The 45184-nt window shown below is 54.2% G+C and carries 41 protein-coding genes, 7 tRNA genes and 1 pseudogene; 9 read left to right on the forward strand and 40 right to left on the reverse strand.

The genetic code is table 11. The annotated features are described in order from the left end of the window. Positions 1-37: 37 nt before the first annotated feature. From LZ634_RS16695 to trxA, 21 genes and pseudogenes are all read right to left on the reverse strand, one after another. Positions 38-114 (reverse strand) — tRNA-Pro (locus LZ634_RS16695). 98 nt (positions 115-212) lie between these two features. Continuing rightward, a tRNA-Pro gene (locus tag LZ634_RS16700) sits at positions 213-289 on the reverse strand. A 47-nt stretch (positions 290-336) separates the two neighbouring features. Next, positions 337-423, reverse strand: a tRNA-Leu gene (locus tag LZ634_RS16705). A 24-nt stretch (positions 424-447) separates the two neighbouring features. Beyond that, positions 448-523, reverse strand: a tRNA-His gene (locus tag LZ634_RS16710). A 58-nt stretch (positions 524-581) separates the two neighbouring features. Beyond that, positions 582-658, reverse strand: a tRNA-Arg gene (locus LZ634_RS16715). A gap of 102 nt (positions 659-760) precedes the next feature. Then, positions 761-2146: a bifunctional threonine/serine APC transporter ThrP gene (gene thrP, locus LZ634_RS16720; RefSeq protein ID WP_234507273.1), complete on the reverse strand. Its 1386-nt coding sequence runs from the start codon at positions 2144-2146 to the stop codon at positions 761-763. Positions 2147-2375: 229 nt separating this feature from the next. Next, on the reverse strand, positions 2376-3116 hold the full coding sequence (gene wecG, locus LZ634_RS16725; RefSeq protein ID WP_234507275.1) for a lipopolysaccharide N-acetylmannosaminouronosyltransferase: 741 nt from the start codon (positions 3114-3116) through the stop codon (positions 2376-2378). Continuing rightward, a complete protein-coding gene (gene wzyE / locus LZ634_RS16730) occupies positions 3109-4467 on the reverse strand; it encodes an ECA oligosaccharide polymerase (RefSeq protein ID WP_234507277.1) in 1359 nt (452 codons plus the stop codon). Before wzyE ends, wecG begins: the two co-directional genes overlap by 8 nt. Next, on the reverse strand, positions 4464-5543 hold the full coding sequence (locus tag LZ634_RS16735; RefSeq protein WP_234507279.1) for a TDP-N-acetylfucosamine:lipid II N-acetylfucosaminyltransferase: 1080 nt from the start codon (positions 5541-5543) through the stop codon (positions 4464-4466). The genes wzyE and LZ634_RS16735 overlap by 4 nt, the downstream gene beginning before the upstream one ends. After that, positions 5540-6790 carry a lipid III flippase WzxE gene (wzxE, locus tag LZ634_RS16740; protein ID WP_234507281.1) on the reverse strand — a complete coding sequence of 417 codons (1251 nt, stop codon included), beginning with the start codon at positions 6788-6790 and terminating at the stop codon, positions 5540-5542. The genes LZ634_RS16735 and wzxE overlap by 4 nt, the downstream gene beginning before the upstream one ends. Before the next feature lies 1 nt (position 6791). Then, positions 6792-7922 (reverse strand): dTDP-4-amino-4,6-dideoxygalactose transaminase, encoded by a 1131-nt coding sequence (gene rffA, locus LZ634_RS16745; RefSeq protein ID WP_234507283.1) that lies wholly within the window; start codon positions 7920-7922, stop codon positions 6792-6794. A 4-nt stretch (positions 7923-7926) separates the two neighbouring features. Next, the gene (gene rffC, locus LZ634_RS16750; protein WP_234507341.1) at positions 7927-8601 is read right to left on the reverse strand and encodes a dTDP-4-amino-4,6-dideoxy-D-galactose acyltransferase; all 675 of its coding nucleotides are present in this window, start codon (positions 8599-8601) and stop codon (positions 7927-7929) included. Continuing rightward, positions 8579-9460 (reverse strand): glucose-1-phosphate thymidylyltransferase RfbA, encoded by an 882-nt coding sequence (gene rfbA, locus LZ634_RS16755; RefSeq protein WP_234507285.1) that lies wholly within the window; start codon positions 9458-9460, stop codon positions 8579-8581. The genes rffC and rfbA overlap by 23 nt, the downstream gene beginning before the upstream one ends. Before the next feature lie 21 nt (positions 9461-9481). Continuing rightward, positions 9482-10549, reverse strand: a complete 1068-nt coding sequence (gene rffG / locus LZ634_RS16760; RefSeq protein ID WP_234507286.1) for a dTDP-glucose 4,6-dehydratase — start codon at positions 10547-10549, stop codon at positions 9482-9484. Next, complete coding sequence (wecC, locus tag LZ634_RS16765) at positions 10546-11808, reverse strand: UDP-N-acetyl-D-mannosamine dehydrogenase (RefSeq protein ID WP_234507288.1); 1263 nt, start codon at positions 11806-11808, stop codon at positions 10546-10548. Before wecC ends, rffG begins: the two co-directional genes overlap by 4 nt. Next, the gene (gene wecB, locus LZ634_RS16770; RefSeq protein WP_234507289.1) at positions 11805-12935 is read right to left on the reverse strand and encodes a non-hydrolyzing UDP-N-acetylglucosamine 2-epimerase; all 1131 of its coding nucleotides are present in this window, start codon (positions 12933-12935) and stop codon (positions 11805-11807) included. The genes wecC and wecB overlap by 4 nt, the downstream gene beginning before the upstream one ends. Before the next feature lie 60 nt (positions 12936-12995). After that, complete coding sequence (wzzE, locus tag LZ634_RS16775; protein WP_234507292.1) at positions 12996-14042, reverse strand: ECA polysaccharide chain length modulation protein; 1047 nt, start codon at positions 14040-14042, stop codon at positions 12996-12998. A gap of 13 nt (positions 14043-14055) precedes the next feature. Continuing rightward, the gene (gene wecA, locus LZ634_RS16780) at positions 14056-15159 is read right to left on the reverse strand and encodes a UDP-N-acetylglucosamine--undecaprenyl-phosphate N-acetylglucosaminephosphotransferase (RefSeq protein ID WP_234507294.1); all 1104 of its coding nucleotides are present in this window, start codon (positions 15157-15159) and stop codon (positions 14056-14058) included. Positions 15160-15399: 240 nt separating this feature from the next. Continuing rightward, complete coding sequence (gene rho / locus LZ634_RS16785; RefSeq protein ID WP_052285527.1) at positions 15400-16659, reverse strand: transcription termination factor Rho; 1260 nt, start codon at positions 16657-16659, stop codon at positions 15400-15402. Positions 16660-16748: 89 nt separating this feature from the next. Then, positions 16749-16853, reverse strand: a pseudogene (locus LZ634_RS16790) (hypothetical protein); the annotation flags it as partial. Positions 16854-16990: 137 nt separating this feature from the next. Then, on the reverse strand, positions 16991-17320 hold the full coding sequence (trxA, locus tag LZ634_RS16795) for a thioredoxin TrxA (RefSeq protein ID WP_002883224.1): 330 nt from the start codon (positions 17318-17320) through the stop codon (positions 16991-16993). Between the two features lie 268 nt (positions 17321-17588). Here trxA and rhlB point away from each other — a divergent pair, with 268 nt between their 5' ends. Both rhlB and gppA read left to right on the forward strand, forming a co-directional pair. Continuing rightward, positions 17589-18854: an ATP-dependent RNA helicase RhlB gene (gene rhlB / locus LZ634_RS16800; RefSeq protein ID WP_052285528.1), complete on the forward strand. Its 1266-nt coding sequence runs from the start codon at positions 17589-17591 to the stop codon at positions 18852-18854. Positions 18855-18861: 7 nt separating this feature from the next. After that, on the forward strand, positions 18862-20346 hold the full coding sequence (gene gppA / locus LZ634_RS16805) for a guanosine-5'-triphosphate,3'-diphosphate diphosphatase (protein ID WP_234507297.1): 1485 nt from the start codon (positions 18862-18864) through the stop codon (positions 20344-20346). Positions 20347-20383: 37 nt separating this feature from the next. On the opposite strand, the gene rep is transcribed toward gppA, so the two are convergent. Continuing rightward, the gene (gene rep, locus LZ634_RS16810; RefSeq protein WP_234507299.1) at positions 20384-22408 is read right to left on the reverse strand and encodes a DNA helicase Rep; all 2025 of its coding nucleotides are present in this window, start codon (positions 22406-22408) and stop codon (positions 20384-20386) included. Between the two features lie 115 nt (positions 22409-22523). On the opposite strand from rep, the gene ppiC (LZ634_RS16815) reads away from it, so the two are divergent. Then, on the forward strand, positions 22524-22805 hold the full coding sequence (ppiC, locus tag LZ634_RS16815; RefSeq protein ID WP_234507302.1) for a peptidylprolyl isomerase PpiC: 282 nt from the start codon (positions 22524-22526) through the stop codon (positions 22803-22805). 49 nt (positions 22806-22854) lie between these two features. Continuing rightward, positions 22855-23136: a peptidylprolyl isomerase PpiC gene (ppiC, locus tag LZ634_RS16820; protein WP_052285532.1), complete on the forward strand. Its 282-nt coding sequence runs from the start codon at positions 22855-22857 to the stop codon at positions 23134-23136. An 88-nt stretch (positions 23137-23224) separates the two neighbouring features. On the opposite strand, the gene ilvC is transcribed toward ppiC (LZ634_RS16820), so the two are convergent. Next, positions 23225-24700 carry a ketol-acid reductoisomerase gene (ilvC, locus tag LZ634_RS16825; protein WP_234507304.1) on the reverse strand — a complete coding sequence of 492 codons (1476 nt, stop codon included), beginning with the start codon at positions 24698-24700 and terminating at the stop codon, positions 23225-23227. Positions 24701-24853: 153 nt separating this feature from the next. Between ilvC and ilvY the strand changes: the two genes are divergently transcribed. The 3 genes from ilvY (at position 24854) to dhaL (ending at position 27545) form a co-directional block, all read left to right on the forward strand. Beyond that, positions 24854-25756 (forward strand): HTH-type transcriptional activator IlvY, encoded by a 903-nt coding sequence (gene ilvY / locus LZ634_RS16830; protein WP_234507306.1) that lies wholly within the window; start codon positions 24854-24856, stop codon positions 25754-25756. Between the two features lie 153 nt (positions 25757-25909). Further along, positions 25910-26914: a dihydroxyacetone kinase subunit DhaK gene (locus LZ634_RS16835; RefSeq protein WP_234507307.1), complete on the forward strand. Its 1005-nt coding sequence runs from the start codon at positions 25910-25912 to the stop codon at positions 26912-26914. A gap of 1 nt (position 26915) precedes the next feature. After that, positions 26916-27545 (forward strand): dihydroxyacetone kinase subunit DhaL, encoded by a 630-nt coding sequence (dhaL, locus tag LZ634_RS16840; RefSeq protein ID WP_234507310.1) that lies wholly within the window; start codon positions 26916-26918, stop codon positions 27543-27545. Positions 27546-27680: 135 nt separating this feature from the next. On the opposite strand, the gene LZ634_RS16845 is transcribed toward dhaL, so the two are convergent. The 14 genes from LZ634_RS16845 to ilvL form a co-directional block, all read right to left on the reverse strand. Further along, positions 27681-27947, reverse strand: a complete 267-nt coding sequence (locus LZ634_RS16845) for an HPr family phosphocarrier protein (protein ID WP_061283947.1) — start codon at positions 27945-27947, stop codon at positions 27681-27683. 16 nt (positions 27948-27963) lie between these two features. After that, positions 27964-28608, reverse strand: coding sequence for a dihydroxyacetone kinase family protein (locus LZ634_RS16850; protein ID WP_234507312.1), 645 nt, complete (start codon positions 28606-28608; stop codon positions 27964-27966). Between the two features lie 9 nt (positions 28609-28617). Next, positions 28618-29628, reverse strand: coding sequence for a dihydroxyacetone kinase subunit DhaK (locus tag LZ634_RS16855; protein ID WP_234507318.1), 1011 nt, complete (start codon positions 29626-29628; stop codon positions 28618-28620). Positions 29629-29675: 47 nt separating this feature from the next. Beyond that, positions 29676-30338: a class II aldolase/adducin family protein gene (locus tag LZ634_RS16860; protein WP_234507320.1), complete on the reverse strand. Its 663-nt coding sequence runs from the start codon at positions 30336-30338 to the stop codon at positions 29676-29678. A gap of 103 nt (positions 30339-30441) precedes the next feature. Continuing rightward, positions 30442-32505: a BglG family transcription antiterminator gene (locus LZ634_RS16865; RefSeq protein WP_234507322.1), complete on the reverse strand. Its 2064-nt coding sequence runs from the start codon at positions 32503-32505 to the stop codon at positions 30442-30444. A 68-nt stretch (positions 32506-32573) separates the two neighbouring features. Further along, positions 32574-33977: a PTS galactitol transporter subunit IIC gene (locus tag LZ634_RS16870; RefSeq protein WP_061283958.1), complete on the reverse strand. Its 1404-nt coding sequence runs from the start codon at positions 33975-33977 to the stop codon at positions 32574-32576. A 45-nt stretch (positions 33978-34022) separates the two neighbouring features. Then, positions 34023-34301 (reverse strand): PTS sugar transporter subunit IIB, encoded by a 279-nt coding sequence (locus LZ634_RS16875; RefSeq protein ID WP_061283960.1) that lies wholly within the window; start codon positions 34299-34301, stop codon positions 34023-34025. 1 nt (position 34302) lies between these two features. Beyond that, entirely contained in the window at positions 34303-34818 is a 516-nt protein-coding gene (locus LZ634_RS16880; protein ID WP_234507324.1) for a PTS sugar transporter subunit IIA, read from the reverse strand. Between the two features lie 250 nt (positions 34819-35068). Next, on the reverse strand, positions 35069-36613 hold the full coding sequence (gene ilvA / locus LZ634_RS16885; protein WP_234507326.1) for a threonine ammonia-lyase, biosynthetic: 1545 nt from the start codon (positions 36611-36613) through the stop codon (positions 35069-35071). A 5-nt stretch (positions 36614-36618) separates the two neighbouring features. Next, positions 36619-38469 carry a dihydroxy-acid dehydratase gene (ilvD, locus tag LZ634_RS16890; RefSeq protein ID WP_234507329.1) on the reverse strand — a complete coding sequence of 617 codons (1851 nt, stop codon included), beginning with the start codon at positions 38467-38469 and terminating at the stop codon, positions 36619-36621. Positions 38470-38529: 60 nt separating this feature from the next. After that, entirely contained in the window at positions 38530-39459 is a 930-nt protein-coding gene (locus tag LZ634_RS16895; protein ID WP_234507331.1) for a branched-chain amino acid transaminase, read from the reverse strand. A 17-nt stretch (positions 39460-39476) separates the two neighbouring features. Next, entirely contained in the window at positions 39477-39743 is a 267-nt protein-coding gene (ilvM, locus tag LZ634_RS16900) for an acetolactate synthase 2 small subunit (protein ID WP_234507333.1), read from the reverse strand. After that, positions 39740-41386 carry an acetolactate synthase 2 catalytic subunit gene (ilvG, locus tag LZ634_RS16905; RefSeq protein WP_234507335.1) on the reverse strand — a complete coding sequence of 549 codons (1647 nt, stop codon included), beginning with the start codon at positions 41384-41386 and terminating at the stop codon, positions 39740-39742. The genes ilvM and ilvG overlap by 4 nt, the downstream gene beginning before the upstream one ends. 139 nt (positions 41387-41525) lie before the next feature. Continuing rightward, positions 41526-41624, reverse strand: a complete 99-nt coding sequence (gene ilvL / locus LZ634_RS16910; RefSeq protein WP_015966468.1) for an ilv operon leader peptide — start codon at positions 41622-41624, stop codon at positions 41526-41528. A 353-nt stretch (positions 41625-41977) separates the two neighbouring features. Here ilvL and LZ634_RS16915 point away from each other — a divergent pair, with 353 nt between their 5' ends. Beyond that, positions 41978-43498, forward strand: a complete 1521-nt coding sequence (locus LZ634_RS16915) for a YifB family Mg chelatase-like AAA ATPase (protein ID WP_234507337.1) — start codon at positions 41978-41980, stop codon at positions 43496-43498. 24 nt (positions 43499-43522) lie between these two features. On the opposite strand, the gene LZ634_RS16920 is transcribed toward LZ634_RS16915, so the two are convergent. After that, a complete protein-coding gene (locus tag LZ634_RS16920) occupies positions 43523-43861 on the reverse strand; it encodes a DUF413 domain-containing protein (protein WP_061283982.1) in 339 nt (112 codons plus the stop codon). A gap of 118 nt (positions 43862-43979) precedes the next feature. Here LZ634_RS16920 and hdfR point away from each other — a divergent pair, with 118 nt between their 5' ends. Beyond that, positions 43980-44798: an HTH-type transcriptional regulator HdfR gene (gene hdfR / locus LZ634_RS16925; RefSeq protein ID WP_234507339.1), complete on the forward strand. Its 819-nt coding sequence runs from the start codon at positions 43980-43982 to the stop codon at positions 44796-44798. Between the two features lie 101 nt (positions 44799-44899). Here the strand turns inward: hdfR and LZ634_RS16930 are convergent. After that, positions 44900-44975 (reverse strand) — tRNA-Trp (locus LZ634_RS16930). Positions 44976-45038: 63 nt separating this feature from the next. Beyond that, positions 45039-45115: transfer RNA gene (locus LZ634_RS16935), tRNA-Asp, on the reverse strand. Positions 45116-45184: the final 69 nt, after the last annotated feature.

The following is a 45184-nucleotide window of genomic DNA, read 5'->3' on the forward strand; positions in this document are numbered from 1 at the left end:
AGAAAACAAAAAACCCCGCCGAAGCGGGGTTCAAAATTGGTCGGCGAGAGAGGATTCGAACCTCCGACCCACTGGTCCCAAACCAGTTGCGCTACCAAGCTGCGCTACTCGCCGAAATACTGCATACTGCTTTTTGAATTTTTAGTTCAATTCGTTTTTTTGTAAACGGAATCTCCGTAAACAAAAAACCCTGCCTTAGCAGGATTCAAAATTGGTCGGCGAGAGAGGATTCGAACCTCCGACCCACTGGTCCCAAACCAGTTGCGCTACCAAGCTGCGCTACTCGCCGAAATTTTGCTTACTGCTTTGAACTCTTCGTTCAATTCGTTAAAGTCGTGGTGCGAAGGGAGGGACTTGAACCCTCACGTCCGTAAGAACACTAACACCTGAAGCTAGCGCGTCTACCAATTCCGCCACCATCGCATGTTCACAACTCTAATCAAATAATGGGGTGGCTAATGGGATTCGAACCCACGACAACTGGAATCACAATCCAGGGCTCTACCAACTGAGCTATAGCCACCACTGCAAATCTTTCCTACGCGGTTATCAAAACCACCGCAGCTCCAGCACCGGGTAAATGGTGCGCCCGACAGGATTCGAACCTGAGACCTCTGCCTCCGGAGGGCAGCGCTCTATCCAGCTGAGCTACGGGCGCTTAGCGCCGTTGCGGGGTCGGATATTACGGACTTCCTCCCCCGCTGTCTAGTGCCTTTTTAAAGAAAATTATCGTTTGCTCATGCTTTGCGCGTTTTGTCGCTTATTTCTGCACTTTCTGCACTTCCGGTTTCTGGCTCATGCCAAATACCTTATAAACCAACGTCACAATGGCTAAAAAGAGCGCACCGACAAACAGCGACATACGGGTATCTTCATTGAATCCCATCCCCACTAGCACACAAACCAGGAACGCCATGGTGACATAGTTAGACCATGGGAACAAAATGGAGCGGAACGGGTGGCTGGCAATCGCTTCTTTGTGGGTACGACGAAAACGCAGTTGGCTAATCAGGATAACAAACCACGGCACCATCCCCGGTAATACGCTGGCGCTATAGACATAAACAAACACACGCTGTGGGTTTGGAATGATGTAGTTCAGACATGAGCCAATCAGCAGGATAACAATCGATACGCTTACACCCGCCGCCGGTACGCCACTTTTCGTCACTTTCGCCATCGCCGCCGGGAGCTGACGGTTTTTCGCCAACGCGTAGAGCATACGCCCGCAGCTATACATGCCGCTGTTACAGCCGGAAAGCGCCGCCGTCAGCACTACGAAGTTAATAATCCCTGCCGCAGCGGTAATCCCAATTTTGGCGAAGGTCAGTACGAACGGGCTGCCGTTAGTGCCAATTTCATTCCACGGGAAAATAGTGACAATCACAAAAATCGCGCCCACATAGAAAATCAGGATGCGCCACAGCACTTTGCCAACTGCACTACGCAAAGTGACCTGTGGATTTTTCGCTTCACCTGCGGTCATACCGATAAGCTCTACGCCCTGGTAAGACGCTACCACAATACACAGCGCCGTCAGGAAGCCCTTCCAGCCGCCGGCAAAGAAACCGCCATGCTCAGTCAGATTGCTAAAACCAATCGAGGTGCCGCCGTTGCCGAAGCCGAAGAAGATGACCCCAAGACCAATGACAATCATCACGATGATGGTGGTGACTTTAATCATGGCGAACCAGAATTCGATTTCACCGTACAGGCGCACCGCGGCCAGGTTTGCTAGCGCGACCAGCCCCACGGCAATCAACGCCGGTATCCACTGCGCCATGTCCGGGAACCAGAACTGGACGTAAACCCCGATGGCGGTGATTTCCGAGATGCCTACCGCCATCCACATAAACCAGTACGACCAGGCGGTGAGATAGCCGAAGAACGGGCTCATATAGCGGTGTGCATAGACGGCAAACGAACCGGTCACCGGTTCGATGAATAACATTTCCCCCATCGAGCGCATAATGAAGAAGACAAAAATCCCCGCCAGAATATAGGCCAGCAGAACCGAGGGGCCAGCCCACTTCAGGGTACTTGCCGAGCCCATAAACAGGCCGACGCCGATGGTGCCTCCAAGGGCAATTAATTCGATGTGTCGGGCTTCCAGACCGCGCTGGAGCTCCGGTTTTTTCTCTGCCATAAATCCTCTTGTGTTTGCGTATGCCCGGTCATTGCCGGTTTTTTTATAGTAAAAAGTAGATGTCTGTCGGATGTGGACGCATGCGTAAAAATACGGATACGTCATCAGGGCATGCGAATGGTTTAACAATTTCGAAAAAATGGCAAATAGAAATGAGGAATAAAGTGTCGAAGATGTGAACGTATCACGCAGGATATGCGCGATACGTTCAGGCTAATACGCAGGATATTCAGAGATTATTGGTGTAGTGCCAGCGTAAATAGCGCAGCAGGCGCAGCTGACGTTTAATGCGGCTTGGCTGAGACAGCAGACGGTACAACCACTCCAGACCCATGTTCTGCCACACTTTCGGCGCACGCTTAACGTGACCCGTGAAGACATCATAGGTGCCACCTACGCCCATATACAGCGCGTCAGGATGCACCTGTCGGCAGTCGCGCATCAGGATCTCCTGCTTCGGCGAGCCCATCGCAACGGTAACAATTTTCGCCCCGCTATCGCGAATGCGTTCGAACAGCGCTGGCCGCTCATCATGCGTAAAATAGCCGTCCTGCATGCCGACCAGATTCACGTTCCACTGCTGACGCAGTTTCGCGGCCGTCTCGGCCAACACTTCTGGCTTGCCGCCAATCAGGAATACCGGCGTGCCTTCCGCTCCCGCCCGCGCCATCAGCGCTTCCCACAGGTCAGCCCCCGCCACGCGTGAAACGTTGGCATCCGGGTATTTCTTGCGAACGGAACGTACCACGCTAATACCGTCGGCGTATTTATACTCCGCCGCGTTAATCAGCGTTCTTACCTCGGCATTATCTTCCAGCGTCAGCATCTTCTCGGCGTTAATCGCCACCAGCGTCCCCTGCTTCAAATTGCCGTCCGCGTACAGATAGTCCAGCGCGTGCTGCATATTGCGCCAGCCAATCAGCTTCAGGCCGCGCAACGTGTAGGTTGGCACGGTCAGTGAATCAGCCATTTTGTCCCTCTCCTGCGTGCGAAGGGCGTTTTAGCCGCTGATGTATCAGCCCCGCACTTTCAAACAACCAGTACAACAGTTTTGCCACCAGCAAGCAGACCCCAAAAATAACCATAAAGAAGACCACGCGGGAGCCAAAGGAATCCAGCCCTTCACGAGCCAGCACGATCATATTGAAGATCGCACCGAAACAGAAACTATGCAGAATCGCTGATTTATAGCGATTGGGCTCCTGGTTGCCCAGCATATACAGCCAGTCGAACCATTTGATAATCAACCCTACCGCCACCGCACCCAACGGCACAAACCACATACCGCCCATGACCACCAGCGAACCGATCAGCGTTGGGGAGATAGCCAGCCCGGAATGGTTATTCAAAACTTCCCAGGTAAAGTAGTTGGCCGTATTCAGCACAATGCCAGGCCGGGACGGCCACAGCCAGCTGGGGATAAAGACGTAGAAGTCGCGCACCATCGGCGCCAGCCCCTGGAACTCTATCTTGTCGTAGTGTTGCAGCAGCAGCGCCAGGTTTTCCCACGGCGAGAAAGTATCGCGCGTCAGATAGAGGAAGGTGTAAAACGCTTCATCACCGCTCACATCCATGCCATAACGCTTAAGCGCCAGCCAGAACATGCCGACAATTCCCATCACGCCCGCGGCCGCCAGCATCCACAGCGAAATCCAGCCGCGAATAATTCCGATAAACAGGAAGATAGCGAAGGCAATGATGATATTTGCACGCGTACCACCAACGATAGCGTAGGTCAGCAGACCAAACGCGACGGTAGCGATCAGAAAACCTATCCACGCCTTCCAGCTGGGCTTCAGGAAATAGACCACCAGCATCGCCGGAATAAAGAAGTAGAAGAAGCGTTTGAGTGCGACTCCGGACACTTCGCTGGAGAAAATCTGGCTATACGAATGCAGCTTAAACAGCAGGAATCCGTTATGCAGGAAGAACGTGCCAACGGTAAACAGCGCCAGCCCCATCAACAGGATCCAGGTAATGTGCGTCTCGACCCGGTTCATGGTGAACAACGGGCGGCGCGGTGCGCTGGCGGTTGCCGAGCGTAACCGGGTTTTGTAGGTGACGTAGTACACCGCGTAGAAGCAGACCGAAATCAGCAGCGTTTGCAGCAGCACATCCGGCGGCGACACACCGACACCAAAACGGAACACCAGCGTACAGGTCAGCGGGAAACCGAAGAAAAAGGTCAGCAAAAACAGCAGCGAGAAGAAGACGTTGAAGTTAAAGCGCACGCGGCGGAATTCAAACCACGTCAATGTACCGATAAACAGCGTCGACAACAGCCAGACGGCAAACAGCCCGGTAAATTGCATTTCGCTCATACCGCCTCTCCTGCCGCCAGTTTCAGCGCCCGAGACCACAGCGCCAGATAGTTAGGTTTGAAAAAGGCGATGTCGTTTTTATCGACCAGCGCCAGCTGCCGCTGCGCTTCACGCACCACCGGCACGGTCAGCTCATCATCGGTAAACAGGACCGGTATGTGCTGCTCGGCCATGTCCTGCCAAAACGGGTTCTGCCGATTCAGCACACAGGGGATCCCCGCCTGAATCAACAAACAAAGCGTGCCAATCCCCTGCTGGCGGGCAAAAATAAAGTAGCCCAAATCACAACGGCGTAATAGCGCGAGATAGTCATCAAACTCGAGTTTTTCGCGCAGAATCTGCACATTGTCATCGCTAAACAGTGCTTGGGCGGCGCCGCTGACTTCAGCAATATAGCCGTCATTGTTCGCGGGGTAGCCCATCGGGACAATCACATTCACCGTGTCGCCGAACTGCTGATGTACCGCCTTCAGCGCGGCAACGTGTTGGTTACTGCGGTCGCCAGAGTTGCCCACCAGAATGGTCAGTTTGCCGTCGCGCGGCGTGGTATCGGCTAACCCGTTCAGGGTCGGATCCATTCGCGTTGGGAAATAGAGCAGCTCGCCCGGGACCTGACGATGCAGGGCGGCAAAATAATTGAGATCGCCACGGGTGGCGAACACCCGCCCAACCCGTCCCTGCGCCATACGCCGCAACGGGTAGAACAGGCGAAACTTCAGGCCGCGGGAAACTTCATACAAATCCGCGCCCCAGATATGCCAGTTGACCTGCGATGGCTTCAGGCCGCCGCTGAGCAGAGCCAGCCAAATCCCGGTATTAAATTGACCGTGGAAGAAGAACCGCTGCTGGCGATTTGCTTTGGCTTTCGCGATGACGGCTTTCGCCAGCGCTGATTTATCGGTATAGCAGTCAATCGCCAGCGAGGGAAACGCCGCCGACAGGCCCTCTTCTTTGCTCACCACCATAAACTGACGAGCGTGCGCATGCTCTACGGCAAGCTCATCGGCAAAAAACCGCAGCACCGTCTGGTTATGATGAGGGATATCCGACCCCAGGATGTGTATCAGTTCGGTCATTGCCGTTTACGCCAAATGAAAAATACGCCGCAGCACAGCGTGAAATAAACAATATAGGTTGCCATGTAGGCCTGCGCTGCCCCCAGCGCACCGTGTGCGGGGATCAGCCAGTGAGAAAACGCCGCCAGCAACGCAAACTGGCTCAATTCGGCCAGAATATAAAAACGCAGCGACGCCCTGGCAATCACTAAATAACCAAAAACGTAAGCGCCTACTTTCAGTACATCGCCCACCAACTGCCATGCAAACAGGTCGCGCATGGCGGTAAATTTCGCCGAGAACAACAGCCAGATAGCAAAGTCGCGCAGCAGCCAAACCGTCAGACTGGCAGCCGCCACTGCCGGCAATACAAACTTCAGCGAACGACCAATCTCACGGGAAACATCCTGCTTCGCGGTCAGCCGCGACAGCGTTGGCAGCAAATAGACGCTAAACGAGGCGGTGATAAACTGCAGGTAGGCGTCGGAAATACTGCTCACGCCCTGCCAAATCCCCACCTCATCCCAACTGTAGTGTGCGGCCATCAGATTTCGCATCATCACGTAAGCCACCGGCATGGTGACAGAGGTGATAAGCGCCATCAGAGTGAACTTGCCAAGCTGGCTCGCCAGCGCCGCATCCCAGCGCGGTTTCAGGTATTCCCATGGGATAATCCCACGTCGGGAAAGCATCACCGCAGCGGGAATAACAATCAGCGCCGGAACCAGCGCCAGTCCGAGCAGCGCACCTTCGTAGCCACCCAGCCGATAACAGGCGTAATAGGCCACCACGCCGATCAGGCTACCTGCAATCAGCGACAGCGCATTCCCGGCCGCATCGCGGAAGCCTTTCATCAGCGCCAGCAGCAGGTTCGCCCAGGCGATCCCCATCTGAACCAGCGCGACCAAACGCACCAGCCCCTGGTAATCAGTATGACCAAATAGCCCCTGGCTTATCGGGGCTGCCGCCAGCAGGAAAATCACCGCCAGCAGCGTTGAAAACCCCAGCACCATCGCCGAGGACGTTCCCACCACCTGACGCAAGTGCATTGGGTCGTCGTGATGCTGAGCAACCAGTTTGGTCACGCCGTTAAAGATACCGGCCCCAGCCAGCACGCCAAGTACCGTCACCAGTTGGCGGAAGTTCCCCGCCTGACCAACGCCAGAAGGGCCAAACGAGACCGCCAGCAGCTTAACCACCAACAGCCCAACGCCAATTTTTACCAGCGTGGACGCGGCGGTCCACACTGAAGCTTTAGCCAGTGACATATCAGGCGAAGTAGCTCAGCAGCGTATTGATAACCGTACGCTGATCAACCGGCGACAGATTGTAGAATAGCGGCAATCGAAGTAAACGCTCACTTTCTTTCGTAGTGTGACGATCTTCGCCGCGAAACTCGCCAAACTTCTCGCCCGCCGGGCAAGAATGCAGCGGGATATAGTGGAACACCGCCAGAATTTCGGCTTCTTTCAGCCAGCTAATTAGCGCGCTACGGTCTTCAACATCGCGCAGCTTAATGTAAAACATGTGCGCGTTGTGCCCACAGCCTTCCGGGATCACCGGCAGGTCAATGCGGCCAGCAGTTGCCAGCGGCAAGAAGGCGTCATAGTAGCTCTGCCACAGAGACAAGCGCTGTTTATTGATACGTTCGGCCGCTTCCAGCTGCGCCCACAAATAGGCCGCCTGCAGATCGGACATCAGGTAGCTGGAACCAATATCGCGCCAGGTGTATTTATCCACCAGCCCACGGAAAAACTGACTGCGGTTGGTACCTTTCTCGCGGATAATTTCCGCCCGCTCAACCAGCGCACGATCGTTAATCAGCGTCGCGCCGCCTTCACCGCCAGCGGTGTAGTTTTTGGTTTCGTGGAAGCTAAAACAGCCAATATGGCCAATCGAGCCCAGCGCACGGCCTTTGTAGGTCGACATCACGCCCTGCGCGGCATCTTCCACCACGAACAGGTTATATTTCTTCGCCAGCGCCATGATGGTATCCATCTCACAGGCCACGCCCGCGTAATGAACTGGCACAATCGCGCGGGTTTTATCGGTGATGGCCGCTTCAATCTGCGTCTCATCGATATTCATCGTCTCTTTGTGGACATCGACAAACACAATCTTCGCACCGCGCAGCACAAAGGCATTGGCGGTCGAAACGAAGGTATAGCTCGGCATGATCACTTCATCGCCCGGCTGGATATCCAGCAGAATAGCAGCCATCTCCAGAGAAGCAGTGCAGGACGGCGTCAGCAGGACTTTGGCGCTGCCGAAACGTTGTTCCATCCACTGTTGGCAGCGACGGGTAAAACCGCCATCGCCGCACAGTTTGCCGCTACCCATCGCGGATTGCATGTAATCGAGTTCGGTACCCACGACCGGTGGGGCATTAAATGGGATCATGATGTCACCTGTATAGCCAGTAAGCGGTGCTGACAACGTTAGCCCCGCTGTGAATATAGCGTTGAAGTGCTGCGGTATTGCCGGCTTGCGTCGCCACCCGTAGCGTCGAAAGGCCGCGGGTATGCGCCCAGCGCACCGCCGCCTGCATCAGTTCTGCGCCCGCGCCGCGCCCGGCCAGCAGGCCAATACGCGCTTCGTGGGCGTTCAATTCTCGTAGGGAAACAAAGGCGCGAATAGCCAGGCTATCATCGCGAAAAATCAGGCACTGATTATCAAAGGTGCCTTTGACTGCGTTCTCTATCCATTGTGCATAAAAACGGCCGCTGGCATCAGGGGCATACCACGGCGCACGAAAGCGGCTTAAGGCAAATGCCTGGGCCGCCAGTTGCCGCAGCGCTGGAATATCTGACTCGACCGCCACTTGAGCTTGGGTGCTGGCTGTGGACGTAACTGGTAGCGCGAGATCGATCTCCCCTTCAACCAGCTGAAAGCCCAGCTGCTGAAGAGCATCAAGCTCTGCCGTTTGATGCCCGGCGATTTTCACCTGCACCCGCGACCAGCCCGCCAACCGTTCGGTGGTCAGCGGCGGGGCGTCATCGGCAAGGCGGACAATCGCGCTATTGACGTTGAAAAACTGATTTTCCCACGTCAGGGATTCAATATTGGCGCGGACGGGCACGAAGAAGCTCCAGCAGGTATTGGCCATAGCCCGTTTTCGACAGCCGCGCCGCGGCGCGTTTCACGCCATCGTCGTCCAGCCAGCCGTTGCGCCAGGCAATTTCTTCCAGACAGGCAATTTTAAAGCCCTGCCGTTTTTCCACCGTCTGCACAAACATACTCGCCTCAATCAGGCTGTCGTGCGTGCCGGTATCCAGCCAGGCAAAGCCGCGCCCCAGCAGTTCAACGGTCAGCTTGCCATCGTCGAGATACATCTGGTTGAGGGAGGTAATCTCCAGCTCACCGCGTTCCGACGGCTTCACGCGCTTGGCATACTCCACAACGTCGCCGTCATAGAAATAAAGGCCGGTTACCGCCCAGTTGGATTTCGGCTGTTTTGGCTTCTCTTCCAGCGACAGCGCATGGAAGTTATCGTCAAACTCGACCACGCCGAAACGTTCCGGGTCCATCACCTGATAGCCAAACACTGTGGCCCCTTCGGTTCGGGACGCCACGTGACGCAGTTTCGGGCTAAAGCCCTGGCCAAAGAAGACATTATCGCCCAACACCAGGCAGGACGGTTCGCCGTTCAGGAACGTTTCACCGATGATAAACGCCTGCGCCAGGCCGTCAGGGCTTGGCTGTTCGGCATACTGCAACGAGATACCAAATTCACTGCCGTCGCCCAGCAGACGCTGGAAGCTGCTTTTATCTTCCGGGGTAGTGATAATCAAAATGTCACGAATACCCGCCAGCATCAGCACCGACAGCGGATAGTAAATCATCGGTTTGTCATAAATAGGCAGCAGCTGTTTCGACACACCGCGGGTGATTGGGTGCAGGCGTGAGCCCGACCCACCAGCCAGAATAATGCCTTTCATTGCTTTTCCTCCTCCGGGAGTTTAGCCCTTCAGACCCAGGCGTTCGCCCTGATAGCTGCCATCCTGCACCTGCTTCCACCAGCTTTCATTGGCAAGGTACCACTGCACCGTTTTGCGCATTCCACTTTCAAAGGTCTCTTCCGGCGTCCAGCCCAGCTCACGGGCAATTTTTGCCGCATCAATCGCGTAACGCAGGTCGTGACCGGGACGGTCGGCAACAAAGGTGATCAGATCATGATAACGCGCAATGCCCTGCGGCTTCTGCGGCACCAGTTCTTCCAGCAGAGAACAAATTGTCTCGACGACGTCGAGATTTTTACGTTCGTTGTGGCCACCGATATTGTAGGTCTCGCCAACTGCCCCTTCAGTTGCCACCCGATACAAAGCCCGGGCGTGATCGTCAACGTACAGCCAGTCACGGATCTGCTGCCCGTTGCCGTATACCGGCAGCGGTTTACCCGCCAGCGCGTTGAGAATGGTCAGCGGGATCAGTTTTTCCGGGAAGTGATAGGGGCCGTAGTTATTCGAACAGTTGGTAATCAGCGTCGGCAGCCCGTAGGTGCGCAGCCAGGCGCGCACCAGATGATCGCTGCTGGCTTTCGATGCGGAGTAAGGGCTGCTTGGCGCATACGGTGTGGTTTCGGTAAAGAAATCATCCACTGAATGCAGATCGCCATACACTTCATCAGTGGAAATATGATGGAAGCGAAACGCCGCTTTAGCACCCTCTTCAAGCGCAGACCAGTAAGCGCGAGCGGCCTCCAGCAGCGTGTAGGTGCCAACGATATTGGTTTCAATAAATGCCGCCGGGCCGTCGATCGAACGATCGACGTGGCTTTCTGCCGCCAGGTGCATCACCACATCCGGACGATACTGCGCAAAGACGCGATTTAACTCGCTGCGATCGCAGATATCGACCTGTTCAAAGGCAAAGCGCTCATCATGCGCGACCGGTGCCAGCGAAGTCAGGTTGCCAGCATAGGTGAGTTTGTCGACCACCACCACGCAGTCCGGCGTGTGGTTGATAATATGGCGCACTACCGCTGAGCCAATAAAGCCCGCGCCGCCGGTCACCAGGATACGTTTCAACGCCAGACTCCTTTAGTATCTACCACATATTGTTGAGCGACAGTCTCGCCGCGAATAGCTTTAAACTGGATATGATCGACCAGCATGACAATCACATCGGCGCTAGCCAGCGCAGTTTCTACCGAAACCAGCGAGCACAGCCCGTCGAGTTTTTTTGGCAACTGATGAATATTCGGTTCCACCACCAGCGTTTCACCGCTGTGCCACTGGGCAATCAGTTCAGCGATCTCCATGGCCGGGCTTTCACGCAGATCGTCAATATTCGGTTTAAATGCCAGGCCAAAGCAGGCAATTTTCAACTCGCTGGCGCGCTTGTTGCTGGCCGCCAGACAGTCGGCAACGTGGGCCTTCACCTTGTCGATAACCCAGAATGGTTTATGGTCGTTCACTTCCCGCGCGGTGCGAATAAGACGCGCCTGCTCCGGGTTTTGCGCCACGATAAACCATGGGTCGACGGCGATACAGTGACCACCCACGCCTGGCCCCGGCTGCAAAATGTTGACGCGTGGATGGCGATTTGCCAGACGAATCAGTTCCCAGACGTTAATCCCCTGATCGGCACAGATGAGCGACAGCTCATTGGCAAAGGCGATGTTCACGTCACGGAAGCTGTTTTCGGTCAGCTTGCACATTTCGGCGGTACGCGCGTTAGTCACCACGCATTCACCTTCCAGGAAGATTTTGTACAGTTCGCTGGCGCGCGCGGAGCACACCGGCGTCATACCACCAATCACCCGGTCGTTCTTAATCAATTCAACCATCACTTGCCCCGGCAGCACGCGCTCCGGGCAGTAGGCGATGTTGATGTCTGCCTGCTCACCCACCTGCTGTGGGAAAGTCAGGTCCGGGCGCATCTGTGCAAGCCAGCCGGCCATCTGCTCGGTTGCGCCGACGGGAGACGTAGACTCGAGGATCACCAGAGTCCCTTTTTTCAGCACCGGCGCGATAGAACGCGCTGCTGCTTCCACGTAAACCATATCGGGCTCATGGTCGCCTTTAAATGGCGTCGGCACGGCAATCAGGTAAGCGTCTGCCGCTTCTGGCGTGGTGGTTGCACGCAGGTATCCGGCGGCAACCGCCGTTTTCACAACCCTGTCGAGATCGGGCTCAACAATATGAATTTCACCGCGGTTAATGGTATCCACCGCGTGTTGATTAATGTCGACACCCACCACCTTCTTTTGCCGTGAGGCAAAAGCAGCTGCCGTAGGAAGGCCGATATAGCCTAGACCGATCACCGAGAGGGTTGAGAAACTCATAACGTTACCTGATTATTTTTTAATGCTAATAAAATACGTTCGCATGCCCGGCCATCCCCATAAGGGTTATGCGCCCGGCTCATCCTTTGATATTCATCTTCATCGCGCAGCAGACGCGTAACTTCATCCACAATGCGTTGGCTGTCCGTCCCGACCAGGCGAACCGTACCCGCGTCGATAGCTTCCGGGCGTTCCGTGGTTTCACGCATCACCAGCACCGGTTTACCCAGCGAAGGGGCCTCTTCCTGAATGCCGCCAGAGTCGGTCAGGATAAGCCAGGCATGGTTCATCAACCAGACGAATGGCAGGTAGTCCTGCGGGTCGATAAGTATCACGTTATCGATATGACCCAGAATACGGTTAACAGGCTCGCTAACGTTTGGATTCAGGTGCACCGGATAGACAATCTGCACATCCGGGTTGGTCGCGGCGATTTCCGCCAGCGCGTGACAAATTTTTTCGAAGCCCTGGCCGAAACTCTCACGACGGTGCCCCGTCACCAGGATCATCTTTTTACCGTTGCTCAGGAACGGATAGCGCGCGGACAAATCAGCGCGTAGCGCTTCGTCATTCATCACCCGGTCACGTACCCAGAACAGGGCGTCAATCACCGTGTTACCGGTGACGAAAATACGCTTATCCGACAAATTTTCCCGCAGCAGATTCTGCCGCGAGTTTTCCGTCGGCGCGAAGTGGTACATAGCCAAATGGCCGGTCAGCGTGCGATTAGCTTCTTCCGGCCACGGCGAGTAGAGATCGCCGGTACGCAGACCCGCTTCAACATGCCCGACAGGAATACGCTGATAAAATGCCGCCAGACTTGCTGCGGTCGTGGTCGTCGTGTCGCCATGCACCAACACAACGTCCGGTTTGAAAGATTCCAGAACGGGTTTTAACCCCTGCAAAATCCGGCAGGTTATTTCTGTGAGACCCTGTCCTGGACTCATGATATTGAGGTCATAATCCGGAACGATGGAGAAGAGGCTTAGCACCTGATCTAGCATTTCCCTATGCTGCGCGGTGACGCATACTTTCGCCTCAAAATGAGGATCCTTTGCTAGCGCATGAACCAGAGGAGCCATTTTGATGGCCTCTGGTCGTGTGCCAAATACAGTCAGTACTTTCACATCGATTCTCTTCTTTAGATGAAACAGGCCCATCGCCCTTCATCAAATGATGGGTATTTACTACTGCGTGCGACGACGCGCCAGTGCCACCCCAGCACCCACCAATGCGCCGACAATTCCCCACATAACCATCAGAAATACGCGGCGTGGACTCGTGCGTTTTACCGGTTCCTCTGGTGTCCGCAAATACCGATATGTCTGAAAACTTGCAGCCAGCGTCGGGCCAACATTAAGAGTCGTCAGCATCGCTCGCCCCTGATCGTAATCAAGGTCGAACGCCGGTCCCACGGCCTGCAGGTTTTCCAGACGGGCCTGCAGCATAGGGCGACCCAACAATGAGAGCTCAGAGTCAGGTAACTCATCGGCCGGAATATCCGTGACGCTACGATTAATGTTGTGCTGCTGAGCAATCTTCAGCGCCGCTTCAATGCTGTGCATACGGCGGTTGAATATCGCCTGAGCGACTTCCTCCTGACGTTTCACCTGCGCTTTAATCTGAATCGTGCGTGCGGCCCATGCGCCTTTCAACTCATCATTCAGATGCCCGGCAGCGCGCTGGCTGGCAAACGCTACGTACTGGCGCAACAGGTTATTGGCGTCCTGCGCGGTTTCCGCGTTTAGCTTCACGCTGTCGCTCACGCTCTTTTGCGCATCGCCAGGAATAAATTGAATATCGTTAATCAGGTCATCCAACTGCGCTGCATCGGCGCGGGAATTACCCACCATTCGCTGTTTGTAATAGTCCGTCTGCGACCAGAAATCACGACGGGTATCCCAGGAGGCGAGCTGCATAACGAACTCTTTGTACACCTCATCCATCACCGAAGGTGGTGTAGCAGTGGTGGGGTTGACCTTCACATCGAGGTTGCGCAGGAACTGCTGCTGCGAATAGTAACCACCGAGCATATTCACGGTAGGCCGGTCAGTGATAGCCGTCGTGCTCCACTCTTGCCGGGCAAAAAAAGTATAAATCAGCACCACGGCGGCAAATAGCACCGCAAAGCCGATAATCCAGTGTTTCCCCGACCACAACGCGCGAAACAGGCCACGAATATCCAGTTCATTCTCAGCACTCGCCAACTGTGCTTCCGGTAATGGTTGTGTCATTACTACCCCAGTTTTACTTGGTTAATTTTGGATGGTTTTCACTGTTTCGACGCATTCTACGCTTCATACGTTTAATGAAACGCGCCACTTTCCAGGCCCGCTTGATGCAGTAGCCGTAGAGGCCAAAGGCCACGAAGAACAGTAGCAGCATGACCCACTCAGGCACAACGCGAGTGTACTCGGCCAGGACTCCGATTCCGGCCAGCAGCGCTGCGGCAAGGGTAATCAGGACCAGCGCCTGGCGAGAAGTAAAGCCTGCGCGCATGATCAGATGATGAATATGTTGACGGTCTGCTGAGAACGGACTCATGCCCTTACGCAGACGGCGATACATGATAGCCACCATATCCATCAATGGAATGGCGACAATCCACAGCGCCGTGACCGGGCTGATAGGATGATGCGTCCCCTGGGTGGTTTCCAGCAGGATCCAGATAACCGTAAAGCCAATCAGCGTGCTGCCCGCATCGCCCATGAAGACTTTATAGCGACGGCCCAGTACGCCAAGGTTCAACATAATATACGGCAGAATGGCGGCAATCATCGCGAAGCACCACATAGCGAGGCTAGTCTGCCCATCAAACCACAGGATCAGGCCAATCGCGCCAAAGCTCACGCTCGACAGACCGCCGAGCAGGCCATCAATGCCATCGACCATATTGAAGGCATTAATCATCGCCCAGACGGCAAACAGAGTGAGGAAGAAGCCAAACGGCCCCAGCACCAGTTCCCACGAACCGAAGATATAACCCAGGCTACGCAGATATAAATTACCTGCCGTCATCATCACGATACCAATCAGCGCCTGAATGGTTGCACGGATTTTGACGCTAACGTCATAGCGGTCGTCAAGAGCCCCAACAAGCACAAGCGCACCTGCGCAGCCAAGGTAAAGGGAAGCGTGAGGAATGTAGTAATCTGCGATCGCAAAAGTGAAGCAGATCCCGGCGTAGACCGAGATGCCACCCACTAGCGGAATAAGCCCCTGGTGACGTTTACGGTAATTAGGTCTATCCACCAAACCGACCTTTTTAGCCGCCTTACGGGCGAAAAAAAGGAATACGGTGGTGAATAAAAAAATACTGATCAAGTCAGTACCGACGGTCAGTAAACTCACAATTTATACTCGCTGCGAATATTAATAGCGAAAGTATACCCACGATAGCAGCTCATCAGAAGAGGAAGCCTGATGAATATTGGGGAAACTCGCCTGATTTATAACCGATTTTACAAACTAACTATTATTGTAGCCGCAAACCGTAATTGTCCGTGAAAAAAATGTTGAGCCCTATCACCTAAACTCCTAAAAACAAAAACGCCACACAAAAGTGTGGCGTTCGTCGGCAAAAACCGGATTTTACGAGCGTTTCATCATATCGAAGAAATCGTCGTTAGTTTTGGTCATTGCCAGTTTATTGATGAGGAATTCCATCGCATCAATCTCACCCATTGGGTGGATGATTTTGCGCAGGATCCACATTTTCTGCAGCTCTTCCTGGGTGGTGAGCAGCTCTTCTTTACGGGTACCGGAACGGTTGTAATCGATAGCCGGGAAGACGCGTTTTTCAGCAATCTTACGGGAGAGGTGCAGTTCCATGTTGCCGGTACCTTTAAACTCTTCGTAGATAACTTCATCCATTTTAGAGCCGGTATCCACCAACGCGGTGGCGATAATCGTCAGGCTGCCGCCCTCTTCCACGTTACGTGCTGCACCGAAGAAACGCTTCGGACGATGCAGGGCGTTAGCGTCGACACCACCGGTCAGTACTTTACCGGAAGCCGGTACCACGGTGTTGTAGGCGCGAGCCAGACGAGTGATGGAGTCGAGCAGAATGATAACGTCTTTCTTGTGTTCAACCAGACGTTTCGCTTTCTCGATAACCATTTCAGCGACCTGAACGTGGCGGGATGCAGGTTCGTCAAAGGTGGAAGCGATAACTTCACCTTTTACCAGACGTTGCATCTCGGTCACTTCTTCCGGACGTTCGTCAATCAGCAGAACCATCAGTACGCAGTCTGGGTGGTTATACGCGATGCTCTGTGCGATGTTCTGCAGCAGCATGGTTTTACCGGCTTTCGGCGGTGCCACAATCAGACCACGCTGACCGCGACCAATCGGCGATGCCAGATCCAGGACGCGAGCAGTTAAATCTTCGGTAGAACCATTACCACGCTCCATACGCAGACGAGAGTTTGCGTGTAGCGGGGTTAAGTTCTCAAACAGGATCTTGTTGCGCGAGTTTTCCGGCTTGTCGTAGTTAACTTCGTTAACTTTCAACAGCGCAAAGTAACGCTCACCCTCTTTCGGCGGACGGATCTTACCCGAAATGGTGTCACCAGTGCGGAGATTGAAACGGCGGATTTGGCTAGGGGAAACGTAGATATCATCGGGACCGGCGAGGTAGGAGCTGTCTCCAGAGCGGAGGAAACCAAATCCATCCTGCAATATCTCCAGTACACCGTCACCAAAGATATCTTCGCCACTCTTTGCGTGCTGCTTCAGGATGGCAAAAATGATGTCCTGCTTGCGCATACGTGCCTGGTTTTCCAGACCCATATTTTCGCCGAGAGTAATCAGCTCAGAAACCGGCGTATTCTTTAATTCGGTAAGATTCATAATGGTGTGAGTTCTTAAACTTGGGGGAAATCTCGAACTTAATGTTGTGAATGGTATGGCAGGGTCATCCATGCCTGTTTACGGCCATCACTCATGTCTGTTCGCTGTCTGGTCACAGGAGAGTACGCAGAACTGAAACGACAAGACGGAAAGAGTGACAAACCTGGAATTTTTTCACCTCTGACGTCATACATCGCAACGAGAGGTTTGGATAAAACAAGATTCAAACAAGGTATGTTTAAAACGAAGTCAAAAATAACTTAGCACGACTGAAGCCGGGCGTCCAGAGTTCTGCTTAATTTAAGAACACCAGACGCCCAAACCGAATTTCTTACGCCAGGTTAGCGTCGAGGAACTCTTTCAGTTGGCCTTTAGACAGCGCGCCAACTTTGGTTGCTGCAACTTCGCCGTTTTTGAACAGCAGCAGCGTAGGGATACCGCGGATGCCATACTTAGGAGCTGTGCCCGGGTTCTGATCGATGTTCAGTTTAGCAACGGTCAGTTTACCCTGATACTCCTCGGCGATTTCATCCAGAATCGGGGCGATCATTTTGCACGGACCACACCACTCTGCCCAGAAATCGACGAGTGTCAGCCCGTCAGCTTTGAGTACGTCCGTGTCAAAACTGTCGTCAGTCAGGTGAATAATTTTATCGCTCATATTTAACTCCACAGGAATAAGCCTGGTGTGTTGGTGTATACACAAAATCATTCAAGTTGCATCAAGGCGGCAAGTGAGCGAATCCCGATGAACTTACTCAAGTAAGTGATTCGGGTGAACGAACGCAGCCAACGCGGAAGCAGCTTGAAGAATGACGTGTATAGCATTAACCAACAAGGTGTTGATGTTAACTTCGCCAACAAAGGTTGACGTTATTTCACCGGATACGCTTTCTTAATGCAATAGTAAGCTGATATTCTACCACACTATGAGCAAAACACATTTAACAGAACAGAAGTTTTCCGACTTCGCCCTGCACCCTAAAGTGGTTGAAGCCCTTGAAACCAAAGGGTTTTATAATTGCACGCCCATTCAGGCGCTGGCTTTGCCGCTAACGCTTGCCGGACGTGATGTGGCTGGACAGGCGCAAACCGGTACCGGGAAAACGATGGCGTTTCTGACGTCCACGTTTCATTATCTTCTTTCTCACCCAGCGAGTGCAGACCGCCAGGTGAACCAACCGCGCGCCTTAATTATGGCGCCAACCCGTGAGCTGGCAGTGCAGATTCACGCCGACGCAGAGCCTCTGGCTCAGGCGACTGGCCTGAAACTGGGTCTGGCTTATGGCGGTGACGGCTATGACAAACAGCTGAAAGTGCTGGAAAGCGGCGTCGACATTCTGATCGGCACCACGGGTCGTCTTATTGATTATGCAAAACAGAACCACATCAACCTGGGCGCGATTCAGGTGGTGGTGCTGGACGAAGCCGATCGCATGTACGATCTGGGCTTTATTAAAGATATCCGCTGGTTGTTCCGTCGCATGCCGCCGACCAACCAGCGTCTGAATATGCTGTTCTCTGCCACACTGTCCTACCGCGTCCGCGAGCTGGCGTTCGAACAAATGAACAACGCCGAGTACGTGGAAGTCGAGCCAGAGCAGAAAACGGGCCACCGCATTAAAGAAGAGCTGTTCTACCCTTCCAACGAAGAGAAGATGCGTTTGCTGCAAACGCTGCTGGAAGAAGAGTGGCCGGACCGCGCGATTATCTTCGCCAACACCAAACATCGCTGTGAAGATATCTGGGGTCATCTGGCCGCAGACGGTCATCGCGTAGGTCTGCTGACCGGCGACGTCGCGCAGAAAAAACGCCTGCGTATTCTGGAAGATTTCACCAGCGGTGATATCGACATTCTGGTTGCCACCGATGTTGCGGCACGCGGCCTGCATATCCCAGCCGTTACCCACGTCTTTAACTACGATCTGCCGGATGACTGTGAAGACTACGTTCACCGTATTGGCCGTACCGGTCGTGCAGGTGCCAGCGGACACTCAATCAGCCTTGCCTGTGAAGAGTACGCGCTGAATCTGCCAGCGATTGAAACCTACACCGGTCACTCTATTCCGGTCAGTAAGTACAATCCGGACGCGCTGTTAACTGAACTGCCGAAACCATTACGTCTGACGCGTGTTCGTCAGGGCAATGGTCCGCGCCGTTCTGGTGCGCCACGTAATCGCCGTCGTTCAGGTTAAAAAAGTTATGCTCACTTCCACCTCGCTCTACGCAGCTATCGATCTCGGTTCCAATAGTTTTCATATGCTGCTTGTTCGCGAGGTGGCGGGAAGTATCCAGACGCTTACGCGCATTAAGCGTAAAGTGCGTCTGGCAGGCGGACTCAACCGTGACAACATGCTGTCAACGGAAGCCATGGAACGTGGATGGCAGTGCCTGCGCCTGTTCGCCGAACGTTTACAAGATATTCCCCCGACCCAAATTCGCATCGTTGCGACCGCAACACTTCGTCTTGCCGTTAATGCCGATGTGTTTATCGCCAAAGCCCAGGAAATTCTCGGCTGCCCGGTGCAGGTTATCCGTGGCGAAGAAGAAGCACGCCTGATTTATCAGGGCGTCGCGCACACCACCGGCGGCGACGATCGCCGTTTAGTGGTTGATATCGGCGGTGCTAGCACCGAATTAGTGACCGGTACCGGCGCACAAACGACTTCACTGTTCAGTCTGTCGATGGGCTGCGTCACCTGGCTTGAACGCTACTTTACCGACCGTAACCTGGCTCAGGAACATTTCGACGAAGCCGAACGGGCCGCGCGTGAAGTGCTCAAACCGGTTGCCGATGAACTGCGTCAGCACGGCTGGAAGGTCTGCGTCGGCGCTTCCGGAACCGTCCAGGCGTTACAAGAAATCATGATGGCGCAGGGGATGGATGAACGCATTACCCTCGCTAAACTTCAGCAACTTAAACAGCGCGCTATCCAATGCGGGCGTCTGGAAGAGCTGGAAATTGAAGGACTGACGCTGGAACGCGCGCTGGTCTTCCCAAGCGGGCTGGCGATTCTTATCGCTATCTTCACCGAGCTGGATATCCAGTGCATGACGCTGGCCGGCGGCGCACTACGCGAAGGCCTGGTTTACGGCATGCTGCATCTGGCGGTGGACGAAGACATTCGCAGCCGCACGCTGCGCAATATTCAGCGCCGGTTTATGGTTGATACCGAGCAGGCGAACCGCGTCGCACAGCTGGCCGCCAGTTTTGTCGATCAGGTTGGAAGTAGCTGGGATCTAGAGCCATTAAGCCGTGAACTGCTGTTAAGCGCCTGTGCTTTACACGAAATCGGCCTGAGCGTTGATTTTAAACAAGCCCCGCAGCACGCCGCCTATCTGGTGCGTAATCTCGATTTGCCGGGCTTTACCCCTGCGCAAAAGAAGCTGCTGGCCACCTTGTTGCTCAACCAAACGAACCCTATCGACCTTTCGTCGCTCCACCAGCAAAATGCCGTACCTCCACGCGCGGCCGAGCATCTCTGCCGTCTGTTGCGCCTGGCCATTATCTTCGCCAGCCGTCGCCGTGATGATTTAGTGCCGGAGATGACGCTGCAGGTCAAAGAAGAAAGTCTGACCCTTACGCTGCCGAAAAGCTGGCTGGATCAGCATCCGCTGGGTAAAGAGACGATTGATCAAGAAAGCCAGTGGCAAAGCTATGTCCACTGGCCTTTAGAAGTGCGCTAGCTGTCTATCATTGCCGGACAGCATCAGCGTATCCGGCCTATGATTTCGCTTTCTTCGCCGCCATCATCGCTTTCAGATTCGCCAAATGATTCTGCCCTTTCTGCATTCGTTCTTCAGCGCTCACCACTTTTCGCTCCTGTTCCCAAATCAGGTCATCCTGCGGTAGCTCCAGCAGGAAACGGCTTGGCTCCGGGCGCACCAGTTCACCGTACTGTCGGCGTTCTTTACACAGCGTGAAGATAAGCTCTTTCTGCGCACGGGTGATCCCGACGTAGGCCAGACGGCGTTCTTCATCAACGTTATCTTCATCGATGCTGCTCTGATGCGGCAACAGTCCTTCTTCCATCCCCACGAGGAAAACGTACGGGAACTCCAGCCCTTTCGAGGCATGGAGAGTCATTAGCTGCACCTGATCAAGGTCTTCCTCGCTTTCACCGCGTTCCATCATGTCGCGCAGCGTAAATCGCGTAACAACCTGCGTGAGCGTCATCGGCTCTTCCAGCTCGCTGCCTTCGAGCATTTCCGTCATCCAGCCGAATAACGTGTTGACGTTTTTCATCCGCATTTCAGCCGCTTTCGGGCTTGGCGAGGTTTCAAACAGCCAGGATTCGTAGTCGATACCGTGAATAAGATCGCGCACCGCAGCAATCGGCTCGCGCTCGGCCAGACGCTGGATTTCACCCAACCACTGGGTAAAGCGGGTCAACGACTCATAGCCGCGTCCGGTCAGCGTCTGATTCAGCCCCATATCAAAGCTGGCGGTGAACAGACTCTTGTTGCGAGTCGTCGCCCACTCGCCGAGCTTTTGCAGCGTCGCCGAGCCAATCTCACGTTTTGGTGTGTTGACGATGCGCAGGAAAGCGCTGTCATCATCCGGATTGCTCAACACGCGCAGATACGCCAGCAGGTCTTTAATCTCTGGACGCGAGAAGAACGAGGTACCGCCGGAAATTTTGTACGGGATGCGGTTCTGCATCAGGAATTTTTCAAACACCCGCGACTGGTGGTTGCCGCGATAGAGAATCGCGTAATCTTTATATTCCGTCTTATTCACGAAGTGATGGGCGATAAGCTCGCCGGTCACGCGCTCTGCTTCGTGTTCTTCGTTGTTGGCGCTCAGGACTTTGAGCTCCTTGCCATAGCCCAGTTCGGAGAACAGACGTTTTTCGAACACGTGCGGGTTATTGGCGATCAGAATGTTCGCCGCCTTCAGGATGCGTTCGGAAGAGCGATAGTTCTGCTCGAGCTTAATCACCTGCAGCGCGGGGAAATCTTTGCTTAACAGCACCAGGTTTTGCGGGCGCGCACCGCGCCAGGAGTAGATAGACTGATCGTCATCACCCACCACGGTAAAGCGGGCGCGCTGGCCCACTATCAGCTTAACCAGCTCGTACTGGCTGGTGTTGGTATCCTGATATTCATCCACCAGCAGGTAGCGGATTTTATTCTGCCAGCGCTCGCGCACCTCTTCATTTCGCTGCAACAGCAGCGTCGGCAGCAAAATCAGATCGTCGAAGTCCAGCACATTACAGGCCTTCATGTGCGCGTCGTACAGACCATAGCAGTGGGCAAAAATCCTGTCGCGTTCGCCCTTCGCGCTGGCGGCCGCCTGCGCTGGCGTCATCAGATCGTTTTTCCAGTTGGAGATCGTCGAGATCAGCTGCTGGAAGAGTACTTTATCGTCTTCAATAAGCCCTTCGGTCAGATCTTTCAGCAGCGCGGTCTGATCGGTATCGTCAAATAAAGAGAAGTTCGACTTCATCCCCAGCGCCGCATATTCACGCTTGATGATATCCAGCCCCAGGGTGTGGAAGGTCGAAATCATCAACCCGCGTGCCTCTTTGCGGCCCAGCGTCTGTGCCACACGCTCTTTCATCTCGCGCGCGGCCTTGTTGGTAAACGTTACCGCTGCAATATGTCGTGCCTGATAGCCACACTGGTGGATCAGGTGCGCGATTTTATTGGTGATAACGCGGGTCTTACCGGATCCAGCACCCGCCAGCACCAGGCAGGGTCCGGTGACGAATTCGACGGCTTGTTGTTGTCCGGGGTTCAAACGCATGACGTATTGCTCAATCTATAAACACGGGGGTGTGGATTGTAGCAGAAAGTCAGGCTGAGATTTACCCGGCAAATGGTAAAGTGTTGGGCAGTAATCCTGTGAAGAGAATGAGCCCATGGTGAAGAGCGCAGCAGCCCTGCATATTCTGGTAAAAGAAGAGAAACTGGCCCTTGAGATCCTCAGCAAGCTGGAGCGTGGGATCGGTTTCGATCATCTGGCTAAACGCTATTCTCGTTGCCCTTCCGGCCGTAACGGTGGCGATCTGGGTGAATTCAAACAGGGCGTGATGGTCGGGCCATTTGATGCCGCCGTGTTTAGCTGCCCGCTGCTAAAACCCTATGGGCCGGTGAAAACCAAATATGGCTACCACATCATCAAAGTACTGTATCGCCGATAAGCCGTGCTAAAATCGCCAGCCTGATATCTCCCCATTTAAAGGCACAATCATGGCTAAAACAGCTGCAGCACTGCATATCCTTGTAAAAGAAGAACAACTGGCACTGGATCTTCTGGAGCAGATTAAAAACGGCGCCGACTTTGAGAAGCTGGCGAAGAAGCACTCTACCTGCCCATCAGGTAAGAAAGGCGGTCACCTGGGTGAATTCCGTCAGGGCCAGATGGTACCGGCGTTCGATAAAGTGGTGTTCTCCTGCCCGGTGCTGGAGCCAACCGGCCCGCTGCACACGCAGTTCGGTTACCACATCATTAAAGTGCTGTACCGGAACTAAATTGCAAAAGCCTTCCCATCGGAAGGCTTTTTCGTTATTGCACTCTCTCCCGTGGGAGAGAGTCAGAGCGGGGGCCTCAGGCCCACGCTTAGCCAGCAACAGCGATACGTTTCATATCGGTCATGTAGCCACGCAGTTTTTTACCTACTTTCTCGATCTCGTGGCCGCGAATGGCTTCGTTCACGTCACGCAGCTGGGCGTTGTCTACCGCACCTTCGGCAATCGCTTTGCCCAAGTCGCCGGTCTGCAGCGTGGTCATGAACTCTTTCAGCAGCGGTACACAAGCGTAAGAGAACAGGTAGTTACCATATTCCGCGGTATCAGAGATAACCACGTTCATTTCGTACAGACGCTTACGGGCGATGGTGTTGGCAATCAGCGGCAGTTCGTGCAGTGATTCGTAGTAAGCAGACTCTTCGATGATGCCGGAATCCACCATGGTTTCGAACGCCAGCTCAACGCCCGCTTTCACCATCGCGATCATCAGTACGCCTTTATCGAAGTACTCCTGCTCACCGATTTTACCGTCAAACTGTGCAGCCGTTTCAAACGCGGTTTTACCGGTTTCTTCACGCCAGCCCAGCAGTTTCTTATCGTCGTTGGCCCAGTCAGCCATCATGCCGGAGGAGAATTCGCCGGAGATGATGTCATCCATGTGTTTCTGGAACAGCGGCGCCATGATCTCTTTCAGCTGTTCGGACAGCGCGTAAGCACGCAGTTTCGCCGGGTTGGACAGGCGGTCCATCATCAGGGTGATGCCACCCTGCTTCAGCGCTTCGGTAATGGTTTCCCAGCCGAACTGAATCAGTTTTTCTGCATATGCTGGGTCAGTGCCTTCCTGAACCAGTTTATCGAAGCACAGCAGAGAACCGGCCTGCAGCATACCGCACAGGATAGTCTGCTCACCCATCAGGTCAGATTTCACTTCTGCCACGAAGGAAGATTCCAGAACGCCCGCGCGGTGACCGCCGGTTGCTGCGGCCCAGGCTTTGGCAATCGCCATGCCTTCGCCTTTCGGATCGTTTTCCGGGTGAACCGCAATCAGGGTTGGCACACCGAAACCACGTTTGTACTCTTCACGTACTTCGGTACCTGGGCACTTCGGCGCCACCATCACTACGGTGATGTCTTTACGGATCTGCTCGCCCACTTCAACGATGTTAAAACCGTGAGAGTAGCCCAGCGCCGCGCCGTCTTTCATCAGCGGCTGTACGGAACGTACAACGTCGGAGTGCTGTTTGTCTGGCGTCAGGTTAACAACGAGGTCAGCCTGCGGGATCAGCTCTTCGTAGGTCCCCACTTTGAAGCCGTTCTCGGTCGCTTTACGCCAGGAAGCGCGTTTTTCAGCAATCGCTTCGTTACGCAGGGCGTAAGCGATATCCAGACCGGAGTCACGCATGTTCAGGCCCTGGTTCAGACCCTGAGCGCCACAGCCGACGATGACCACTTTTTTACCCTGAAGGTAGCTTGCGCCATCGGCGAATTCGTCGCGGCCCATAAAGCGACATTTGCCCAGCTGTGCCAGCTGCTGGCGCAGGTTCAGTGTATTAAAGTAGTTAGCCATGATGATGTGCTCCGTGATGTTGTACTGTCTTATTGTTCGGTTCGCGTTTTGCGAGATTGAAACCACATTACAACAGGAAATTTATTGCGGAAATTGATATATTCACAACGTCACGTTGCAATTTGTGCAACGTAAAATCGTGGAGTGCGATCTGTGGATTTACGCGATCTAAAAACCTTCCTGCATCTGGCGGAAAGCCGCCATTTTGGCCGCAGCGCCCGGGCAATGCACGTCAGCCCCTCCACGCTTTCCCGGCAGATTCAGCGGCTGGAGGAGGACCTCGGCCAGCCGCTGTTTGTGCGCGATAACCGCACGGTCACTCTCACCGAGGCTGGTGAAGAGCTGCGCGTTTTCGCCCAGCAGACGCTGCTGCAATATCAGCAACTGCGTCATACCCTCGACCAGCAGGGGCCATCGCTGTCGGGGGAGCTACATATTTTCTGCTCCGTCACCGCCGCCTACAGCCATCTGCCACCGATTCTCGATCGTTTCCGTGCTGAACATCCGTCGGTTGAGATCAAGCTCACCACCGGTGACGCCGCCGATGCGATGGATAAGGTCGTCACGGGCGAAGCCGACCTGGCAATTGCCGGTAAGCCAGAAACGCTGCCGGGTGCGGTGGCGTTCTCGATGCTGGAAAATTTGGCGGTGGTGCTGATTGCTCCGGCGTTACCCTGCCCGGTGCGTAATCAGGTTTCTACCGAAAACCCGGACTGGTCGACGGTACCGTTCATCATGGCCGATCAGGGCCCGGTGCGTCGCCGCATTGAGCTGTGGTTCCGCCGCCATAAAATCAGTAATCCCTCAATTTACGCCACCGTTGGCGGCCATGAGGCGATGGTTTCGATGGTGGCGCTGGGCTGCGGCGTGGCGCTGCTGCCGGAAGTGGTGTTGGAAAACAGCCCCGAACCCGTGCGCAACCGCGTGATGATTCTGGAACGCAGCGACGAAAAGACGCCGTTTGAGCTCGGCGTTTGCGTACAGAAAAAACGGCTCAGCGAACCCTTGGTGGATGCCTTCTGGCGCATTGTTCTGGAGCGCAAAATTACCGACTAGCCCTGCGCCCTCCCATCACGGAGGGCCGTTTTCCCTTCCCCCAGCCATGCCCCTTTCCCGGGAGATTAATTGGTATCAAAGGTGCCAGGTATAAACAGGCCGCGCAGGTAAAATCGTCACTAAAGAAACAGTACCTTACGAGAGGGAGTGACGATGCAGAAACCCAAAAAGATCTTCAACAACACCGATAATATTCGCACTGAAATCATGGAGGGGCTGGTGTACGCCGGGATGGGCAAAGTCCACGCCCTGCCGGAGTACTGCGCGGTTTACCGCACCATGCCGCAGGATGAGCAGACGGTGATCGTCAGCGGCGGCGGCAGCGGCCACGAACCCACCTTTGCCGGGTTCGTCGGTGAAGGCGGTATCGACGCCTGTGCGCTCGGCGAAGTCTTTACCTCCCCCTCGCCTGACCAGATTATCGAGGCCAGCCGCGCCGTTCACCGGGGAAATGGCGTACTTTTTCTCTACGGTAATTACTCCGGCGACGGGATGAACTTCGATATCGCCGCGGAAATCCTTGCCGAAGAAGGCATTGAATGCCGTACCGTTCGCGCCACCGATGATATTGCGTCTGCACCGCCTGAGAAAATGTCTGACCGTCGGGGCGTTGGCGGCCTGGCATTTTTATACAAGCTGGCCGGCGCCGCAGCACAGTTCGAGCACTACACGCTGCCTGCGCTCGAAGCGCTAGCGAAAAAGGCCAATCACCATACCCGCACCATCGGCGTAGCGCTCAGCGGCTGCGCGCTGCCGCAGTCAGATGCCTTTAACTTTACGCTCGCCGACAACGAAATTGAGCTCGGCATCGGCATCCACGGTGAGCCGGGACTGTGCCGCATTCCTTTGCCGCAAACGGATGAACTGGTCGAGATGATGATCGAGCGCCTGTGCGCCGACCTGCCCTTTGGCCAGGGCGATAAAGTTTGCGTCAGCGTGAATAACCTGGGGTCGCTCAGCAATAGCGAACTGATGGTGGTGACTCGCAAGGTCGGACTGTCGCTGAAAGCCCGCGGGATCCACACCTATGACGTGCAGGTTGGTCACTTCTGTACCTCGCTGGAAATGTCCGGCTTCTCGCTAAGCATGCTGCGGCTGGATGACGAGATGCAGCGCCTGTACGACTACCCCATCAACACTCTCGGCTGGAGAAAATAAGATGCAGACACCTCAATTCACGGCCTGCCTGCGATATGTGTCGGAAGGCATGATCGCCAGCGAACCCCGCCTGACCGCACTTGACCAGGTCATTGGCGATGGCGACCACGGTATCGGTATTAAACGCGGCTTTACCGCGCTGCACACGCTGCTCTCTTCCGCTGAGTTTGCTCCTGCGGATATCGGCGAGTGCCTGCTGCAAAGCGGCACCCGATTAATGACCAGCATGGGCGGTGCATCCGGCGCTATTTTTGGCACGCTTTTCCGCGCCGGCGGCAAAGCCCTTGCAGGGCGGGAGCAGTTCGATGCGGCAACGCTTGCCGAGTGGCTGGAAATTGGCATGACCGCTATCCACCAGCGCGGAGGTGCAGAACCCGGCGATAAGACCATGGTCGATGCGCTGGCTGCCGCCGCGTTGCAGGCCAAGGCCGATGCGGCACTCCCGCTGCCGACTGCCCTCGCGCATTGTGCACAAGCTGCGATGGCCGGCGCAGAAGGTACCAGCACGATGATCGCCCGTTTTGGCCGCGCCAAAAATCTCGGGGAACGAGCAATCGGTCATTGCGATCCGGGGGCGGTGTCCATGGCGTTAATTCTGCAGTTTATGTCTGAGTTCGCGAACCCGGCATAAAAGATCAGGCAATAAAAAACCCGGTGCTGTGGCTGCCGGGTTTTTTATTGCCTGAGGGTTTAGCCGTTTTTAAAAAAATGCCGGATAGCGGTAAGCTTATCCGGCCGACGTTCAAAGGGCACCATTCATGGCCGGTTAATCAAAGCCAAATCCATCAGCGAACAGCACTTTCAGCTTCGCCATCGCTTCTTGCTCATCGCTGCCGCTGCAAATGATCTCAAGCGATCCCCGACCTTTGATCCCCGCACCTAAAATACTCATGATGCTTTTACCCTTGATAACCTTACCCTCATAGATCATCTCGATCCGCGACTGATACTGGGCACAGGCTTTCGCCAGCACACCGGCCGGGCGCGCATGAATACCGTGCTGATTGCTGATCCTGACAACCTCTTTCAACATAATTACGCTTCCTTTTTCACTGCCCGTCGGCCGGACAAATAGCCTGAATGAAATGAAAATAGCCCTGAATCAAGAGCTGGGCGACCATCGCGCCGGGGTCAACAAACGTTCGTGAACGCTCGCCGTGGATAGCAGCCCGCCCATGTTTTGCCACCATCGTTGTCGTCTGCTGTACGCCCCATTGCGCCTGGTGCAGCGCCTCTCGCGCCTGAACCAGCGGCGTTGTCGCCGATTTTTTTAGTGCCACCAGCGCTGGTGCCATACCGTCGAGAAAGGTCTTTTCACCGGGCTGCGCCTTGCCGCGCTGCTGAACGCCGTCATACCACGCCTGAAAGAATGCGCCGGCATCCTCCGTCACTAGCGTCGTGCGCCCTTTAAAAATCTTACCCGCCTGCATCAGCCCGGACGCCATCAGTGTGCCCATGGTGGAGGGCACTGCCGAGGCCATCGCTTTGCCCGCAAGATAAAAAAATCGCCCAATATCGCGCTCTTCGCTGTGCTGTACCGCATCGTTCGCCGCCGCAAAACCGTCGCTCATGGTCAGCCCCAGATCGCCATCACCCACCACGCTATCCAGTTCAGTCAGCATCGGTTTATTGTCCTGCATCACGCGGGCCCATTCGGCAAAAAGCGGGCGTAGTTTCTGCGTATCTAGCGTCATAGAGCCTCCTTAAGCGGGAAACTGGCGGAACATTGGCGTATCGGCTCCGGCATTCAGTAACGCCTTCAGTTCACTGTCCACCGGCATCAGACTAATCGACATGCCGGTCATCTCCATGGCCGTGGCGAACTCACCCACCCACACGCGGAAAACGCGAATGCCGCTCTCTGCCAGAATCTGGTGAACGTGGCGATACATCAGGTACAGCTCCTCCAGCGGCGTGGCACCCAGGCCGTTAATCAACACCGCCACGTCGTCTCCCAGCTGACAGGGCGAATCCGCCAGCAGCCATGACATCATCTCTTCGGCAATCTGCTCTGCACTTAACTGAGGACCGCGCCGAATTCCGCTTTCCCCGTGGATCCCCATACCAATTTCCATTTCGTTGTCGCCGATATGGAATCCCGGTTTACCGATCCGCGGCACAATGCAGGGCGATAACGCCACGCCAAGCGTGCGCACGCGGCCTCCAGCTTTGCGGGCAATGCGCTGCACGGTCTCCAGGTCATCCATTCTCGCGGCCGATGCGCCAGCGCATTTGTAGACGAAGAAAATCCCCGCCACACCACGCCTTGTGGTCACGCCATCGCCCGGTGCGGCACCGGCCGAGTCATCTGCGGCCACCACGGTACAGGTACGGATGTCGCTCTCCATGTCGGCCATTTCTGCCGCCATATCAAAATTGAAAATATCACCGTTGTAGTTGCCGTAGAGATACAGCACGCCAGCGCCGCTATCGACGGCCTGGGTGACTGCCAGAATTTGCTCCGGCGACGGCGACTGAAACACATCGCCGATGGCGCAGCCGTCAAGCATCCCTTCACCCACATACCCCAGGAACAGCGGCAAATGGCCGGAACCACCGCCGGTGACGATCCCGACTTTCCCCGGTACCGGGCGCGCGGTAGCTAAGCAGTGCAGATCATCGTTGACGAAGCGAAAGCGGTCGGGGTGAGCCAGATAGATGCCATCCAGCATCTCCGGGATAAAATTCTCCGCCTGATTAATAAACTTTTTCATGCGTTCTCTCCATGAATACCCGCCCAATCGGGCGGGGCGTTGGGGTATTAGCGGGCAAACTTAATCTGTGAAGGATATTCCCAGCGCTGCAGCTCTTCCGGGGTAAAGGATTCCGGCTCTTTACCGCCATTAATCATCAGCGCGTGGTAGTAAATCTGCGCCATCTCCTCAAGGTAGGCGGATTTCAGTACCGCTTCGTACGGGTCTTTATCCACGCCAATCGCGCCATGCTTTTCCATCAGGATGGCATCAGCGCGTTTAATCGGCTCGATAACGCTGTCCGACAGCGCTGGCGTGCCGGGCCGGCCATACGGCGCAACGGGGATCACCCCATCTTTGAGATTTAGGATTGCACACTCATACACCACCGCTGGGATCGGCTTATTCAGTACGGCAAACGAAGTGGCATAGAGCGAGTGGGTGTGAGAGATGGCAAAAATATCCGGACGCGCTTTATAAATCTCGATGTGCATCAGACATTCGCTGGTTGGACGCAGGCCGGCCTCGCTTTCAATAACGTTCGCTTCAACGTCCATCACCACAATATCCCGCGGCGTTAAATGCATTTTATCGACAGTGGTTGGGGTCACCAGAATAAGCCCTGTCTCTTTATCCCGTACGCTGGAATTACCGGCTTTATGTTTACATAACCCCCACTGCTGAGCGGTTCTGGCCATTTCAACAACGTGTTTTTTCTGAATCTCTAACATAATATTTATCCTGTATACGGTGGTAAGGGCGAACGCGGTCGCGACAGTTATTGCCGTGAAATAACGTTGCAGCGTATAAGCTGCAACGACATTGAATTAATATTTAAATATGACGGGTGATTTCGTTTATTAGCGCAGACTCATCCTGCGCCCGACGAATAACGTTGCCACCATCATAGAACTCAAGAAATTCATTTAATTGGGCCAATGCTTTTAAGTGTTTTTGTGGATTATGAGTTGCGAGAACGATAATAATGTCGGCCTGCATATAATCGGCAAAAGCAATTTTATAAGGCAGACGTAATAACGCCATCCCGGTATCCAGCGCGCCGTCGTCCACGCCCGCATGCGCAATAATGACGCCATCTGCCAGCATGATATAGGGCTGCTCCTCGGCGATTTTGTTGAGCATAATTTTCACGTAGCGCGGTTCGATGACCCCGCTTTGCAACAATGAAGCCGACGCCTGGGTAATTGCCTGCTGCCATGAACCCGGCAGCTCTGCGGCAAACTGGACATGCGCTTTCCCCAGTAAATCAATCAGCGATGGCGTCGGCGGTTCAAAGCTTCCCACCGAGCTGGCGGGGCTATTTTCCGCATAGATATAGCTGGCGAGCGCTCGCTGTAGCCCCTGGTGATCGACGATGTTGCCGAAGCGCTCGAAGATCAGCAGCAGCTGTTCAATCTGGATGATATTCGGATCCACGCCCTGGAGCGCACTGATGACGTGGTTACGGAAAGCGCTTTTATGAATGCTGCCAATCGACGGGTTTACCACAAACACCATCTTGCTGGTATTAAGATGAGTGGTGGCAAAAACCACATCATAATGCCCGGTGAAGCGCTCAAACTCGCGGCGGGACAGCATCTGTGTGAAGTGCAGCTCCGGGAATAACACCTGCAGCGTCAGATACAGATAGGTTGAAATGGTCGCGCTGTTTTCACACACCACGACGGCCGTTTTCTGCAATTTTATCTGATGAATAACCCCTTCTCGCGTCAGCCAACCGCCAAATAGCACCGTCAGAAAAGCCATTTCTTCATCCGGGATTTCACAGTGCAATAAGGTCTCGAATGGCAGCGCCGCCCGGCGCACCATCTCATGCAGATGGCTAAACTCTTTGACCACCAGGTCATACGCGCTGCTGGTGTTGGCCAGATGATAACGAATGCGGTAATAGGCCGGCTTCCAGTGCTGATAGATTTTTTCGATCAGCTCATTTTTTTCTTTAATAGTGACGCAGCTTATCTTTTCAAAACTATCGACCACCGCCACCACGCTTTCCAGCAGCAGGGTATCAAGATGGAAATATTTATCGGCAATGCTCTGAATATTCGAGCTCTGGATCAGTGCTGTCAGGAAAACCAGTTCATTTTCACTGCTGATATTGATTTTACTGATAACGCTTTGCATCAGGGTAAACTCCCTGCTGCGGATAATATCGGCGTAGCTGTCTGGAATAGTGACCAGATTCTTACCCGATTCAATACGGTGCAAAACAAAACAGATGAAATAAATGAGCTCCTGGAGCTGGCGGTCGGTAAATTGAATTTTAAAACGCTTTTCAATTTCGCTAAAAATATTACCCACCGTTTCAAGATGTTCGCTCATCACGTTGTTATATTGGGCAATAATATTTTTCGCGACCGGAATTTCCAATACCCGTCGCAGACAGCTTAATAGTAAATAGCGCTTCTCAAGCTCTTCGCCAAGGATATGGTAACCGTTGCCCCGGTCATAGTTGATCTCTAACCCGTGTTCGATAACCTCGCCGCGCACCTTTTTCAGATCGTTGATAATCGTGTTCTGACTCACCCCTAGCGATGATGATAGATGCAGCAACGACAATCTTTCACTGCGCGTCAGCAGCATAAAGATAATCATCTGCCCGCGTTCCTCTTCCGAGAAAAGATAACGCTGCTCCGATTCTGCCGTCTGATTCTGGCGAAAATGCTCCACCACATGGCGTGAGATGTGGAGCTTCCCGGTCTTCAGGCGATTGATAGGATCGAAGTGATTCGATTCCAGATAGTCATTCACTTTTTTCAGCGTATAGCTCAGCTGCTTACGCGTCAGGCAAAACTGCTCTTCGAGCTTCGCCCCCGTCATACTGGGGTCGTTCACAATCGCATCCAGCACTGCGACCACGCGTTTATCCATAGCCATACCGACTCTCCTGCGATGAAAAATCTGGCGGCGGTAGCGGCCGCCAGAGATAAACGTCGATTTCAGCGTTACGCTTGCTGGGCATTCTCCTGCTGACCAGCTTCCTGTTGCGCCAGGCTGCTTTCGCGGCGCAATTCACGTGAGTAGAAGAAGTAACCGCACGCCCACCAGACCGCAAACAGTAGCGGAATAAGGTCACCTTCCAGGAACTTGAACAGGAAGGAGAAGGCGTAGGTAAATACCGGGGCGTCGATCGAGCTATTGGAAATCAGCTGGCCCGCTGGAATGGTTATCGCCTTCGTTGCCAGCCCCAGTTCGGTAATCATCGGCGCAAATTGTGTCCCAACGAATAGGAAGAATGGCACACCAATAATGCTCAAAATCACCATCCGCAGCGTGTTACCGCGGGTGACCAGGTAAGCCGGGACAATCAGGGCAATATTAATGATGCCGGCGAAAGGTAAAATCTTGTTGCCCGGCAGAATCAATGCCCAAATCAAAGTGAACGGAATGGCGACGATAATGGCGAACCAGATCTCACTGGCACCGCCCATGAACGGCCAGTCGATACCCACAAACAGCTTCCGCCCTGAGAATTTCTTGTTCATGTAGTCGCTTATCGCCTCAGAGATTGGCGACAGCGCCTGCATAAAGAGCTTCGAAATCATCGGGAACAGCACCAGCGCCGTAGAAGCCTGTACACCCAGCATCAGCGTTTTCGCTACGCTATAGCCGGCGATAACGCCAAACAGGATCCCAAGAATAAAGCCGATGATATGGTTTTCCGCAAAGACGCCGACCTTCGCGCGAAGCGCCGTCGCATCCATGGGTTTATTGCACACCGGGATTTTGCGCAGCAGTAAATCGAACGGGTAGTAAATGGCACCAAAGAACACCATACGGTGGGTACAGGTTACGCCGGGAATACCGGTGAGTTTCTCGATTCGATGCTGGTGAATATCGCCCGCGTTCAGCTCCATAATGATCTGGAAGGCCGCAACCAGGAACGCCAGCGCCAGACTCCAGGCGGGGCCAAACAATGGGGTGGTGACGCTCACCACAATAAACGCGGTAAAGATTTTCCCCCAAACGTTCCACAGATCCGCGTTGAAGGTGTTGGTTTTGTTCAGCATCAACATCACAATGTTCACGCCAACCTGAAGGGGGAACATGGCAAAGGCGTAAGGCCAGGCCCAGGAAATGTTCGCCATCGTCGTCCAGCCGCCGTCGACGATGCTCAGTTCAAGCCCGGTACGCTGCATCATGGTTTGGGCTGCCACGCCGATAGCATCCACCATGAAGCCTATCAGCATGCTCATCCCCACGAATGCCACGCCGAGGGTGATAGCAGCCGATGCGGCGTCGCGGAATTTCATTCGCACCACCAGCCCGGCTAATAACATGATGAAAGGCACAAAAACCGGCGCGCCTAAATTTAGAATGTAATTTATGACTACACCAAGAAAGTCCATAGCACTTCTCCACTAAAATAATTATACGGATTAAAGAGCTACACCTTATTTACAGGCATCAATGACCTTTTGTAATTCTTGCTCCATACCCATACCGGTTAGAAAAGCAATTCCATTAATCACCGGGATAGGATATTGCTTATCAACTTTAGTGATGGCGATATAGGCTGCGCTATCTTTAATATGGCTATCAAGAGATTTCAGGTCGATAACTTCAACTTTAATATGTGACTGATTACGTTCATTCAATAAGCGGGAAACCTTACTGGCAACTGTTTGCGAAGTTGCAACGCCGCTTCCACAGGCAACAATGACTTTTTTCATCTTATAAATCCTTATCTAATTGCAGTCTTGATGTGAAGGTACTGAGAAAAGTATCTCGATCGTTTATTTCACGTAGCGTTTGAACAACGTCTTCATCTGCAAGACAGTCCATCAGCTTTTGCAATGCCGTCAGGTGGCTGTTATGGTCAACAAAACCCAGTAAAACAATAAAGTGGACGTAAAGCGTATTATCGTCATTGCCCATCTCATGCCAGGCAAGGGGCTGCGCCAGGCGCGTCACAGATATGAAGGGGCGAATCACATGTTGGGGATCGGTGTGTGGCAGGGCTATTGCCACCGGCAACGTGGGTAAACCGGTGGGATACGCTTTTTCTCGCGCGACGATCGCCTCAAGAAACGAACTCCGCACGAAGCCCTGTTCTTTAAGTTGCAAAAAAATCGAAGAAAAATAATCCGTGGCGCTGACATAATGCTGATCAAGAAATGTGAGCTGAGGCAGAAAATATTCACATCCTTGCGCATTTTCATTCGGGGCATCAATTATATTCGCTCTCATCCGAATATCCTCTCCAGGCATTAAGAATTAACTGGAGACAATATTAATTCAGGGCCGATGGCTGAGCGACAAGTATTGCCCCCAAAAGATGTTCGTGGCCTGGCGCAACGCGGTGAGCGTTTTATTATGAATGGCATCACATTTTTGTCGTAGAGTTCGGCAGATTAGGAAAATAGGTAACTGCAGGAGAGGTAAATAGAAGAAAAAAATAAGGGATAACCCGGCCGGGTTATCCCTTATTCAGGAGGCATTAGCCCGCGAGGAAGAAGCGGAACGCCGGATTGTGGGTCTCGTTATGGCAATCGTAGCCCAGTTCATTGAGCCGGGTTTCGAAGTCCGGCTCGTTGTCGCCCAGCTCAAACGCCGCCAGCACGCGACCGTAGTCGGTACCGTGGCTACGATAGTGGAACAGCGAGATATTCCAGTGCGTGCCTAAGGTGTGCAGGAATTTCAGCAACGCTCCCGGAGACTCCGGGAATTCGAAGCTGTACAAACGCTCCTGCAGCGGCTGCGACGGACGGCCGCCCACCATGTAGCGAACGTGCAGCTTCGCCATCTCATCGTCGGACAGATCCACCACGCTATAGCCACCCTCGTTGAGCAGCTGAAGGATCTCTTTTCGCTCTTCCAGCCCACGACTCAAGCGTACACCAACAAAGATGCAGGCATTTTTGTCATTGGCGTAGCGATAGTTAAACTCGGTCACCGAGCGGCCACCCAGCAGCTGGCAGAACTTCAGGAAGCTGCCCTTTTCTTCCGGAATGGTCACCGCCAGCAGCGCTTCACGCTGTTCGCCCAGCTCGCAGCGTTCAGACACGTAGCGCAAGCCGTGGAAGTTGACGTTGGCACCCGAAAGCACATGCGCCAGACGCTCGCCCTGAATATCGTGTTGAGCGATGTATTTCTTCATCCCCGCCAGCGCCAGGGCGCCTGAAGGTTCAGCCACCGCACGCACATCTTCGAACAGGTCTTTCATCGCGGCGCAGATAGCGTCGCTATCGACGGTAATAATGTCGTCGAGATACTCCTGACAGAGGCGGAACGTTTCATCACCGATGCGTTTCACCGCGACGCCTTCGGCAAACAGCCCAACGCGCGGTAAATCCACCGGATGGCCCGCATCCAGCGCCGCCTTCAGGCAGGCAGAATCTTCAGCTTCTACGGCGATCACTTTGATTTGCGGCATCAGCTGTTTGATCAGCACCGCCACGCCCGCCGCCAGGCCACCGCCGCCGACCGGCACAAAAACCCGGTCAAGATGGGCATCCTGCTGAAGTAGCTCCAGCGCCAGCGTGCCCTGCCCGGCAATCACCATCGGGTGGTCAAATGGCGGAACCCAGGTAAAGCCCTGCTGCTGCGACAGTTCAATCGCTTTGGCCTTGGCTTCATCAAAGTTGGCGCCGTACAGCAGAACTTCGCCGCCGAAACCGCGGACGGCATCAACTTTGATATCCGCCGTGGCAACCGGCATTACGATCAGCGCTTTCACCCCCAGGCGGGACGCGGAGAAGGCTACGCCCTGCGCATGGTTACCTGCGGAGGCGGTGATCACCCCGTGCGACTTCTGCTCGGGGGTTAAACCCGCCATCATCGCGTAAGCGCCGCGCAGCTTGAAGCTGTGCACCGGCTGGCGGTCTTCGCGTTTGACCAGGATAACGTTATCAAGGCGCGAAGAGAGCTTGTCCATTTTCTGTAGCGGCGTCACCTGTACCGCTTCGTAGACCGGTGCGCGTAGCACCGCTCTGAGATACTCGGCACCCTCAGGGGTACCAGATAGGGGTTGCGAGTCCGCCATGGTGGTTAACCTCCCAGCTTGGATTTATCGCGTACCGCACCTTTGTCGGCGCTGGTTGCCAGGCTGGCATAGGCGCGAAGGGCAAAGGAGACCTGACGTTGACGGTCTTTCGGCGTCCAGGCTTTATCACCGCGAGCTTCCTGCGCTTCACGGCGCGCAGCGATTTCCGCATCGCTCAACTGCAGCTGAATGCCACGGTTCGGGATGTCGATAGCAATCATGTCGCCATCTTCGATAATCGCAATGTTGCCGCCGCTAGCCGCTTCCGGGGAAACGTGGCCGATGGACAAACCGGAAGTCCCGCCGGAGAAACGACCGTCGGTGACCAGCGCACAGGCTTTACCCAAGCCCATGGATTTCAGGAAGGTGGTCGGATAGAGCATTTCCTGCATGCCCGGCCCGCCTTTCGGCCCTTCGTAGCGAATCACCACCACGTCGCCTGCAACCACTTTGCCGCCAAGAATAGCGTCTACCGCTTCGTCCTGGCTTTCGTACACCTTGGCCGGACCGGTAAATTTGAGGATGCTGTCATCTACGCCAGCAGTTTTAACGATACAGCCATTTTCCGCGAAGTTGCCGTACAGCACCGCCAGACCACCGTCTTTGCTGTAGGCGTGTTCCAGCGAGCGGATACAGCCTTCAGCGCGATCGTCATCCAGCGTGTCCCAGCGGCAATCCTGCGAGAAGGCCTGGGTAGTACGGATACCCGCCGGGCCTGCGCGGAACATTTTTTTCACCGCTTCATCTTGAGTCAGCATCACATCGTAGCGACCCAGCGTTTGCGGTAGCGTCAGCCCCAGGACGTTTTTCACGTCGCGGTTCAGCAGCTCAGCGCGATCCAGTTCGCCTAAAATTCCCAGCACGCCGCCCGCACGGTGAACATCTTCCATATGGTATTTCTGCGTACTCGGCGCCACTTTACACAGCTGCGGCACTTTGCGTGACAGCTTGTCGATATCACTCATCGTGAAGTCGATTTCCGCTTCCTGCGCCGCGGCCAGCAGGTGCAGAACGGTGTTGGTGGAACCGCCCATGGCGATATCTAAAGTCATGGCGTTTTCAAACGCCGACTTATTGGCGATATTACGCGGCAGTGCGCTCGCGTCATCCTGCTCGTAGTAACGTTTGGTCAGCTCAACGATGCGCTGACCAGCGGTGAGGAACAGCTCTTTACGGTCAGCATGCGTTGCCAGCAGTGAGCCGTTGCCCGGCTGTGACAGACCCAGCGCTTCAGTCAGGCAGTTCATCGAGTTGGCGGTGAACATGCCGGAACAGGAGCCGCAGGTTGGGCAGGCTGAGCGTTCAATCTGGTCACTCTGCGAGTCAGACACTTTCGGGTCAGCGCCCTGGATCATCGCATCGACCAGGTCGAGCTTGATAATCTTGTCAGACAGCTTGGTTTTCCCGGCTTCCATTGGGCCGCCAGAAACAAAAATTACCGGGATGTTCAGGCGCAGGGAGGCCATGAGCATCCCGGGGGTGATTTTGTCGCAGTTGGAGATACAGACCATCGCATCGGCACAGTGGGCATTCACCATGTATTCGACGGAGTCGGCAATCAGTTCGCGGGACGGCAGCGAATAGAGCATGCCGCCGTGGCCCATGGCGATACCATCATCCACAGCGATGGTGTTGAATTCTTTGGCCACGCCGCCTGAGGCTTCGATTTGCTCTGCAACCAGTTTACCAAGGTCGCGCAGGTGAACGTGGCCCGGCACGAACTGGGTAAACGAGTTTACGACGGCGATAATTGGTTTACCGAAGTCATCGTCGGTCATCCCGGTGGCGCGCCACAGTGCACGGGCGCCGGCCATATTGCGGCCGTGGGTGGTGGTGGCGGAACGGTATTTAGGCATGCTTTGTACTCCCAGTCTCTGTCTCGTTAGTGGGACGGTGCGTGCCGCCCCATTTCTATCTTATTGATTAACCTGATCCAACCAGCCCCATTTATCTTCGGTTTCACCGGTGAAGAGGCCAAAGAATGCTTGCTGAATACGTTTGGTGACCGGGCCACAGCGGCCTTCGCCAACCTGAATACCATCAACGCTGCGCACCGGGGTAATTTCAGCGGCGGTGCCGGACATAAACACTTCATCCGCCAGGTACAGGGATTCACGGGACAGCACCTGTTCGCGAACTTCGATACCAATCTCTTTCGCCAGTTTAATAATGGCGTCACGGGTGATACCCGGCAGTGCGGAAGAGGTGAACGGTGGCGTGAAAAGAATGCCATCTTTCACTTCAAACAGGTTTTCACCCGCGCCTTCAGACAAGTAGCCGTTAACGTCCAGCGCAATACCTTCCTGATAGCCATGACGGCGCGCTTCGCTGCCTACCAGCAGAGAAGAGAGGTAGTTACCGCCCGCTTTCGCGGCAGTTGGGATGGTGTTCGGTGCAACACGGTTCCAGGAAGAGACCATTGCATCGATCCCCTGATCCAGCGCTTCAGCGCCCAGATAGGCACCCCACGGGAACGCCGCGATGATCACGTCAGTGGTGTAGCCATCCGGCGGGTTAACGCCCATACCCACGTCACCGACGAAGACCAGCGGACGGATATAGGCGCTGGTCAGGTTATTTTTACGCAGTACGGCGCGGCAGGCCTCCATCAGCTCATCAACGCTCTGAGAGACCGGGAAGCGATAGATTTTGGCGGAATCACGCAGACGCTGCATATGCTCGCGGTGGCGGAAAACAACCGGGCCTTTGTGAGAGTCGTAGCAACGGATACCTTCAAAGACGGAGGTGCCGTAGTGCAGTGCGTGGGACATGACGTGCACTTTTGCCTCTTCCCAACGTACCATCTCACCGTTGAACCAGATGTAATCCGCTTTTTTCGTCGTCATTTCTCTTCCTATTGCGCTCAGGCGCGAATTTGTTGTTGTGATGTGCTTGTACACTGCTGAACGGCAACCGAGGCCACGTCCACCAGTTTATTTAATTGGCTAAACAGTAAGTCGACCGGACGTTGGCTGGCAACGGTCAACTCAATATTTATATTCTGGGTGTCGTTTGCGGTTTCCATATTCATTGAGCAAATTTGAAAACCACGGTGACGTACCACACGTAAGACGCGTTCTAAGGTTTCTGGGTTGAAGCGGGCCTGCACATTGACCTGATGTTGCATCATGATAATTTCTCCAGCATTTGTGAGTTGCTGGCGCCAGGCGGCACCAGTGGCCAGACATTCTCAAGTTCGTCGATTGAGACATGAAGCAGGTACGGGCCTTCGCTCGTTAGCATGGTGTCGAGTGCCGCTTCAACCTGGTCTTTACGAGTGATGTGTTGGCCGGGGATGCCAAAGGCACTGGCCAACGTGAGGAAATCGGGGTTATCGGTCAGGGTGGTTTCGCTATAACGTTCCTGGAAGAACAGCTGCTGCCATTGTCGAACCATCCCTAACCGCTGGTTGTCGAGTAATACAATCTTCAGCGGCAACTGCTTACGTTTTACGGTGCCCAGCTCCTGTACATTCATCATGAAGGAGCCGTCACCGGAGATACAGATGACCGTATCGTTTGGGCGCGCTACCTGAGCTCCCACGGCGGCCGGTAAGCCAAAGCCCATGGTGCCTAAGCCGCTGGAGGTGATGAAGTTCTCCGGACGGGTGTAAGTCATGTGTTGGGCCGACCACATTTGGTGCTGACCCACGTCGGTGGTCACCACGCTATCAGCAGGCTTTTTATCAGACAGCTGTTTGAGCAGCAGCGGGGCGTAGATGGCTTCACCCGGGTGATCATAGCGCCAGGCGTGCTCTGCGCGCATCGCTGCGCTATGTTCGCACCAGACATCAATCGCCAGCGGCTGCTGTAACGCAGGCAGCAGCGCGTTCAGGTCCCCCTGCAACGCAACGTGCACCTGGCGCAGTTTGTTCATTTCAGCCGGATCGATATCCATATGGATAACTTTGGCGTGCGGGGCGAAAGTGTTGAGCTTACCGGTAACGCGATCGTCAAAGCGCGCGCCGACAGCGATCAGCAGATCGCACTCCTGAACTGCCAGATTGGCTGCTTTGGCCCCGTGCATGCCCAGCATGCCCAGGTAGTACGGATATTCCGCAGGCACCGCCCCTAACCCTTTCAAGGTACAGGTCGCTGGGATGTGGGTCGCCGCCATAAACTCACGCAGGGCCGGAACCGCCTGTGCCATCCCTACACCACCGCCCACGTACAGCATCGGTTTTTCCGCCTGCGCCAGCATTTGCCTGGCCTGCGCCATTTCGCCATGCGGGAAATCATCCTGACTTTCCACCGTCGAGAAATACGGTTCTAAGTCGCCTTGCGCAATCTGGATGTCTTTCGGGATATCGACCAATACCGGACCAGGACGGCCTGAGTTTGCCACCTGGAACGCCTCTGCCATCACGCGCGGCAGCTCTTCCAGGGATTGCACCAGGAAACTGTGTTTGGTGCAGGCCAGCGACAAACCGAGAACGTCCACTTCCTGGAAGGCATCCGTCCCGATGAACGGTGCGGCAATCTGCCCGGTGATGGCCACAACGGGCACGGAGTCGAGCAGTGCATCGGCCAATCCGGTGATCAGGTTGGTTGCACCAGGACCTGACGTGGCGATGCAAACGCCGGTTTTACCGGTAGCGCGGGCATAACCGATAGCCGCCATTGCCGCCCCCTGCTCGTGCCGACACAGCAGGTGCTCTACGCCGCCGTCATACAGCGCGTCGTAAACCGGCATAATGGCACCACCCGGATAGCCAAATACCGTTTCAACACCCTGCGCTCGCAACGCATGTACCACCCACTGTGCGCCATTCATAGTTAGTTCCCCGCCGTAGATCGTAAGAAACAGAATTTTATGCTAGTAACCATTTTCTGTTCCTCGTTATTGTTTTTAAGTCATAAAAAAACCCCCGGACCTTTCGGTGCGGGGGTCTTAGTTCGTTAAGGCTTGATTTCTAAGCCTTTCCTCGTCCAAGTGCAGCCCCGCACGGTGGGATAATAATCACCACCACGCTAATCACGACCAGGCTAATCACTCGTAGAAGGGCTTTCATTTTTGTTTGTTCTTGCATCTTGTTCGAAGGAATACCTACAGAGTTACCACAGACATCACAAATTACACAAGTTTTTTTTATGGCTCCATTGCTTATCATGCTAATGAATTTGTTAAAGCAATTTGTTTTATATAGAAAAATTATGAAATGAAAATATTTCACCTTTTTGCATTCGTGCAACAGGCGCAGCGAAGATCGTCGAGCGTCATTCGGGAAAATGCGAACGGGGTTCCGGCACCAATGCAACATGATGAAAAACAGCAAAAAAACGCGAACATGTAGCGTAAATACGCAAAATGACGAGTTAATACAACAATCGATCCATACATAATCCCAACATCCTGGGAGGGTTTATGTCGCTATCTGTTGTCTACACGCGCGCTGCGCTGGGGATCAATGCCCCACTCATTACCATCGAAGTACATATTAGTCAGGGCCTGCCCGGTCTGGTCATGGTTGGGCTACCCGAAACCACCGTCAAAGAGTCGCGAGACCGCGTACGTAGCGCCATCATCAACAGTGGATATACCTTCCCCGCAAAGAAAATCACCATTAATCTCGCGCCGGCCGACCTTCCCAAAGAAGGGGGGCGATATGATTTACCTATCGCTATTGCGCTCCTGGCGGCTTCTGAGCAGCTTAACTGCCATAAACTGGGGCAATATGAGTTTGTTGGAGAATTGGCGCTCACGGGCGTGCTACGCGGCATTCCTGGGGCTCTTTCTGCCGCAATTGAGGCCATCAATGCTGGGCGGCAAATTATACTTGCCGAGGACAATGCACCGCTGGTTGGGCTATTGGGCGGCAGCGACTGCCTGATTGCCAGCCATCTTCTTGAGGTTTGCGCGTTTCTTGAAGGTAAGCAGGCTCTGCATTTACCGCCACCTGAAAATGCCCCTACCGTTGAGAACGTTGAAGATCTCAGTGACGTCATCGGCCAACAGCAGGGCAAAAGAGCTTTAGAAGTCACCGCTGCGGGAGGACATAATTTGCTACTGATAGGCCCTCCTGGCACGGGAAAAACAATGCTCGCCAGCCGATTGTGTGGATTACTGCCACCATTGAACGATCGCGAAGCACTAGAAAGTGCGGCAATCATCAGCTTGGAAAATACCTGCAATATACGAACTCAATGGCGCTGTCGTCCTTTTCGTGCCCCACACCATAGCGCATCGTTGGCGGCAATAGTCGGTGGTGGATCGATACCTGTCCCCGGTGAGATCTCACTGGCCCATAACGGTATCTTGTTTCTCGACGAACTACCGGAGTTTGAACGCCGCGTGCTGGACGCACTGCGAGAGCCGATTGAATCAGGCAAGATCCTCATCTCCCGTGCGCGAGCAAAAATCACGTATCCAGCTCGCTTCCAGTTGATTGCCGCCATGAATCCCAGCCCAACAGGGCACTATGAAGGGCAGCACAACCGCTGCACGCCGGAGCAGACTCTACGCTACCTGAATCGTCTATCAGGTCCATTTCTCGACCGCTTCGATCTGTCTTTGGAAATCCCACTACCGCCGCCAGGTTTACTGAGCCAACCCCCTCGCCCAGGAGAAAGTAGTCTGACGGTCCAAAGCCGGGTAATTGCCGCTCAACATCGCCAGTATGACCGGCAGGATAAACTTAATGCTCATCTGAGCAGCAGTGAGATTAAGCTGTACTGTGCGCTAAGCAATGAGGATGCACTCTGGCTAGAGCAAACGTTAATGCAGTTGGGACTTTCGATACGGGCCTGGCAGCGCCTGTTAAAGGTTTCACGCACGCTGGCGGATATGGAGGGAGTCGATTCTATTGTGCGGCATCATCTGCAGGAGGCGCTAAGTTATCGTGGTATCGACAGAATGTTGCGACATCTACAAACCTTGCTGCAATAAAAAAGGGGCCGAAGCCCCTTTTTACTAATCGTCGCTGTCGGTGTAGTCTTCAGCGCCTTCTACCTGCGGCTTGCCGCCAGACAGTGTATGGAAACGCTTTGGACGCTTAATGCGCGTCACATACTTGTGCCATACGCGTTCAGCTTCCGTCACCGGCTCACGTTCACCGCGGCATACCGCGAGGAACTGCTGCTCCTCTTCGGTCGCAGGCTCACGCTTACCGAGATCGAGTTCGTTATAGGCAAAGCCGTAACGCTCCAGCAGTTGTGCCTCTTTGATGGTGAAATCACCATGACGAGAGAACCCGCGCGGATAATTTTTATTATCGAAAAAACGATTAGTCGTCGTAAAGCTTTCCGCCATCCTACACGCTCCTAATTCTTTGGCCGAGCTATTTATGGCGCGGAGTATTAGATACGCTTGACAGAGTGTAAAACAAAAGATTTAAATCATTACGACAAAAAAAATTGCGGAGAAAGCTGTGGATACCGAATTGCTGAAAACTTTCCTCGAAGTGAGCAGAACTCGCCACTTTGGGCGGGCCGCGGAAGCGCTCTATCTGACTCAATCTGCGGTAAGTTTTCGCATCCGTCAGTTAGAAAATCAGCTAGGGGTAAACCTGTTCACCCGCCATCGTAACAACATCCGCCTCACGGCAGCAGGGGAGAAGCTTCTTCCCTATGCCGAAACGCTGATGAGCACCTGGCAGGCGGCACGTAAAGAGGTGGCAAATACCTCACGACACAACGAATTTTCTATCGGTGCGAGCGCTTCGCTATGGGAGTGTATGCTCAATGAATGGCTGGCCAGACTTTACCAGGCGGACGATTCGCTGCAGTTTGAAGCACGGATAGCCCAGCGGCAGTCGCTGGTTAAACAGCTGCATGAACGCCAACTTGACCTGCTGATCACGACAGAAACCCCAAAAATGGATGAGTTCAGCAGCCAACTGTTAGGACATTTCCCGCTCGAGCTGTACTGCGCTATGCCTACAGCGGTGAAATCGGAGCTCAATTATCTTCGCCTTGAGTGGGGAGCGGATTTTCAGCAACATGAGGCTGGGCTCATTGCCAGCGACGATATTCCACTTTTAACCACCAGTTCTGCCAGCCTGGCCCGTCGTCAGTTGCTGCCGTTAAAAGGCTGCACCTGGTTGCCAACTACATGGGCGCTGGAGCAAAGTGATCTTTATCCAGTCACCGACGGTTCACCGATTTCACGTCCTTTATATGCAATTTGGCTGCAAAATAGCGACAAACAGGTGCAAATTCGCGACATTTTGAAAAATAACGTTTTTTAAAAACCAGAAGAGATCTTTGGCCCAGAGGAAAATATTTTGGGCCTTTCAGGAAGGCAAATTTTAGACAAAAAAAATCCTTTGCCGAAGCAAAGGATCATATATGGCAGGGGCGGAGAGACTCGAACTCGCGACACCCGGTTTTGGAGACCGGTGCTCTACCAACTGAGCTACGCCCCTAAATCTTTCTTAATTTTTCTTATCATTAAGCCTGCTAATTTAGCAGGCTTAATTTTAAATAAGTGGCGGAACGGACGGGACTCGAACCCGCGACCCCCTGCGTGACAGGCAGGTATTCTAACCGACTGAACTACCGCTCCACCGAATTTCTTTACTTTACTACCACCGGTTGTCACCCCGGTTTACTGCAATTTGATGCCTGGCAGTTC

The sequence above is a fragment of the Kluyvera intermedia genome (assembly GCF_021440345.1).
Taxonomy (GTDB): Bacteria; Pseudomonadota; Gammaproteobacteria; order Enterobacterales; family Enterobacteriaceae; genus Kluyvera; species Kluyvera intermedia_A.

Coding starts and splice junctions, on each gene's coding strand:
- thrP (WP_234507273.1), bottom strand. CDS start 2,146: ATGGCAGAGAAAAAACCGGAGCTCCAGCGCGGTCTGGAAGCCCGACAC.
- wecG (WP_234507275.1), bottom strand. CDS start 3,116: ATGGCTGATTCACTGACCGTGCCAACCTACACGTTGCGCGGCCTGAAG.
- wzyE (WP_234507277.1), bottom strand. CDS start 4,467: ATGAGCGAAATGCAATTTACCGGGCTGTTTGCCGTCTGGCTGTTGTCG.
- LZ634_RS16735 (WP_234507279.1), bottom strand. CDS start 5,543: ATGACCGAACTGATACACATCCTGGGGTCGGATATCCCTCATCATAAC.
- wzxE (WP_234507281.1), bottom strand. CDS start 6,790: ATGTCACTGGCTAAAGCTTCAGTGTGGACCGCCGCGTCCACGCTGGTA.
- rffA (WP_234507283.1), bottom strand. CDS start 7,922: ATGATCCCATTTAATGCCCCACCGGTCGTGGGTACCGAACTCGATTAC.
- rfbA (WP_234507285.1), bottom strand. CDS start 9,460: ATGAAAGGCATTATTCTGGCTGGTGGGTCGGGCTCACGCCTGCACCCA.
- wecC (WP_234507288.1), bottom strand. CDS start 11,808: ATGAGTTTCTCAACCCTCTCGGTGATCGGTCTAGGCTATATCGGCCTT.
- wzzE (WP_234507292.1), bottom strand. CDS start 14,042: ATGACACAACCATTACCGGAAGCACAGTTGGCGAGTGCTGAGAATGAA.
- rho (WP_052285527.1), bottom strand. CDS start 16,659: ATGAATCTTACCGAATTAAAGAATACGCCGGTTTCTGAGCTGATTACT.
- trxA (WP_002883224.1), bottom strand. CDS start 17,320: ATGAGCGATAAAATTATTCACCTGACTGACGACAGTTTTGACACGGAC.
- rhlB (WP_052285528.1), top strand. CDS start 17,589: ATGAGCAAAACACATTTAACAGAACAGAAGTTTTCCGACTTCGCCCTG.
- gppA (WP_234507297.1), top strand. CDS start 18,862: ATGCTCACTTCCACCTCGCTCTACGCAGCTATCGATCTCGGTTCCAAT.
- rep (WP_234507299.1), bottom strand. CDS start 22,408: ATGCGTTTGAACCCCGGACAACAACAAGCCGTCGAATTCGTCACCGGA.
- ppiC (WP_234507302.1), top strand. CDS start 22,524: ATGGTGAAGAGCGCAGCAGCCCTGCATATTCTGGTAAAAGAAGAGAAA.
- ppiC (WP_052285532.1), top strand. CDS start 22,855: ATGGCTAAAACAGCTGCAGCACTGCATATCCTTGTAAAAGAAGAACAA.
- ilvC (WP_234507304.1), bottom strand. CDS start 24,700: ATGGCTAACTACTTTAATACACTGAACCTGCGCCAGCAGCTGGCACAG.
- LZ634_RS16835 (WP_234507307.1), top strand. CDS start 25,910: ATGCAGAAACCCAAAAAGATCTTCAACAACACCGATAATATTCGCACT.
- dhaL (WP_234507310.1), top strand. CDS start 26,916: ATGCAGACACCTCAATTCACGGCCTGCCTGCGATATGTGTCGGAAGGC.
- LZ634_RS16845 (WP_061283947.1), bottom strand. CDS start 27,947: ATGTTGAAAGAGGTTGTCAGGATCAGCAATCAGCACGGTATTCATGCG.
- LZ634_RS16850 (WP_234507312.1), bottom strand. CDS start 28,608: ATGACGCTAGATACGCAGAAACTACGCCCGCTTTTTGCCGAATGGGCC.
- LZ634_RS16855 (WP_234507318.1), bottom strand. CDS start 29,628: ATGAAAAAGTTTATTAATCAGGCGGAGAATTTTATCCCGGAGATGCTG.
- LZ634_RS16860 (WP_234507320.1), bottom strand. CDS start 30,338: ATGTTAGAGATTCAGAAAAAACACGTTGTTGAAATGGCCAGAACCGCT.
- LZ634_RS16865 (WP_234507322.1), bottom strand. CDS start 32,505: ATGGCTATGGATAAACGCGTGGTCGCAGTGCTGGATGCGATTGTGAAC.
- LZ634_RS16870 (WP_061283958.1), bottom strand. CDS start 33,977: ATGGACTTTCTTGGTGTAGTCATAAATTACATTCTAAATTTAGGCGCG.
- LZ634_RS16875 (WP_061283960.1), bottom strand. CDS start 34,301: ATGAAAAAAGTCATTGTTGCCTGTGGAAGCGGCGTTGCAACTTCGCAA.
- LZ634_RS16880 (WP_234507324.1), bottom strand. CDS start 34,818: ATGAGAGCGAATATAATTGATGCCCCGAATGAAAATGCGCAAGGATGT.
- ilvA (WP_234507326.1), bottom strand. CDS start 36,613: ATGGCGGACTCGCAACCCCTATCTGGTACCCCTGAGGGTGCCGAGTAT.
- ilvD (WP_234507329.1), bottom strand. CDS start 38,469: ATGCCTAAATACCGTTCCGCCACCACCACCCACGGCCGCAATATGGCC.
- LZ634_RS16895 (WP_234507331.1), bottom strand. CDS start 39,459: ATGACGACGAAAAAAGCGGATTACATCTGGTTCAACGGTGAGATGGTA.
- ilvM (WP_234507333.1), bottom strand. CDS start 39,743: ATGATGCAACATCAGGTCAATGTGCAGGCCCGCTTCAACCCAGAAACC.
- ilvG (WP_234507335.1), bottom strand. CDS start 41,386: ATGAATGGCGCACAGTGGGTGGTACATGCGTTGCGAGCGCAGGGTGTT.
- ilvL (WP_015966468.1), bottom strand. CDS start 41,624: ATGAAAGCCCTTCTACGAGTGATTAGCCTGGTCGTGATTAGCGTGGTG.
- LZ634_RS16915 (WP_234507337.1), top strand. CDS start 41,978: ATGTCGCTATCTGTTGTCTACACGCGCGCTGCGCTGGGGATCAATGCC.
- LZ634_RS16920 (WP_061283982.1), bottom strand. CDS start 43,861: ATGGCGGAAAGCTTTACGACGACTAATCGTTTTTTCGATAATAAAAAT.